The following is a 53021-nucleotide window of genomic DNA, read 5'->3' as shown; positions in this document are numbered from 1 at the left end:
CCAGGCGATCCCGATGATCCAGGGCGAGGTCGCCGATTGCCGCGCCGATGCCGCAGCGGCGACGGGTCCAGCGTGGCCCGATGCCGCAGCGGCGACGGGTCCAGCGTGGCCCGACGCCGCCGGCGCGACCACCGGCGTTGGCATCTCGCGCGACGGCTCGCTGGCCTGGCGCTGGGTGCAAGGCGCCGATGGCCGGCGGATGTTCGCGGCGCAGCAATGGCGCGGCGGAGCATGGGAGCCTGCGCTCGACTTCGCCGTCACCGCCGAGGGCCGGGTCGATCCGCAATGAACGAGCTTTTCGTCTCCGCCTTCATCACGCTGTTCGTGGTGATCGATCCGCCGGGCTGCGCGCCGATCTATGCCGGGCTGACCAAGGATGCGAGCGCGCTCGAGCGCCGCAACATGGCGATCCGCGCGAGCGTCATCGCGCTGGCGATCCTGCTCGGGTTCGCGCTGTTCGGCGAGCAATTGCTCGGCGCGCTGCATATCCAGCTCGACAGCTTCCGGATCGCGGGCGGGCTGATGCTGTTCTGGATCGCCTTCGAGATGGTGTTCGAGAAGCGCACCCAGCGGCGCGAGGAGCGCGCGGAGAAGATCGCCGCCTCCGAGGTCGAGGATGTCTCGGTCTTCCCGATGGCGATGCCGATGCTGGCGGGTCCCGGCGCGATCGCGGCGATCATGCTGCTGATGAACGAGGCGAGCGATCTCACCGATCAGCTGATGGTGCTCGGCGCACTGGTGGCGGTGCTGGCGATCACCATGGCGGCGCTGGTCGCCGCGGGGCCGCTGATGCGGCTGTTCGGCGATCAGGTCGAGGCGGTGGTGACCCGCCTGCTCGGCGTGCTGCTCGCCGCGCTGGCGATGCAATATGTGATCGACGGGCTCAAGGGCAGCTTCGGGCTCTAGAGCGCGATGACAGAGAAGGGATTTCGCTTCCCTTCTTCTCCCCTCCCTATGGGGAGGGGCCGGGGGTGGGGGTACCACGCAAGAAGCTTCGAGCGCCGAACACCCCCACCCTGCCTCCCGCTCAAGGGGGAGGGGCAAAGCTGGTCAATCTAAAACCATCAGGCTCGAGCCCCGGCTGCCACCACGCTTATTGCAGCGTCACCTTGTCATCGCCGCCATCGCGCAGCGCGAAGAACTGCATCAGCTGGATCAGCAGCTCGCAGCGGCTCGAGAGATCATCCGCCTCGAGCAGCGCTTGCTTGGCGGCGACATCGAAGGGCGCGATCTGCGAGACGCCGTTGACCAGCGCCTCGTCGTCGAGCCGTTCGACCGATTCCCAGTCGACGCTGTAGCCCTGGATATCGGCGAAGCGCCGGGCTTCCTGCTCGAATCCGGCGCGTTCGACGCTCGAGAGATAGGCATCGCGCGCATCGACGATCGGCTCGCCCTCGACCTGGCGGAACGGGGTCGAGACCTCGAGTTCGCGCAGCAGCCGGAAGCGGCTCTCGCCCTCGAGGATGAGATTGTAGCGCCCGTCGTCGAGCGCCTCGACCTCGCCGATCCGGCCGATGCAGCCGACCGAATAGAGCGGCGCATGGTCGCCGCCGCGCAGCGGCTGGATCAGCGCGATCCTCCGGTCGCGCGCCAGCGCGTCGCTGGTCATCGCGCGGTAGCGTTCCTCGAAGATATGCAGCGGGAGCTGCAGTCCGGGGAAGAGGATCGCACCGGGAAGCGGGAAGATCGAGAGCCGCATGCGCGCCGCTTCGCTCAGCCGAACAGCAGGCGCGAGAGACGGCGACGGGTGGCGACCACCCAGGGATCTTCCAGACCCACCGCCTCGAAGATCTGCAGCAGCTTGGCCTTTGCGGCGCCTTCGTTCCACTCCAGATCGGCTTCGATCATGGCGAGCAGTTCGTCCGCGGCGGCATCGCGCTGACCCGCGGCGAAGGCGGCTTCCGCATAGGCGAGCCGGTCTTCCATCGCCCCGCCACCCGCTTTCTCGCGCAGGGCAATGAGTTCGCCTTCGTCGGGGGCATTTGCGGCCAGTTCGACCGCGCTGCGTGCCGCCTCGATCTGGGCGTCGCCGATCAGCGCCGGGTTCTGGTCAGCGGCAGCAAGCGCCGTCTTCGCTTCTTCGATATGTCCGGCTTCGACCAGCGACCGGATCAGTCCGGCCATCGCCGCCGGATTGTCGGGCGCCATTTCGGTCACCTGCGCGAAAATGCCCACGGCGCGCTCGGCATCGCCCTCGGACAGCACCTGCTCGCCCATGGCGACGAATTGCGCGACATCCTGCTGCTGCTTCGCGGCCGAGTCGCCCGCGCCCTCGCCGATCGGCAGCTTCTCGAGCAATTGGTCGAGCATCTGCTTGAGCTGGCTCTCGCCGCGCGCGCTCGTCAGATCGGCGACCGGCTGGCCCTGGAACATCGCATAGACCGTGGGGATCGAGCGGACCTGGAACTGGCTGGCGATGAATTGTTCCTCGTCGACATTGACCTTGGCCAGCACCACGCCCTTGTCGGCATATTCGCCCGCGACCTTCTCGAGCACGGGGGTCAGCGCCTTGCACGGCCCGCACCATTCGGCCCAGAAATCGAGGATCACGAGTTTCGCCATCGAAGGTTCGACCACCTCGGTCCGGAACCGGTCGACGGCCTTCTGTTCGTCGATGCTCAGAGCCATGCTCGCCACGTGCGCGTCCTTTCGAAAAGCGGGAATTTCCTGCGCCCCATGTGGGGCCTCGCGCGCCAATGTGAAGCCCGGAGGCGGGAAGGGCAAGGACGCGATTTTTGCCTTGCGTGGGTGGGGTACCGCTGCTAATCGCGCGCCTCCCACCGACGGTTCGACCGTTCGGAAGCGTCAGTGAGCGGGCGTAGCTCAGGGGTAGAGCACAACCTTGCCAAGGTTGGGGTCGGGCGTTCGAATCGCCTCGCCCGCTCCATCGTTTCCAACACTTACGTGGGTTTCCGCCTTCGGGCGGCCGGTCATAGGTAACCGGCAAGGTAACGAATGTCGGTGCATCGCCTGTCATGGCACAGGCAAGTTCGTCACCATAAAGCCTTGGGCCGCGCGCCCCCTTGAGGCTCAGGTGCCTCTTGCCATCGCATTCACGCGCGTGGCGGCCGAATCCTTCACGAGTAGCTATAGATGCTGGGGTGCTGGATTGCGAGGAGCTCCGCGGACATACATCCTTCCCCCAGCGCCGGACTAAGGTTGACCGACCTGAACTCTATGCCCCTTTTCCCGATCATCGTATTTGACAAATCACCTCGCCGCTCTGCACTTGGCTTCCGAACGAAGTGTGGGAGTGAGTGGTGGTTGCTTGGGGTCCGATAACAACAGACGATGCACTTGAGGCGCTAACCAATGCGCTAAAGCCATTATGCGGAGTGCAGGTAAAATATCTTCAGTTTCCGGCTGATATCGCCCTAGAGATTGAGCCTTCCCAAGTAGGAACCATCGTCGGTACTTTGACCGACCTTCTATTGCCGCGCATTGCGCTTGAGCAGGGAATAGGTCTCGTCAAAGCTCCTGGCCTGCTTGGGGATCGAGAAGGCTACCCCGATTTCGTCCACGAGTCAGGATACAATGTCGAGCTAAAGGGCGCTTTCCGAGACAATCCGAAAGTACCTATGAAAAGACCGCCCACACCTCGCGAACCGTCGGCACGCCTTACACAAAAGGTGACGGTGAAAAACGTTGACGTAGAAAAGGATGCTCTACTTGTCCTTGTCTACGAACTTGAACCTGTGAAAGAAGATACCTCGCTGCTTTCGCCAACAATCGTAGATCTCGGTCTCTTCCCCGTGATCGAATGCATCAATGCCCGTGATCACCGCATGGCAAGCGGCGGCGGGCGCTGGTTCGGAAACTACGAAACACCAACTATTTTGAGCCGGGCTGGCAAGAAAGCCCAAACGGAAGGCGCGGCGCTTAACGAAGAGCGGTACGGTCGAAAGGAGAGCGAAGGTTGGCACTTCAACGAAGATACCAACTTCGGGAAGTTGAAGCGCATTCCTTACCGACCGCTACAGGAATTTTTGAAGCGGGCCGGATGCAAATTTTCGGCGACAGGTAGTTATCCCGCCCCTTGGTCAATGTCTAAGCAGGACGAAGAGCTCGCGTTGGCCCTCGATGTGCCTTCGGAGGATGGCGGCGACCTTCTCACTGACCTCGACACCTAGGAACTCGTCCTCAACCGGAGAACTCAAAAGGAGGTCGATGCTGACTCGAGGATGGTGCCCCCCGGTTGCTGCCGCTGTCAGCATTCCTTGAATGGGTTCACTCAAGAGCCAAGCGACCAGCCCAGCGATATTGCGGTTCTCGACCTTTGAGCGAAGCACAAAGAACTCAGTCGAGCAATATAGCTGATCCACTCCCAGCAACTCACATGTACCTGGAGGAATGAACGTAACTTGCCGCAAATAAGGTCGAAGGCGCGATATAATCACGTCCCCATCCCTTACCACTTTCTTCGCGCTCGTTCGGCCCGAAATTGGATCGCCAAGAATTGTAAGATCAAGCAACCCTTCGCGAGCATTCCCAGTGTCGAGCACAAATCTTGTGCCCTCTGGGGGCACCTGTGTTTTGGCAATGGAGTTTACTACCTCGCTTAAGAGGGTATCGCCCTTCAATTGGCTGGCCGTCTCGTTAGCGAGCCAGTGCTCAGGAGACAGGCTAAAGTCATCTCCAGTCTCTAAGAATGAACGGGTTATCGAACGCACATTACGCTCCTAATTTCGGGTGCGATCTGGTCGAGATCATGATCTAGCGCCTGATAGGCCGGTGCATCAGGGTCGGCCTTGGCCCGATATGCAGGGGAGCCGTTGCTCGTCTTTCCCGCCAAGTCCGAACGATAGAAATGGACCTCGGCATGATAGGGAGAAAGCGCAGGAGGTTGTTTCACAGCGAAAATTACCGCCGCCTTTTGTGACGTGTAAGGCAAAAAAGTATATCGGTGGAGGCTTACGACAGCGCGAATTTCGCTGTTCTTGCCGAGCCATAGACGCACATCGCGAAATACCCTGCTACTGATCTTGTTGTCTGGCAGGACGATTGCCAATCTCCCGCCAACCTTCAGGAGGCGGATGCAACGCTCGATAAAAAGCACGTCGCGCTCAAGCCGTTTTCCAGTAGCCCTTGCGACATCGTAGGCGTTCGCGAAGGACTCAGCAGACACATCGCCAGCGAATGGAGGGTTCGTCAATATCACGTCGAAACCGACGAAGTCCGGCCCCATTAAGTCCTCGATAGTTTCCTCAGATTCAGCCAGCAGTGTCTGTTCCGGGAGCCGCAAGCTGTCGACTTGATCCACCTTGATTGCTCCATTTGCCCCAATAAGCGAAACGACTTTTGCGACTTGGCAAGCTCTGTGCGAATAATCGAAGCCATAGAGTTCCGCCGATTGCTTGTACTTGGCGTTGCCGTAGGAATGCGTCGCCTTCAAAAATGCCGCGCTGCCACAAGCGGGGTCACACACCATTTCGCCGGGCTTGGGGTCAACCGCTTCAACGCACATATCAATCACATGGCGCGGGGTGAAATATTGCCCCTTGTCGGCTTTATAAGATCGGCTGGTGAGCTGCTCGAAGGCTTGGTCAAGAGCTGTAAAATCTTGCCCCCGAATACTGGCCGTTCCAAAAACTCTGCGGACTTCTTCGAAGATCGCGTCAGGAGTTTGTAACTCGATTACCCCATCGAGGATAAACGCAATTTCTGGCCCGTGCTTGGCGAGCAGTGCATCGCATTCAGACTTGTCAGGCAAATCCGCTTGGCCCTCCCCCTCGGCAAAATACTTCGCGAGTATCAGTCGGATTATCTCGTAAAATTCATCGACCCCGCTATTGGCCATTATGACCTCTTGCATGCGCCGAATACGCGAGACAAAATCTGCTCCGTGATGATGACGTTTAGCCATGTGACGAGTGACTACCTTTCATTGATGACCTAGGTCACTATCGCTCTTCAGTCACCAAACGGCAATAGCTGCCTAGAGTTATCCCGGCTTGAACCGACTTGCATCTGCACCCGCGTACCCGTGGTACCAGTCGATTGGGCAGGCCCTCTCTTTCGAAGGGTCGCTCCATCGGAGGCAGAGACCACAGGTTCGAGTCCCGTCGGGCGCGCCAACATTCTTAAGTGCTTAGATGACTTTAGCGGTAAACCGCCCCATCAGGGGGCGATCGCTCGGGGGTTCTCGTGCCAACGCTAACGCGTGGGTATTGCCGGTGAAGCTCAAGCGGGCGCGGCACCGCTTGCGGCCACGGGCACGGCCGCCCCGGCCGTACGGCGCGCGCCAATCAACTCCAATGCATCCGTGACAATCACCTTCAATTCGTCAGGATCGACGCCCTTTTTGGGCATCACGTCCGCATCGTCCCCGTGGTGATTTTCACAGGTTGCGGAGTTGAGCGCATCCATACGATCACGCACCCCGTCGCAAGGATGCGTGCCCACGTGATGGTCAATGTCCCACACCATCTGGCCGAGGTTCCGGTTGTGCGGGAAATAAGCAGTGTATGAGCGCCGGAAGTGCGTTTCGATCACCTGCCGGACGTGAAGAACGATGTCGTCCGGGTCGCCCTGCCGGTCATCGGCGTAAGCAAGGAGCTTGTCGAGGCGCTTGGAGTGATCCGAGCGGCAAAGGTCCGTCAGGCGCACGTGCTTCGCGGCTGTCCACTCGTCCCCGTCGCTGTACTCCATATGGTAGGACGCCTTGGTGGCGTTCCCGCACAGCCTCTCGACGTCTCTCAGGAAATACTCGTCATGGGATAGGACGATGAGTTGAAGGCATCGCCTGCAAAGCTCCTTAATCGCCTCCACTGTCTTGCCGCGACGGTGGTGGTTTCACGGTATGCAGGGAGCATCGCCCGGGCGCGCAGCTCGAGCAGGCGGTCCGAATACTTGCGGACGGTGCCGACGATCTTCTCCTTGTGGCGGCCTCCGAAGATGGGCTCCTCCCAGCCTTCCTGCGCGCGGCGGTACAGCTCGTGTTCGATGCTGGCCTCGGCAGCCTCGACCGCTTCTTGCCACTGTGCGGCAAATTCGGGGTCCCGGTCCCGCTCGTCCTTAAATGTCTGCACCGCGCCGTACCGTCCGCTGGCGCGCGGGCTGGCGGCTCGGGCGGCCCGGACGAGGATGCCGTGCAGGCGGAGCTCGCTCAGAAAGGCTTTCTTGCGGCGGTCGGTCAATTTCATGGCCGAACGATAGCTGGCGAAGCCAACGGAACGAACGGCGAAGCGTTGATAAATTAAAATGTGATGAAAAGTGTTAAATATTGTTGACGCAACTTGCGCCGATGTTAGGATGTCTCTATCGAATCAAGGAGACCAGCAATGCCAATTAGACCGCGACTGACGAAGGGAAGAGAGGGTTTCGGCAAGCGTGTCGCGTGGGAACGCTCGCAAAAGGGATGGACCCTAGCCGATCTCGGCCGTGAGGTTGGGGTTTCCGGGACCTGTGTTTGGAATTGGGAGGAAGGCAACACGCATCCCCGTCCGGGAAGCCTGACCCGATTGGCAAAGGCATTAGACGTATCGGCCGAGCACCTGCTCGAGGGAGAGGAAGTGGTCGAGGCGGTGGCCGCCAATGATGATCGCAACTCGCGCGATCCGGACGCTCCGGTGTCGCTGGCGGACTTAATCAGCGGCTCACGTGAAGCTATAGCTCACGCGGCTGGCTTGCCTGCCTCTAAGGTGCGGATCACGCTCGACTACGGCGACTAAGCCCTGGTGGCGACGATTCGGCAACACGAAGGGGAAACAGATTGCGCCATCAACTGACCGGGAACTCCGGCCTGTACCACGTCGCACGGGAGCTATCCCGGCGCGGATGGCACGTCATGCCTACGGTGCGGAATGCGCGAGGCGCGGACCTCTATGCCGCCAGCGACGACGAGGCCACCGTCCTGCCCATACAGTCGAAGGCCCTGTCGAAGCGCTCGGCCGTTCCGCTGGGTAGCTCGCTCGATAACCTCCGCTCCCCTTGGTGGATCGTTACGCTGAATGCCAACTCGATCTCGCCCACCTGTTATATCCTGACTCTCGAGGAAGTACGGCGGCTTGCAGTTCGGAATGTAAACGCGAGTGGGCAAGTGTCGCACTGGCTGGAGCCAAAAGTGTACGCATTGCCCGACTTCGAAGAGGCGTGGCACCGACTCGGAAACCCGAGTGACATCCCGGATTTAGCAGCTCTCCCTGTACAGCCGGTCGAAGGCGACTGAATCGACTACGCCTCCGAACATCTCGCGTGCGGCAGGTGAGAGTGCCACCCCCGGGTCAATCTGTGCTTGCTTACGGCTAAGCGTTACGATGAAGCGTTTGTTGCCTGCATAGCCGCCCATCCTGTTCTTCGAGTTGACAAGCCCGCAGACGACATCGGGATTTGCCGCGCTCGTGGCGACGTCTTCAAACTGTGCTGATTCAGGGTCGCTCAACGTGGCACGAACGATCTCCTCAGCTTCGGATGCTCCACTATCAGCACAAGCCCCGACCGCCACGATGAGGAGAATTGGTAAGGCGGCTTTCACGATGCCCGCCTTTCATAGGCAAGTTGCATCAACTCGCGCAGAAGATCGACCTTGCTCTTGACCTGTTCCTTGGTCAGGCGAAGGCGGTAGGTGCTCCACCGCTTGTTGTATTCGAGCGTCTCAATTCCAGCCTCTTCGATCTTCGCGTCGAATTCCTCTGTTTGCGGCAGCTTCACGTCGAGATTGAGATGGCTCTTCTTCGGGCGAAACGTAACAAAATTGTACGGCTGGCCGTCGCGAGACAAACCTATGTAAAATTTGTTGTACTTCAATTCGAGAGATGGGTCGAACTGCCGGACAATGCCGAGCAGATCATCCGCGAGCGTAACCGTTCCCTTCGTCGCGCGCTTTTCCCAATATGCTCTGTCGGTCGGCGCGGCCTCCGCATCTTCGTCCTCATCGACAAGACCGCGCGACATTTCGTCCATAACGGTCGTAAACACGAGGGTCACATGCTCACCGATACGCAAAGCCTGCATCTGGATCGCAATAAGGGGTATCGTACCGTTGAACAGCGATATGACGTTCAAGAACCGGCTTGTAATGTCTTCAGCGACGATAACGGCGCAGTGGTCGTATTGGGGATACCGCTTCCGCTCTATATCCCAGTATTCTATGGTGCGGATGATATGCGCCTCGTCCGTCGATCAAAGCTGCAACTCGACCTCGTAGCGACGCTTGGTATCGGCATCTTGCAGCAGCAGATCAAGACGGCCCGCGCGAGGGTGTATGCGTTCCTGATCTCGAAGGACGAGATCGCCTAGGCCTATAATGGACGGGTCGTCGGCGATGAGCTGTTGAACCCACTTTTCTGAATATTCGGGATGTGTCCGCAACAACAGACGTTCCGGTTTTACATAGCCCTTTGTCACATATGCCCCCTGACATTTTCGAATGTCGTAATGAAGCACTCTGCCTACCACCAGCTATTTGGATCCACCAGTGCCGGGCGCGGCGCGCACAAGGCGTACCGTATCGGCGGCCGGAGCCCTTGCGGGTGACCTCGAACTGCGCGCGGTGATGCCGGGGCCATCGAAACGTGGACGAAGGCCCCGGCCGCCTGGACCTCGAGGAGGTTAGGCGCTTCATTCCGCCGATTGCGGCGCGGGCGTGGCGAAGGCCTTGGTTGCCTCTTCGATGGCCAACAGGGCGAGGGCGGCGGGTCGATGTTCGGTGTCGTACATCTGGTCAATGTTTTCTGGCCAATCCGCGCGGCGCCAAAGCATCTGATCGAGCGCGTATCGAGTCAGCGCGGCGATCTGCGCCAGCACATCAGGCACGGCCCAAGGGTAGTCGCCCTGCTCCACGAACAGGCGTGCGGTGCGGAACGCGATGGCCGCTCCGCCGCTTCCCTCAAAGGAGCACGGTTGCCCGTGCGTGGCGTCATCACGCGCCATGCCGGTCTCGAGCTCCTCGATCAGGTGTTCGACATCCGCGTAACCCCAATCATCGAAGCAGCCATGGCGGGCGGCCGCCTCGCGGGCAGCCTCCTCGTCCATTCGCGCGCTCCATTCATCGGGCGAGAGCGGGGTTGGCTGGCCGCCGGGCGCGGCGATCTCCTCGCCCCGTGTCATGCCGCCGCCCCTACGTGTTGCTCGAATAGCGCGGTGCGGTCCGCCTCATACCAAGGCTCGACCGCGAAGAGCACAGCATCAAGGGCCTGTTGAATCCGCACGTCCTCGATCAGAACGGAGTGGTCGATATGCTCCATCAACCAGCCAATCTCGGCTAGCACCTCGGCAACGTCCTCGTCACTGGGATGGTTGCGCTTCTTCTCGCGCAGCCACTCAGCTGCGGTCACGGTCCTGATCTTCATCTTCAGTCTCCTTTTCCTCACCGCCGATTGGTGGTGCGTGGAGTAGATGGCAGGAAGGCCCCCGCGCTGGCGATTATGCGAATGCCGTACGGTGCTGCCCGGCGGCCGGGAGACCTTGCCGGTTACCTTGGCAAATGGTGATGCAGCGAAAGGCCCAAGGAACGGTGGCGCGACGGCGTGGGGGCCCGATCCTCCCCTAGGTTAGGGTCGATGGCATTGGGGCCGATCTCGCGCCCGCGCGCGCGGGGCCAAACGGCGGCAACGGCGGGCGGCAGACCACATCGCCCAGACAAATGCCCAACAAGACGGCTCGACCCGTCTGCGGAGCCTCGACCCGTCTGCTGGAGAGCCACAGAAATACTGGCGGCAGACGGCTTAGACGGGTTAGACGGGTTAGAGAGAGGTTTAGAGAATAAGCGAGACCTCCGCCTCCGAGCCTCCTCTTGGGCTCCCTTTCGCGCTGAATTGCCGCGCGACCCGTCTAGCCGTCTAACCCGTCTGCGGTCCAAGAAACGCGTGGTTTCGGGCAGCGCTAACCCGTCTGCGGACCCGTCTTGCCCGGGATCAGTACGGTGCGGCATTCGCCCACGTCGCCTCCGAGCCGTCCTCGGGCTCATCGAAGTCCCACGCGCCGAAGGCCTTGCGCCACCGCTTGCGGAGGTCGGCAAGCGGTGGGAATACCCAGCCGCGCCAATAGTCGCCCGCCTGCTGGTGCTTGTAATTCTCGAAGCCCCACTCCCGGAGGAAGGCCCCGAGACGAGCATCGGACACATTGCGAAGCGCGGGACTGGATTGCCGCAACAGGTCATAGAGCCCAGCATACCCGTCGCGCCTATCGCGCTCGCTGGTGTCCTGCGGCCCCGGCCGCCCGTCGCGCCGGTCTCGGCCATTTGATGCGCGGACGTTGAGCTCGGCCCCGTTCGGTGACTGCCCGGGGATAATCCCCGCCTCGATCACGTCCAGCAGCCATTCCTCCATCGGCTTCAGCGTCTTGATCTTCTGTTCACGCAAGGCGACCGTCTGCGGCACGTCGAGACGCGGATGCCAGTTGCCGAGGTCCATCGCCAACAGGTCATGCAGGAAGGCCTCGAGGCCGCCGTTGTCGATCTCCTTGTTCAGAGCGACCCACCACTGCACCCGTTCGTCAGTCTCGGGGCTTCCCGGCGGGAAGGCCTTGTCGGGCGACACGTTGAACACGGCGAAGCGGCGCTCGTCCGCGCTGGCGGAGACAACCCACTCGTCATTCGATGCGATGATGACCTTGAGCCGGTTGCGCGACGGGAAGGGGTCTACGCCCTTCGGCTCGATCATGATGTTCGGCTCGGTGATCAGGCTTTTGATGATGCCCTCGGCCTTGCTCTCACCGCGCGCCAGTGCCTCGTCCGCGAACAACAGGCAGCAATCGTGCAGCGGCTTGTTGAAGTTGGAGGTCATCGTGTGCGAGCTGGCGATGGTCGTGCCGTGCTGGCCGAATATCCGGCTCATAAGGCGGCCGAAGGTGCTCTTGCCGGTCCCCTTGCCGCCCCGAAGGACTAGCGCCACCTCCGCCCGCCGTTCGGGGCGCTGCACCGCATATGCCGCCCATCGCAAGAGGTACTCGGCCCCGTCGCGATCTCCGGCAGCGAGAACGTCCTCGATCAATTCTCGTAACAGGGGCCATTCGCCCGCGCGCGGCTGGATGGCGAGGCCGCGCCAGATGTTGTACTCGAGCCGGTCGTCAACCTCCTCGTTCGGCCGGAACACGACACTGCGATACTGACGCCGGAGGGGATGCTCGAGCCACCACTTCCCGGCGGGGGTGTAGGTGGGGTTGCCCTCCTTGGTCTTGCCTGTCTGGACGCGGACATTCAGGTAGCGGTTCTTGAAGTCAGTGAAGGATTGGACGACCATCTCCTGTCGATTGGGGTCCACCTCGCTCGGCTGCCAAGAGACGACGCGACAGGCGTTGCCGTAGGACATGATCACCGCATGGTCCGCATTCAGTCGGGCGAGCATCGGCTCCTCGACCTCGGCCCGCGCCCGTTCAATCTGGCGAGCGGCATACGCTAAATGTCCGCCCTTCTGGGCGAGGGTGTGGCCCGATATTCCGAAGTCCGGGTCCAGCAGCACGGCGGCGATCTGTTCGTTGCTGCATCCGGCGCGGACGAGCTCGCAGCAGACCGCAAAGGTGACCTCCGAGCGCGAATTGTACCGTTGCGCGTCTTCGGGGTCATCGCCCTGAACAATGAGCATTCGGGTCCGGTTGGTCACGGCCTCGGGGAGCTCGTCTAGGTCACGCAGGCGGGGTGGCGCGCCCTCGAGCTGTACCCTCGCCTGTCCGGTTGTCGGAGCGGCATTCCTAGGTGGCGCGGCGGTGAACTCGCCCAAGCCATAGACCCGGTCATCATGCCGCTCGATTATCGAGGCAAGGACCGGCACTCGTCCAGCATCCCGCTTCTTCTTGTTGGGCTGGTTGATCGTCCCGGCAAGGCGCATCACCCGGGAACAGTCTTGGCAGTTATCGGCCTTGAAGAGGGGGCGGTCCGGGAAAGCGCGTTCGTGCTGCTCGTTGAGCGTGAGCGCAATCTGTTCGTTATATCGCTCCGCACCGGGGACGCCCATCTCGGCCATGCTGGTGGCGACCGACCGGCGAATGTCGTGCGGCGTCCAATGCTCGAGTGGCTCGAGCCCCTCCTCCTCCGCGCGCTGGGCGAGGATGCGGTCGAGCCGGGCCTTGCCCTTCGAGTACCCGCTCACCGGCGTCTTGCCAGCGGTCGAAGAGAACAGGAACTTGCCCCCGAGGTCCGGGAGGCTGTCGAGGATGGCGACGGCAGGGGGCGAGAGATAGAAGGTGTGGCCCCGGCGGCTCTTGTGCTTCGAGGGTGGCACGATGACAGCGGGAACGGTCTCCTCGTCATCCATGTCGAGCTTGACCTCCTTCCGCCAGCCGCGTTCCATTTCCCCGATCTCGGCCCGGCGCTGGTCGGTGAGGATGAGCATCCGGTACATTGGACCGAAGGGATAGCCGAGGTTCTTGTCCTTGTCCCCGTCCGCGCAGGCGTCCCATATCAGGCGGAGCTCCTCGAGCGACAGGACCCGCTCCCGCTCGACATATACCTCGTCCCGGTCGAGCCGCGTGATTGGGTTGGACTGGATCAGCTCCCGGTCGATTGCCCAATGGAAGAGCTTGCTCAGGTGCTTGCGCATCTCGATCACGGCCGCCCGGCCGCGCTTCCCGCCGACATCGTCCAGCAGCGCGTGAATGTCGGCGCGGGAGATGCTCGCCAGTTCCCGGCCGTGCCACTTCTCGAGCTCGGGCTTCTCGAGCCAGTTGCGGGCGAGGTCCTCCCGGCCCTTGCGCTTCGCGTACTCGTCAATGAAGCGATCTATCAGCGCCTCGACCGAGCGGGCGGACCGGCCGGAGGCCTCCTCCTTCCGTTGCTCGGCAAAATCATCACCGTTGGCGGCGGCCTCGAGGACTTCGAGCGCCAGCTTCCGGGCATCGCGGTAGGACTTGAAGGGCTCCTCAAGGGTGTAGCGCCGGGTCTTGCCTTTCCCGGGCCGTCCGCGCTTGCCCACGGGACCGGCCCCGGCGACACGGTACACGACGCACCAACTCTTGTTCCCCTTCGAGGTGACCCGGAGCCGGAGGCCATCGCAGGCCGTGTCGCGTATCTCGAGGTGCTCGCCCGCCTTTGGCGGGTCGATGCGCTTGAGGTCCATATTCGCAAGGCGCTTCGTCTCTTGCCTGTAGGTGATTGTGTCTGCCATTGCCCGTCTCCAAGGTAACCGATAAGGTAACGCAAACGGGTCCGCAAGAGACCTTCCGCTACCTCCCGCTACGGCGGATAGCGCTCAAGTGGCTGTGAAGTCGAGGGTTTTCCAACCGGGAGAGATGCGGAGAAACTTGGCGAGACCCCGGAGGCGATCCTTGCCAAGGTTGGGGTCGGGCGTTCGAATCGCCTCGCCCGCTCCATTGACTAGCCGGAGACCAGCCCGATCCGGGTGTGGTCCGGCCCCGGGTCGAGATCGAACTCGGGACCGAGCCTACCCGGTTCAGCTCTCCACAGCGAAGGTCAGCGCGGCACGGCTCTCGAGCCGTTCGACCAGCTTCTTGCCCAGGAACGAACCCGGTGTTCCCACACCGCCTTCGCCGGAGTTTTCGAGCAGCGCCATGCCGGTTTCGGCGATCATCCGGCTGGTCGAGCCATAGCCCGGATCGTAGCGGCCCTTCACCCCGTAGCGGATCGAGGTCCCGTCGGAAAAATCGCCCACCAGCAGCACGTCGTAGGAGCCGCTCTCGCGTTCCTCGGGCGTAGGGCCTTCGCCGGGCTTGGGCGGTTTGGCGCCGAAGGGGTTCTTGAGCAGCGCGACCATCGCATCGGCGGCTTTCTTCCCCGCCTCGCCCGGGCTGGTGAGCACCATCTCGTCGTAGCGGAAATCCTCGCCATAGCGGTGGCCGAGCAGGAAATTGGTGCGGTGGACGTTCTTGGTGTTGATCGCCGCCATCACGAAAGGCGCGGCCCATTTGCCCAGATCCTCCTCGTAATGCGGCACCATGCCCGAGGGCTGGTCGGGACCCTCAAAACCCGGGGTGAGCGCGAAGGGCGAGCGCAGCAGGCCGATGATCTTCGGATTGGTCGCGGCGGCCTTCATCGTCGCGGTCAGGCTGGCCGCGGTGCCGCCCGAGAAGGTGCCGTTCATCGAGCGGACCCGCCCGCGGATGCGCGGGGCGGGCTTCCCGCGGGTCGCCAGCGCATGCTCCTGCAGCATCAGCACGCCCAGATCGAAGGGGATCGAATCGAAGCCCGAGGAGAAACAGATCCGCGCGCCGCTGGCCTTGGCCGCCTCGTGATGGAGGTCGATCTGCTCGCGCATCCAGGCGGGTTCGCCGCACAGATCGGCATAGTCGGTGCCGGTCTTCACGCAGGCCGCGACCAGCGCGTCGCCATGGATCTGATAGGGTCCGACCGTGGTGAGCACGACGCGGGTGCGCTCGCACATGGCGATCAGCTCGGCCTCGTTCTCGGCATCGGCGACGATCAGCGGGGTCGCGGCGGGCGCGCCGATCTCGTCGCGCACCTCTTCCAGCTTGGACAGGCTGCGGCCCGCCATCGCCCATTTCGGCGCCTCGGGACCGGTGCCATACTCGCGCACGAAATGCTCTGCCACCAGCCGTCCGGTATAGCCGGTGGCTCCATAGACAATGATATCGAATTCGGCGGTGGCTTTGGTCATGGCGTTCTCCTGTTGCGCGCAGAATGCGCTCGCAGGGAGTCGGAGTCAAAGCCGCAGCGTCAGCGCGGGTTTGCGCCATTCTGATCTGGATCATGGTGTTTTTGGATTGAGCCATCTTCCTCCTCCCCCTTGAGGGGGAGGCCGGGTGGGGGTGTACCACGCCGATGGCTAGGACGCGCGCCTGCGGCGCGCTCCCCCACCCCCAACCCCTCCCCGCGGGGAGGGGAGGACGAGAGTCTGGTCTATGCCATCCCGATCCAGGGATAGGCCTAAAGTTTGCTAAACTTTGGACCCGAGCCCCGGTCTACAGCTTGGGCAGCGTGACCCCGCGCTGGCCCATATATTTGCCGGCGCGGTCGCGGTAGCTGGTCTCGCAGCGTTCGTTGCCCTGCAGGAACAGGAACTGGCACGCGCCCTCGTTGGCGTAGATCTTGGCGGGCAGCGGGGTGGTGTTGGAGAACTCGAGCGTCACATGGCCTTCCCAGCCCGGCTCGAGCGGAGTGACGTTCACGATGATCCCGCATCGCGCATAGGTCGATTTGCCCAGGCAGATCACCAGCACGTCCTCGGGGACGCGGAAATATTCCACCGTGCGGGCGAGCGCGAAGCTGTTGGGCGGAATGATGCAGACATCGGTCTGGCGATCGACGAAACTGCGCGGGTCGAATTGCTTGGGATCGACGATGGTCGAATCGACATTGGTGAAGATCTTGAACTCGTCGGCGACGCGCGCGTCGTAGCCGTAGGAGCTCAGTCCGTAGGAAATGCAGCCGTCGCGCCGCTGCGCCTCGGTGAAGGGTTCTATCATTCCCTCGGCCTGCGCCTTGGAGCGGATCCATTTGTCGGAGAGAATCGCCATCGCCCGACGATCCTTCACCCGGTCGCGGCGCGCAAGCCTCGGGCCTGCGCTTATCCCTAGTCGATCTGCGGCGCGCGCAGCTGCGGATTGCGGCCGGTGATGTGATTGAGCCATTTCTTGGGCCGACGCAGCATGTCCTGCGGATAGGTCACCCGCACCCCGACGATCTGCGCGATCGCGCCGACGAAATGGATGCAATTGCGCGTGGCGAGGTCGTAATATTTCCCCGGCGCATCGCGCCAGCGCGCGACCTCCTTGCGGATCGCCCAGTATTTTGCGTCATCGACGGTCAGCGTGAAATGCTGATTGGTCCGGTCGATCCACTTGTCCTTCTCGACCAGGATGACGTGCTCGACCGGTCCCGCCAGCACGGCGGGCGACGCGCTCTTGGCGGAGAAGCCGTAGTTTTCCCTGATCGGGGTCCCGTCTTCCAGTTCGCCTTCCAATGATACGAAGGCGTGCGGGTACCGGCCGAACAGCACCGAGCCGTCGAAGCTGTGGAAGGTCACCCGAACTTCCGCCGCCGCGGCGGCAGACCAGACGAGGGCGGCGAGCGCGAGTGCAAGCTGGAAGAGACGTCCCATGGGGCGCCTCCTAGCCCACACCCGCTTGAACCTTCAATGAAAACTCCCGCCGGGGCGAGGCCTACTGGGCAAGCAGGCTGGCGTTGCCGCCCGCCGCAGTGGTGTCGATGCAGACCACCCGTTCGGTGGCGAAGCGCGCGACGTAATGCGGCCCGCCCGCCTTGGGTCCGGTGCCCGACAGGCCTTCGCCGCCAAAGGGCTGGCTTTCCACCACCGCGCCGATCTGGTTGCGGTTGACGTAGAAATTGCCGACCCGCGCCCGCGCCTCGACGAATTGCCGCGTCGTCTCGATCCGGCTGTGGAGGCCCAGCGTCAGCCCGTATCCGGTGGCGTTGATGTCATCGACCACCTTTTCGAGCTCGTTCGCCTTGAACCGCGCGACATGCAGCACCGGGCCGAAATTCTCGCGCCGCAGGTCGGAGATCGATTCCAGCTCGATGATCGTCGGGGCGACGAAGCAGCCGTTGGCGACGCCGCGCGGGAGCTTGCGCCGCCACACGGTGCGGCCGTTCTTGCGCCGCCGCGCGACATGGCGTTCGAGCGCGGCCTTGGCATCGGGATCGATCACCGGGCCGACATCGGTCGCGAGCTCTGCGGGATCGCCGATCACCAGCGCCTCGAAGGCACCGCGGATCATGGTCACCATCTCGTCGAAGACCTCGTCCTGGATATAGAGCATCCGCAGCGCCGAGCAGCGCTGGCCCGCGCTCTGAAAGGCCGAGGCGACGACGTCGCGGGTCACCTGTTCGGGCAGCGCCGAGCTGTCGACGATCATCGCGTTCTGCCCGCCGGTTTCGGCGATGAAGGTGGCGATGGGTCCGTCGCGCGCGGCGAGCGAGCGGTTGATCGCATGCGCGGTCTCGGTCGATCCGGTGAAGGATACGCCGGCGATGCGCGGGTCGGAGGTGATGAACTGGCCGACCTCGCCCGCTCCGGGAAGCAGCTGGAACACCTCGCGCGGGATGCCCGCGCGGTGGCACAGATTGACCGCCAGCGCGGCGATCAGCGGGGTCTGTTCTGCGGGCTTGGCGACCACGGAATTGCCCGCGGCCAGCGCGGCGGCGGCGGGGCCGATGAAGATCGCGAGCGGGAAGTTCCAGGGCGAGATCGTGGCGAAGACGCCGCGCCCCGCCATGGTCAGCCGGTTCTCTTCGCCCGTCGGTCCCGGCAGCGCGAAGGAGCCGGAGAACATCCGCCGCGCCTCGCCGGCATAGAAGCGCAGGAAATCGACCGCTTCGCGCAGTTCCAGCACCGCATCGGGGAGCGTCTTGCCCGCTTCGCGCTGGCACAGCGAGAGGAACTCGTCGGTGTGCTGCTCGAACAGGTCCGCCGCTTCCTCGAGCAGCAGCGCGCGCTTTTCGCCGCCCAGCGCATTCCAGCCCGGCTGGACCGCATCGGCGATCCGGATAGCCTGCTCCACCTCTTCGGGCAGGGCATCGCGCCGCGTGCCGACCTCGATGGTGAGATCGTGCGGCTTGGTAATGGGCGCAACCTCGCCTTCCTGGTCCTCGAATACAAAGGTCGGCTCGGCGTGCCAGCGGCGCGCGCGCAATTTGTCGAGCCGTTCGATCAGCGGTTCGCGCACCAGCGGGTCGCCCAGATCGACCCCGGCGCTGTTGATGCGGTCGGGGAAGATGTGGCCCGGGAGCGGAATGTCGGGATTGCGCTTGGGCTCCAGCGCGGCGAGCTCGGCCACCGGGTCGGTCGCGAGATCGCCGGCGGGCACGCCGGCATCGGCCATGCGGTTGACGAAGCTGGAATTGGCGCCGTTCTCGAGCAGGCGGCGCACCAGATAGGCGAGCAGGTCCTTGTGGCTACCGACGGGCGCATAAATCCGCACCGGAGTCCGGGCGTTGCCCTCTTGCTTGGCGAGCGCGCCATAGACGTCCTCGCCCATGCCGTGGAGGCGCTGGAACTCGAAACTTCCCTCGCGCGAATGGCTGCGGGCGAGCGCCTTGATCGCGCCGACCGTATAGGCGTTATGCGTGGCGAAGGCGGGGTAGAGCGCATCGCCCGCCGCCAGCAGCCGCTCGGCGCAGGCGAGATAGGACACATCGGTGGCCAGTTTGCGGGTGAAGACCGGGAAATCCTTGTAGCCGCCGACCTGGCTCAGCTTGATCTCGGTATCCCAATAGGCGCCCTTGACCAGCCGGACGAACAGCTGCCGTCCATGGCGCCGCGCGAGCTTGGCGGTCCAGTCGCACAGCGGCAGCGCGCGCTTCTGATAGGCCTGGATCGCCAGCCCGAAACCGGTCCAGCCGCCGGCGGTGCCATTGGCGAACAGCGTGTCGTCGGCGACCAGCGCCTCGAGGATATCGAGCGAGAGTTCGAGCCGTTCGGCTTCCTCGGCATCGATGGTGAAGTGGATGTCGGCGTCGCGCGCCTTGCCGGCGAGATCGCGCAGGATCGGCACCAGCGCCGCGGTCGCAGCATCGCGGTGGAAGAAGTCGTATTTGGGGTAGAGCGCGGAGAGCTTGACCGAGATGCCCGGCGAGCCGTGGACGCCGGCACCGGCCTCCTTCGCCAGCCGTTCGATCGCGCCTTCATAGGCCACGCGGTAGCGGTCGGCATCGGCATAGGTCATCGCCGCTTCGCCCAGCATGTCGAAGCTGTGCGTGAGCCCGCGCGCGCGCTCGGGCGCGGCGCGCTTGAGCGCTTCGTTCATCGTCCGCCCGAACACGAATTGGCCGCCCAGAATGCGCATTGCCTGCAGCGTCGCGGTGCGGATCACGGGTTCGCCCAGCCGGTTCAGGGTGTTCTTGAAGGTGCGCGCCATGCCGCGCTGCTGCTCCTGCGGCCTTTCGAGCACTTCGCCGGTCAGCATCAGCGAGAAGGTCGCGGCGTTGACGAAGGTCGAGCTCGACTCGCCCAGATGGTCCGACCAATCGATATCGCCGATCTTGTCGCGGATCAGCGCATCGGCGGTGCGGCTGTCGGGCACGCGCAGCAGCGCCTCGGCAAGGCACATCAGCGCAATGCCTTCCTCGGTGGCGAGGCCGAACTGGTGCAGGAAGGCATCGATGCCGCTGGCCTTCTGGCGCCGCGCGCCCTCGACCAGCGTGATCGCGAGCGACTGCGCCTCATGGTGCAGAGCTGCGACCGGCCGGGCCTGCGTCAACCGTTCCGCGACGCACTCCTCCTCTTCCTGGCGATAGGCGAGCCGAATGGACTGGCGGTCGAGGGAGGTGGTGGGATCGTTTCGGGCCATGGGGAGGGGACTCGGAGGTTCGATTTGCGACGGTGGTTGCGACAACGGGCGGCCCTTGGACCCGCTCGCACGGGCGATCAAGCGAAGTTGCCGCCCAGCTTGTCCAACCAATCCGCGACGCGCCGTTCCGTTTCCGCGGGCAGGTGCAGCCCCAGCTTGCTGCGGCGCCAGAGGATGTCCTGCGGGCTCCGCGCAAACTCCTCGTTTACCAGGTAATTCAGCTCCGCCTCGTAGAGATCTCCGCCGAAATGATCGCCCAGCCGGTCGAGCCCGTCGGCGGTGCCGATAACCCGGTCGATCCGCGTGCCGTAGGCGCGGGCCAGCCGCAGCAGCATTGCGGGCGGCAACCAGGCGTAACGTTCGCTGGCGCGCCGCAGGAAAGCGGCGAAATCGTTCATCTCGCCGCCCGGGAGCGGTGCGTCGCGGGTCCATTTCGGCCCCATGGGCAGATGCGGCGCGAGCCTGGCCAGCGCGTGTTCGGCGAGCTTGCGGAAGGTGGTGATCTTGCCGCCATAGACCGACAGGATCGGCGCCCCGCCCGCCGTTTCCAGCTCGAAGGCGTAGTCGCGGGTGACGGTGGAGTTCCTGGCGGAGCTGTCCTCGTAGAGCGGCCGGACGCCGGCATAAGTGGAGACGATCTCGTTGTCCGAGATGCCGCTTTTGAAATACTCTCCGGCGGCCTCGCGCAGATAGGCGCGTTCCTCCTGCGCGATCCGCACGCTGTCGAGATCGCCCTCGAACAGCTGGTCGGTGGTCCCGATCAGCGTGAAGTCGCGCTCGTAGGGGATCGCGAAGACCACCCGCCCGTCGCCGTTCTGGAAGATATAGGCGTGCTCGCCGGGAAACTTGCGCGGCACGATGATGTGGCTGCCCTTGACCAGCCTGAGCCGCGCGGGTGTCCCGGCGCCCAGCGCCTTGCGCGCGACCGTATCGACCCAGGGACCGGCGGCATTGGCGAGCGCGCGCGCCCCGACGGTTTGCGTCGTGCCGTCGGCGCTGCGCAGGGTGGCGCGCCAGTGCGACTTGTGGCGTTCGAGCGCCACGCATTCGGTCCGCGTGAGGATCTGTGCACCGCGCTCGCGCGCATCCATCGCGCACAGCACCACCAGCCGGGCATCCTCGACCCAGCAGTCCGAATATTCGAACCCCCGTTTCAGCCGGTCCTGCAGCACGCCGCGATGCGGCGGCTTGGTCAGATCCACCCCGCGGCTGCCGGGCAGGCTGCGGCGCCCGCCGATGGTGTCGTAGAGCGCCAGCCCGATCCGCAGCATCCAGCCGGGACGCAGCCCCTTGTCGTGCGGGAGCACGAAGCGCAGCGGCCAGATGATATGCGGCGCGGCCTTGAGCAGCACCTCGCGTTCGCGCAGCGCCTCGGCCACCAGCCGGAGCTCGTATTGCTCGAGATAGCGCAGGCCGCCGTGGACCAGCTTGGTGCTCGCCGAGGAGGTGTGCGAGGCGAGATCGTCCTTCTCGCACAGAGTCACCGAGAGCCCGCGCCCGGCGGCGTCGCGGGCGATCCCGACCCCGTTGATCCCGCCGCCTATGACCAGCAGATCCTGCAAGTCAGCTCCGATCCTGCGCCAGCAAGCGTCCGGCGACGGCATCGAGCTTGGTCATCAGCCCGCGGTCGCGTTGTTCGGGCGCGGTGATGACCGCAAAGTCGAGCGCGCGGTCGATCGGCGAGGGCTCGCGGCGGGGCGGCAGCGCGCGCACCAGTTCCTCCACCGTGCGGCGCGCCAGTTCGCCATTCGCGGCCATCTGCGCCAGGATCGCGCCGACATCGACCGCCGCCTCGCCGTCGCGCCAGCTGTCCCAGTCGGTCACCATGGCGAGCAGCGCATAGGGCAGCTCGGCGTCGCGCGCGAGCTTGGCTTCGGGCATGCCGGTCATGCCGATCACCTGCGCGCCCCATTGGCGGTAGAGCTTGCTCTCCGCGCGGGTCGAGAATTGCGGGCCTTCCATCGCCAGATAGGTGGCGCCGCGGTGCGGCTCGCCGCCGGCCTGCTCGACCGCGTTGGCGGTGAGATCGGTGAGCCGCCCGCACACCGGATCGCCCATCGAGACATGCGCGACGAAGCCGGTATCGAAGAAGGTCGAGGGCCGGCCCTTGGTGTTGTCGATGAACTGGTCGACCAGCACGAAAGCGCCCGGCGCAAGCTCCTCGCTCAGCGAGCCGACCGCCGAGATCGCGAGAATATCGGTGCAGCCCGCGCGTTTGAGCGCGTCGATATTGGCGCGGGCGTTGAGTCGGCCGGGAAGCACGCGGTGCCCGCGGCCATGGCGCGGCAGGAAGCGGACCTGGACGTGGCCGATCCGCCCGCAGAGGATCTCGTCGGAGGGTTCGCCCCAGGGCGACTGGACCGCGATCCACTGCTCGTCCTCCAGAGCCTCGATGGCGTAGAGACCCGAACCGCCGATAATGCCGATGACCCACTCGTCGCTCACTGCAATCCCCGTTCGCTGATATCGCAAGCGCGGGGTTAGCGGCTTATCGCGCCGCTGCAAGCGCAGGCAGGACCGCGCGCGCCTATTGCCGCACCTTCATCAGCATGTCGGTGAGCGAGCGCGCGGTCCGGCGCAGCACGCCGCGCATCGCGAACTCGACCACATGCGCGGCGCGCATCTGGTATTCGATGATCAGATCGCGCAGGCTGAGCACTGGGAACCCCCAGATGAAGCTGATCAGCGGCCGCACCCGCACCCGCCTGGCCACGATCTCGATCACCAGCGGCTGGTAGGGCCCGAAGGGTTCGATGATTTCGACATTGGCGGCGAACAGCAGCAGCCGGCCGGGATGGCTGTCGTCCATCTGGAACAGCGCGCCGGGCTGCGGATCGACGAAGGGAGCGAGCAGCGGCTTGACCAGTTCGATCGCCGTGGCCGGGTCGGTCGCGCGGTCGGTGTAATAGAGCCCGATCGTGACCTTGCCGACCGGCTCGAGCGTCACGCCGCGAGCGTGCTCGTACTGTGCATGCAGCGCCGCGGCGAGACTCCCGCCGATCGCCATCTGAAGTTCGAGCTCGCTGTGCTGGTCGAAGACCGAGGCGGCGTAGAGCGCGCGGATCAGCGCGTCGATCGCCTCGCGCTGGGTCGCGATCAGCGCCGCTCGGCCCGCGACATGCGCCTGCAGCCGGTCCGACAGCCACTGACCAAAGCCGATCGCATCGGCCATCGGCGCGGCATCGACCGACAGCCCGAAGCGGGCGAGGGCGTTGTGCTGGGAAAGCGCTTCGGCCTGCGGCATCCATTCGATGAAATATTCGGCGAACTCGGCGGCAAGCAGCGGTTCGAGCTCCATCTCGTAGGCCGTCGCGAACTGGTCGAGCAACTCGATCAGCGCGAATTGCAGCGGCTGCCGCGCCGGCGGGAGCTGGCTCGCGGCGAAGGCTTCCACCGGCTGCGCCGCGATCTGCAGAATGCCATTGGGAATGCGCAGATAGGCGGCGAGGATCGCGATCGCCGCGCCATCGTGCGCGAACAGCTCGGCGAGCCGTTCGATGCGCTTGTGCGCCTTGGCCTGCGCGCGCGGTTCGCCGGCGAAGAACTCGCGCACCATGGTGAGATATTCGTCGATGTAATAGGCAAAGCCGGGGATCGGCATGCCCTCGGTGGGGCGGATGATATCCTGCGCGAGCTGGGTCCATTGCTCGCGGCATTCGATCGTGTCGCGGCGCGGCATTCCGATATCGATCAGCTCGGCCTTGCAACTGCGGCTGTAGGGCATCTCCTCGTCGTCGAGCGCACTATCCTCCGCGGGCGTCTCGGGCATGGTGCCGGGATCGGGCGCGGCGTCGGCAAACGGGTCGGCCGGCACGACCACCGGCAGCGGCAGGGCGATCAGCGGCGCGGCATTGAGGTTGAGCAGCGAGTAGAACTCGGCCTTCTTGCGCATCAGCGCGACCAGCAGCCGGTTCGAGACCTTGCGATAGACCGCATACCATTCGTCGGCGGGCAGGTCGGGGTCGATCAGCACCTGGCTGTCCCAGTCGTTGGCGCCGTCCTGAGGCCTGCCGAACAGGTAGGCCAGCGCGCGCCCGCCCTTGAGGAAGAAGCGGACATGGGGCTGCACGTCCGGGTTCATCACGACTCGTTCGAGATCGATCATCGCATGCGCCAGCCAGTCGGTGAGCCATTGCTGCCGGTTGAGCGTGGCGGTGAGCGCGCCGCTGGCACTGGCCACTTGGTCGTCGGTCAGCTGGTGCCGCGAGCGCACGCGGAAGCCCACCAGCAGGCGCTGGAGATAGAAGGGCTCGATGATGTAGAAGGTCTGGACGCTGGCATCGCCTTCCACCGCCGCGCCGAGCAGGGTGATCGCCTGCTTGAGATTGGCGAGCACCGCCGGCGCGGGCGCGGCGGCGGCGATCAGCAGCCTGGCCTGCGCCACATTGGGCACCACCGCCCCGGCCGGGTTCTCGGGCGGCAGGAAAGGCTGCGCCACGCGTTCCAGCGCCCGGCGGGTCGCGTCGATCCGCGCGGCACCGCCGCCACCGGCAGCGAGCGCTTCGCGCGCGGCGTACCATTCGTGCCGCGCATGGCGCATCGCGTCGTCCGGAAGCGGATAGGGCATGCCGTCGAAACCTTCCTCGCGGCCGACCCCGAGCAGACGGACGCTGCTGGCCTCGAAGAAGAAATACTCCCCCATCGCGGCCGATTCGCGCTCGCGCTGCCGCGCAGGGTCGCCGCCGTGCTCTTCCGCGGCGCGAACCACCCGGCGAAACGAGGTCTCGAGCGCCTGCATCGGGTGGACCGCGGCCGCACCCCAGAGGAACGCCCGATCCTTCTGCGCAGCCAGCTCGATCGGCAGGTTCGCCTGCGCGCCGGCGACCTGCGCAACCCGCTCCAGCGCGCGTTTTGCGGGAGGCAGCGCCATCGCCTAGCGCTCGCCGTGCAGGCGAAGGAACGGCGCCCGTCTCATCGGTCGCCGCGCCTGTGCTGCGGCATTTGCTCCATCGCCGCGTCGACCTGCGCCATCGCAGTCCTGACCGCCTCTTCCGCGAGCTTCCCCGCGTCGTGCATTGCGCTTTCGGCAAGCGACAAGCGGGCGCTGCGATCCAGCCCGGCCGCCGCATAGGCTTTCCCGGCCTCCTTCATCGCCGCGTCGGCGGCTGCCATCGCATCGTCGAGCGTGCTTGCATGCCGTGTATCGCGGCTGGATTTCTTGCTGCCTTTGGCGGTCATTTCCTGGCCTTCCGTCTGGTTTTGCGGGCGGGTTTTCTGCTCTTGGGAACGCGTCTCCCCAACCGGCCATCGCCGGCGCGGTCGGGCAGCTCGGAAGCATCTGAGAACCCGATCGGCGCGCCGTCGAACCGCGCCAGCGTGATCGCTCCGGTGGGGTCGAGACGCACGACTGCTTCTTCCTTGGGTCCGACGGGGAAAAGGCAGGTCGCGCCGTCCTGCTGCATGAAGGCGGGGCCGATGCCGTAGAACTGGATCACGCGGTTGGCGCGGTCGAGATAGCTGCGCACCGCGAGTTCGGCGGCCATTCCGCTCTGGTTGGTGTAGCCTCCCTCGGCGACGATCTGCTGGATCCCTTGCGAGATCCGCAGGAAGCCAAGCTGCCGCCCGGCGAGCATCCATTCGCTGATCGCCGCTTCGACCTGAGCGGGGGCGACCAGACCCGGGGCGTCGGGGCAGTCGAGCGCCGCGAACATGATCGGGCCCAGCGAATAGACCGCGCGTTCGGCTTGCTCATAGCGCTCTTCCGGGGTTTCGAAGGGATCGTCGAGATTGCGCATCAGATCGAGGAAGACCCTCAGGTAATCGGCGAATTCCACCGGCGATCCAGCCTGATCGAGCGCGAATTGCGCCGCTTCGAGCCGCAGATCCGGTTTGCCCGGATCGGCGAGGCGATCGTCCGTCTGCAGCGCCAGCAGGGTCAGCCGGTCGTCCAGCGTCATCGTCTGGAACAGCGGCTCGTCGGCGATCTCGAGATGATCGAGCATGGCGTCGACCGCGGCCAGATCCTGAATCGTGGCGAGGCTGTGCCGGGAGAAGATTTCCTCCACCTGCGGGTCCTCGGGGTCGATCTCCCCCAGCGCGGCGCGGCGCAGGATCTGCAGTTCGCGCGGGTTCATCGTCATCAGCTTGACCGGGGCGACCGGCAGTTCGACCCCGCCCAGCAGCATCAGCCGGTTGGCGTGCAGCCCGGACTGGACTGCAGCGACCATTGTGCTCTCGTCTGGAAAGCCGTAGGTCCGGTCGCTCTCGGAGATCGCATAGTCCAGCCAGTGCAATCCGCCGTCGATCAGCCCCATCACCAGCCGTCCGGTCTCGGACAGGGCGAAGGCGCTGGTCAGCGGCGTATCGGCGAGCTGGACGGTCATAGCGCGGCTCGCTTAGCTGGAGGGGCCCGAGGGGAAGGAGCTCAGCACCTTGCCCGCAGCCTCGCCCACCGCGGCGAAATCCTCGATCGCGGTGGTGACCATGGCCTTCGCGGTGTCGAGCGCGGGCTGGTATTGCTTCGCATTTCCGGTTGCGAGGATCTGCGCCAGCGCGACGCCGGCGGCGGTGCTCGCCACCGTGGTAACATTGCGCAGCGCGTCGGTCGCATTCTGCACCGCGATCGCGGTCGATTGCGCCACCGATTGATAGGCCTTGCCCTGGCCGCTGGCCTGGATCGGGCCCTTGGTCAGCGTGGCGCGCTGCGTCTGGGTGATGACGTCGGTGATGAGCGGGTTGACCTGGGTCATGGTGCGGCTCTCCTACTTCTTGCTTTTGGGAGGACTTGGCGGGGATGGAGGGCTGGGCGGAGGAGAAGGTGAATTGCCGCCCTGCAGCGATTTGATCGCATCCCCGATATGGTCGGAGAGCGCCTCGAGCGTCGCGGTGGCGGCAGCGGCGTCGCTCGCCCGCGCGATCCCGGTGAGCTCGTCGATCGCCTTGGTGGCGCGTGCATCAACGCTCGCGATGCTCTCGTCATGGGGCAGCGGTTCGACGCCGTGGTCGGGCGGGGGAATGGGCGGCCGGGGATGGATGATCGGAAACGGGGTCTGCAGCATCTTGGCGCAGGCCGCGGTGACCGCCGCCGAACTCACCGTGCTCGAGGACTGCTGGCGGCTCACCGCATTGTACATGCTCATGCCGATCGTCTCGGCCATCACGACATCGAGCATGGCCGAAGATTGCGAGGGGGCCTGGCCGATGTTCAGCGTGACCACGTCCGCGACCGATTCGACGATCTGATCGTTCACATATTGATCGGGCATCACTTACGCTCCGCTTTTGAGAACCATTGCCAGCACCTGGAATGTCGCCGCCTCGGCCATCAGCTGGCCGCGCTGCTGGGCGGCGACGGCGTTGTCCATGGCGTGACCGATGCTGTTGGCCATCGCCAGATAGGTCATCGCCATCGCCGCCGAGGGCGCTTCGCCGATGGTCAGCGCCGTGACCGGTGCAAGGCCCTTCAGCGCGGCCATCGACCGGGCCCGGCGGCGCCCGCGTTTCTATCAGCTAGAGCAGCCCGCGCCGGTAGACCTCGGCGGTCGCGGTTCCGGTCGACGCGATGTCGAGCGAATAGAGCGTCGATACGCCTTGCGAGGTCGCCGCCTGGAAGGTCATGAAGCCCTGGTTCTGCTGGTTGGTCGCGTTGTGCGCGGTGTTGGCCAGCGCCTGGCTGGTGGCGATGAACATGTTGCCGGTGGCCATCGACGGGGAATCGCCGAGCACCAGCGTGTTGACCTCGGTGATCGAATCGGTGACCTGGCTGTTCACGTGGCTGGGAAATGCCATTGTCTGCTTCCTTTGCTGTGCGGCGCACGCCGATGCGGTGCCGCGGGTTCACACTGGGCTTCGTCTCGATCGCGGGGGCGGGATTGCGCCTGCGATCACTTCTTGCCGGTCTGGATCGCGTAGAGCAGCGCCACCCCGGCGGTGGTCGCGGCCTGCGCCGCCACATTCATCTGCTGCTGCGCGACGGTCGCATTGTGTGCGGCGTTCGCCAGAGCCTGCGAGGTCGCCTGATAGAGATTGCCCATGGCGACCGCGGGAGCGGCGCCCAATGCCTCGACATTGGCCTGGGTCACGGCATCCGTGATCTGGCTGTTGACGGAGGTGGGGTTCGCCATGGTCTAGCTACGCCTTGTCACGCGACGGGCCGCGGCCCGCGTTTCGGGCGCCGTCCTCAGGTCAGGCCCGATTTGAGGATGTCCTCGGTCGCCACACCGGTCGATGCCGTGTCGAGCGCGTAGAGCGTGGCGACCCCCATGGTGGTCGCGGCCTGCGAGGTGACGTAGCTCTGCTGCGCGGCATTGGTGGAATTGTGCGCGGCGTTGCTCAGTGCTTGGGCGGTCGCCTGGTAGAGATTGCCCATTGCGATCGCGGGCGCGTCGCCCAGGACCTTGACGTTGGCCTGGGTGACGGAATCGGTGATCTGGTCGTTCACGAATGTCGGAAAGGCCATGGTCTGGCTCCTTTATCGAGGGGAAAGCGGGTTTTGTCCGCGCCGAGCGTTCGTCCGGCGGGGTTCGGTTGGGATCAGAGCAGGCTGCCCGAGCGCGCCTGCCCGGCCTTGAAGATGTCTTCGGTCGCGACCCCGGTCGAGGCGGTGTCGAGCGAGTAGAGCGTGGCGACCCCCATGGTCGTCGCCGCCTGCGAGGAGACGTAGCTCTGCTGCTGCGCATTGGTGGCATTGTGCGCCGCGTTGGCGAGCGACTGCGCGGTCGCCTGATAGAGATTGCCCATCGCGATCGCCGGCGCGTCGCCCAGCACCTTGACGTTGGCCTGGGTGACCGAGTCGGTAATCTGGTCGTTCACATGAGTTGGAAAAGCCATTTCATCCCCTTTCAATCTGGGTCGCATCGCCCGTCTGCCAAGCGAGTCGAGCTGGGGAGAGAATGCGGGGTGGCGGCACGGAATACTTGGACGAAGCGGGGCCGGGTTTTTCTCCGGGTCGGCCGCCAAACGCGGCCTGATCGGCAGGATTAGGTCGCGTTGGCGGAGCTCCGGGCAGGTGCGGGCGAGCAATCGGCCGAGTCGGACAAAAGCGATGGCAGCCGGGCCTGCTCGCCGAATCGCCGCTGGCGGAACTGGCGCGGGCTTTCGCCGATCGCGCTGCGGAAGCTGCGCTCGAAATAGCTCAGATCGCCGAAGCCGACCTGGAAGGCGAGCTGCGTGATCGATGTCGCGGGCTGCTGCACCAGCCGTTCGCAGGCGGCGAGAATGCGGATCTGGCGCAGCAGCTTTTTGAACGACACTCCGACGACGGCGCGGAACACCGCGCTTATCCGCTGCGGCGTCGTCCCGCCGATCGCGGCGAGATCGGCAAGGTCGATCGCCTCCTCGAAACAAGAACCAAAGGGGTTCTACATCCCTTGGCAGGTGCCGCTGGTCAGCCTCGCCGCGGTCGCGTTGATCCTCGCGCTGACCGGCTGGCTGGCCTTGCGCAACGTCCTCAAGACCGAACCCGCCTCGGTGTTCCGGTGAACGGCTCCCCCTCCACCGGCGCGGCGATCAGCTCGCGCGGCGTGACCCGCGATTTCAAGGCGGGTCAGCAGAGCATCACCGTGCTCCACGGGATCGATCTCGAGGTGCAGGCGGGCGAGCTGACCTATCTCGTCGGCGAGAGCGGCTCGGGCAAGACGACGCTGATCTCGATCATGTGCGGAATCCTCTGGCCCACGCTGGGCGAGGTCGAGGTGTTCGGCACCGACATCTACAATCTCACCGACACCCAGCTGGTCGAGTTCCGTCTCAACAATATCGGTTTCATCTTCCAGCAGTACAATCTCATCCCCTCGATCGACGCGGCCTCGAACGCGGCGGTGCCGCTGATCGCGCAGGGCATGAACCGGCTCGAAGCCCGCGACCGCGCAATCGCGATGATGGAAAAGCTCGCCATCGGCGACCAGATCGACAAGCTGCCCAACCAGCTTTCCGGGGGCCAGCAGCAGCGGGTCGCGATCGCCCGCGCGCTGGTCCACGAACCGCGGCTGGTGGTGTGCGACGAGCCCACCGCCGCGCTCGACGCGCGTTCGGGCCGGCGCGTCATGGACCTGCTGCGCGAGGTCGCGGTGGCCGAGGACCGCGCCTGCATCATCGTCACGCACGACAACCGCGTCTTCGATCTCGCCGACCGCATCCTCGTGCTCGAAGATGGGCGGATCACCCATGATGGCACATCCATGCCGGAGGACCACTGATGGCCTTGCTTCCCGAGAATTTCAGCTTTTCGCGTCAGGGCCTGCCAGTGGTCGCGGTGATCGCGCTGGTCGGGGCGGCGATCTTCGTCGGCTCCGGCCTGCCCGACCGTCAGCTCGAGGAACCGGCCCGCGAGCCGCCCCGCGCAACCGGCGATCTGGCCGGTTCGCCGCGCGTTGCGGGTGCGGGGGTGGTCGAGCCTTCGAGCGAGACCATCCAGATCGGCACGGCGCTGTCGGGTCTGGTGACCGATCTGCGCGTGCAGCCCGGCGACTATGTCTCCAAGGGACAACCGCTGTTCGTGGTCGATACCCGCGCGCTCCGCTCGCGGATTGCGGAGACCGGTGCTGCGGTCGGCGAGGCGCGTGCCGCCATCGCCGAAGCCCGCGCCGCGATCGCCGAAGCCCGCAGCGCCGAGGCGACGGCCGGGAGGCAGCTCGGGCTCTACCGCGAGGTCGAGGATCCCGCCGCGGTCAGCCGCGCGGAGGTCATCCGGGCGGAGGGCGAGGCGAACGCGGCGCGCGAACGCCGCCAGCTAGCGGAAGCGCGGCTCGCGGCGGCGCAGGCGAGGCTCGCCAGCGCGCAGGCGCAGGTCGGCAGCGCGCAGACCGAGCTGGGCCGCGCCACCGTCCGCGCGCCGATCACGGGCGAGATCCTCGCGGTCAACATCAGACCGGGCGAATATCTCTCGACCCAAGGTGGTGGCGGGTCGCAGGCTTTCATCGAGATGGGCGAGACCCGCCCGCTGCATATCCGCGTCGATGTCGACGAGGAGCAGGCACCGCGCGTTGCGCTGGGTGAGCCGGCGACCGTTTCGCCGCGCGGCGCGGCGGAGCGGCAGGTGAAGGCGCGTTTCGTCCGCGCCGAACCGCGCGTGGTGCCCAAGCGTTCGCTGACCAACAGCGCCGCAGAGCGGGTCGATGTCCGGGTGCTGCAGATCATCTACGAACTGCCCGCTGCCGACGGGCTGTTCCGGGTTGGCCAGCAGGTCGATGCCTTCATCCCGGCGCAGGATGGCGCGAGGCAGCGCGCCGAAGCGGGGCGTGCGGCGAAATGAAAGCTCGGCTTCTCGTCCTCGCATCGGCGCTGGCCCTGGGCGCCTGCGTGGCCGGCCCCGCGCCCGAGATCGACACGTTGCTCCCGGCTTTGCCCGAGCGCTTCGCCTTCGCGCCGGATGCCGCCACCGGCGAATCGCTGGCCGCTCTGCTGCCTTCGGAGGATCCGGCCTTCAGGGGCCTCACCGCGCTTGCGCTGACCGACGCACCGACGCTGGCCGAGGCCGTGGCCCGCATCGAAATCGCGCGTGCGGGTGTCGCTCGAACCGGCGCGGAGCGGCTGCCATCGATCGGCGGCGATGCTTCGGTCACGGGGGTGCGGAGCAATCCCGACCAGTTCGGCGGCCCGCTTCCGGCGGGCACTGCCGTCGATAGCGAACGGCTGCGCTATGGTGCCAATGTGACTGCCAGTTGGGATATGGACCTCTTTGGGCGGTTGCGCGCCCGCGAACAGGCGGCACAAGCCCGGCTCGACGCTGCGGGATTTGCCGCTGCGGCCGTCCGCAACGCTCTGCTGGCCGAAATCGCCGCCGCAACCATCGACTGGCGCACGCTCGCGGCGCGGCAGACCGCACTCGAACAGGACCTCGCCGCGGCCGAGGAATTGATGCGGTTGGCCGGGGTGCGCGAGCGCGCCGGCATCGCGCCGGGCTTCGACCGGGTGCGCGCAGAAGGCGCCGCGGCGGCGAGCCGCAGCCGGATTGCCGCGCTGGCGAGCGAGCGCGCGCGAATCGCCGGGCGGTTGGTCGCGCTGACGGGTCAGCCGGGGCAGCGAGTGGTGGAGGTATTGGCATCGTCCGCGGCGGAACCGGTCGAGCCGGCGCCGCCAGTGGCGCTCCCGAGCCGTTTGCTGACCAACCGGCCCGATGTGTTGGCTGCGGCGGCCACCTTGGCGGCGGAGGATGCCGAGCTCGCGGCTGCGGCCGCGCGGCGGTTCCCGCAGCTGACGCTTTCCGCCACGCTCGGTCTGCTGTCCTTCGATCTGGGCGACCTGTTCGACGAGGAAGCGGTGGTCGGCTCCGCAGGCGCGAGCCTGCTCGCTCCGCTGCTCGATTTCGGGCGCATCCAGGCCGATATCGACGCTGCCGCGGCAGGCAAGCGTCTGGCTTTCGCGAGCTATCGCGATGCGGTGTTCACGGCGCTGGGCGACGCCGAGACGGCTTATGGTCTGATCGCTGCCGCCGATCGCGAACTCGCTGCCGCCCAGCAGGAGCGCGCCAGCGTCGATCGCGCAGCGCGGCTGGCGGAGACCCGCTTTCGCGCCGGACTGTCGGATTTCCTCACGGTTCTCGAAGCCCGGCGCACCGCGGATGCGAGCGGCGAACGCGCCGCCGCCGCATCGGGCAGAGCTCTTCGCGCACGGGTGCTGCTATGGCAGGCGCTCGGCGGGACGCCTCCGACTGCCACGGTACCGTAACGCCCCGTCGCCTATAGGTCGCGCGGTGATCGATATTCACATCATCGATCATGATCTTGGATCAAATCCCCGGCGCTCGCCAATTGCGGCGCGCGGGCGCAGGACGGGAATCCAGCTTGACCACGAAGAACCTGACCGGCCTGATGGCCAAGGAAACCTCCGCACCCGGCGGAGATGCGCGCAAGTTACGCGAGCGGATCTTCCAGCTGGCGTTTGCCGCGATCCAGTGGCCATGGCTGCTCAAGAGCCTCTATGGCGGCACGCAGGCGCAGAAGCAGGCTCTGCTCGACCGGGTCGGTCTCCCGCACGATGCGCTTCCCCATCTCGGCAGCTGGAAGGCGGATACCTATCTGCTCCACCGGCTCGTCGATCAGATCGAGACGCTTCGCCCGCAGAACGTCGTCGAACTGGGATCGGGCGCGACCTCGCTGGTCATCGCCAAGGCGCTTGCCGGCCATGGCGGCGGCACGCTGCACAGCTACGACCAGCACGAACCCTTCGTCGAGCAGATGCGCGGCTGGCTGGCGGAACACGGTCTGCAGGCGCAATTCCATCATGCACCGCTGACCCTGCGCGACCCGGCCTGGCCCGGGGTCTGGTACGATCTCGGCGAAATCCCGGACCAGATCGACTTGCTGGTCATCGACGGTCCGCCATGGGCGGTCCACCCCTATGCCCGCGGTATCGCCGAGCGGCTCTTCGAGCGCCTCACCATTGGCGGGATCGTCCTGCTCGACGATGCGGCGCGGCCGGGCGAACGCGTGGTCGCGCACCGCTGGCGGCGGACATAGCAGGATATCGACTTCGCATTCGAAGGCGGCGGGACCAAGGGGCTGCTGGTCGGCCGCAAGCGCGGCTAGCGCAGGTCGGCGATCAGTCGAACAGCTCTTCGAGAAACGACTTCTTGCGCTTGGGCTGGCGATAGCCGGCGTTGCCATAGCCGCGCGCCTGATCGTGGCCGTAGCCGCGCGGATCCTGCGGCGGCGGCGGGGCCGCTTGCTGCTGCGGCGCCGCGGCTTGCGTGTTGCGCTCGATGATCTTGTCGAGTTCACCGCGATCGAGCCAGACGCCGCGGCAGGCGGGGCAATAGTCGATCTCGATCCCCGAGCGCTCGCTCATCACCAGTGCAGTGCCGTCCACGGGGCAAGCCATTGCTGCGACTTTGTCGTTCATTGCGATTGTCTCTCCATCGGTGGTTCCCGGCCAAGATAGGGTCTTGCCGGCGAATGACAATCGAAGCAGGCCCGCGCGGGACCCGCTTCGCGCCATTCAGAAATCCGCCGAGATCGAGGCCTTGATCGTGCGCGGCGAGCCCTGCAGCAGGGCAGCGTTGAACGGATCGAAGCTCGAAGCCCAGTAGCGCTCGTTGGCGACGTTATCGACCGTGAGCCGCAGCGTGACCGGGGTCTCGCCCGCCGCGAGCACGTAGCGCGCGCCGAGGTCGAACACGGTCCAGTCGTCGAGCCGCAGCGTGTTGGCGGTGTCGGTCCACTGCTTGCCGGTGTGGGTCATCCGGCCGGTGAGCGTCAGCCCGGGCGCGAAGGGCAGATCCCATTCGAGATTGGCGTTGGCGGTGAATCCGGGCACGCCCGCGACCTCGGCCCCGCTCTCGAGCTTGGCGTCGATCGTCGCGAGACCGGCAATGATCCGGACGCCCTCGACCGGCTCGCCGTTGACGGTGAACTCGATTCCGCGATTGCGCTGCTCGCCGAGATAGCCGAACCGCCGCCCGCCATCGTCCTCCACGATTACGCCCTCGCCAGGGCGTTCGATCTGGTAGACCGCGAGGCCAGCGTAGAGGAGGCTCCCGAGCGCGAGCTTGGCACCCGCCTCGTATTGCGTCGACTTACGCGGGGCGAGGGGTTCGCCCGGGTTCACGAGATTGTCGATCGGATCGGTCGATGCCACCGGTCCCGGCTGCAGCGCCTCGATCCGGTTGGCGTAGAGCGACACATAGGGCAGCGGCTTGAACACCACGCCGACCACCGGGGTCACCGCATTCTCTTCGTAGAAAGTCGAGCGGCTGCCGTCGTCGTAGCTGAACCCTTCGGTGCGGATCGTCTGCAGGCGCATGCCGCCGGTCACGAGGATGCGCTCGTCCCACAGTCCGATCGTGTCGGAGGCGAAGGCGCTCCACTGGCGGCTCTTCCCGATGGGGAAGGGATCGTCGATGTCCCCACCGGGGTTCCATGACGCCGGATTGGATGGCGGAAACGCCACCTGCGGGGTATCGTAGAGGTTCGTCGGGTAATCGAGGCGGAAATCATAGGCGGTGCGGAAGGTCTGCCAGTTGACGTTCGCGCCGAAGTTGAACTCGTGGGTGACAGTCTCACCCAGATTCACGCGGATGCCCGCCTCGAGCGCTTCGTTGTTGGCCTCGTAGGGGATGTAGCTCGCGCTGCCGGTCGCCGCACCGGTGACGGCGTCGGTGACGGTGATGCCGCCGTAATTGCCCTCTTCGGCGCTGTCGTTCGCGCCTGCCCGAGCATAGAGCAGGGCGTTGTCGGCCACATCCCATTCCAGGTTCAGCGTCCCGAACACGTCGCGCAATTCGGTGAAGGTGAAATCCTGCGCGTAATTGGCGTCGGCTTCGGGCACCGCGGGGATCGCGCCCAATCCGCCGATCGTCACCTTGGGGCGCAGGTGATCGACCCGAATGTTCTGATAGGCGAGGTCGAGTGCCGCGCGGAAATTGCCGCCGTCGTAATCGAGCGCGCCGCCGATCACCTGCGTGCGGCGGTCCTCGCGGTCGACCGAGACCTCGCCGTCGCGATAGGCGCCGTTGACGCGCAGCCCCCACTCGCCACCGGTCCCGAACCGGCGCGAAACGTCGAAGCTGCCGCCGAAATGCGCGTCCGAGGTGTAGCCGACCGTGGCGCGCGTTAGCGGTCCGGACCCCGCGCGCTTGAGCTTGAGATTGACCGAACCGCCGAGGCCCGAGCCGCCGGGGGCCGCGCCGTTGAGGAAGGCGCTGGCGCCGTTCAGCACCTGCACGCTTTCGTAAAGCTCGGGCGCGACGATCTGCCGCGGGGCGATGCCGTAAAGGCCGTTCAGCCCCAGATCGTCGCCCGCCAGCGTAAAGCCGCGGATGACGAACAGCTCGGCCGCATTGCCGAAGGCATAGGTCGCGCGGATCGTCGGATCGTTCTCGAGCACATCGCCCAGCGTCAGCGGCTGCTGGTTGAGAATCAGCGATTCGTCGAAGCTGCGGATCGAGAAGGGCAGGTCCTCGGCGGGCTTGGTGCCGAGCACGCCGGCGTCGCCGCCATTGACCACTTCGGTGGCGTTCTCGGCCTGCGCGGTGACGACGATTTCCTCCGCCTGCTGCGCCCATGCCGGCGAGGCGATGACGGCAAGCGCGGTGGCGATGGCGAGGGCGGAAACGCGCGGCAAACGGTACATGGTAAAATGCTTTCTAGCGAAGGGAGGTGAGAGAACTGGGTGGGCGGCGCAGCAATGCGCCGAGGATGACGAGCGGGCAGAGACCGAGCAGCAGCCAGGCGGCGATATCGCGCCAGCCATCGCCGGTGAGGCCGAGGATCAGCCCGGCGAGCGAGGCGACGCCCAGCGCCAGCGGCCACAGGAAGATGCGCGCAGTGGTCTGGCGGCTGATGCGGCTCATGCGGTCAGCCTCGAGCGCGCGCCGGTACGGATTTCCTCGATCCGGCGCTCGATCGCGCCGGGGCCGCGCCGGAACCACAGCAGCAGCCCGGTCCACAGCACCCAGATCGTCGCCAGCGTCAGCAGCGTCCACACCAGCTTGAGCGGCAACCCGCCGTAATCGCCGAAATGCAGCGGCTTGGAGATCATCAGCGCCTGGTTGAGCGCGGGCATACTGCGCGCATCGGTCAGCTCGCCACTGGCGGCATCGACCAGCGCCGGGGTCAGCAGGTGCTGCGTCACCGGGCGGTCGCCCTGGAAGAAGATCGCGTAATGATGGCCCGAGGACCAGTCGCCGCCCGGAAAGCCGATGAATTGCGGGCTCTTGCCCGGCAGCGCCGCCTGCGCCGAGGCCATCGCCGCGTCGAGCGAACCGTAGCGCGCAGGGGGAAGCGGCGCCTCATCGGCATAGGCGGCGGTCATCGCTGCGACTTCGCCATCGCGCCAGCCCTCGATCAGCGGATCGGCGAAGGCGTTGATCGCCCCGGTCAGCCCGATCACCGCCATCCAGGCGAGCGCGACCACGCCGATCAGATTGTGCTGGTCGAGCCGCCGGACCCGCTCGCTGCGCGCCTTGCGCACCGTCCCGAACGACAGCCGCCGCATGAAGGGCGCGTAGAGCACGGTGCCCGAGACCAGCGCGAGCACGAACAGCAGCCCCATCGCGCCCAGCACCCACATACCCGGCTGGCCCAGGAACATGTCGGTGTGGAGCTGGAGCAGGAAGTCCATCAGCGGATTGCCCGGCGCGGGGCCCAGCGAGGCGCCGGTCGCGCGGTCGAAGAACAGCAGCGTCATCTCCGAACCCGGCGCATCGGGGGCGGGGCCGGTGGTGACGGTCAGCAGCGGACTGTCCTGGCTGAAGGCCATGAACAGCGGCACTTCGCCGGGGCGTTCGGCCAGCGCCGTGGCGAGCATGGTATCGAGCGGGAGGCCGGATTCGGCAGAGGGCGCACCCGCCAGCGCGCTTTCGGCATCGCCGCCCATCGCGGCATCGATCTCGTCGTGGAAGATCAGCGGCAGACCGGTGACGCACAGCATCAGCAGAAACGCCGTGCAGATCAGGCTGCTCCACTTGTGGATCAGATACCAGGTTAGGATGGTGCTGCGGGTCACAGCCGCGCAGCTAGATGCGCTAGTCTATCGCGTCAATGAGAATAGCTCGCAATAGCATTTCATCGACCTTGGCGCAGCAGTCCAAAGGCGCGGTCCGGCCGATCCCGTTCGGCGCGCAGCCGCCAGGGATGCTATCCTTGCAGCGCCCGAAGCCGGGCCGGCCTGCCGATCGTTCGCGCCTTGGCAAGGACCGTCGAACCCGTTGCCTTGGCATTGTAGAGCGCTTCATCCGCCGTCACATACATTTGCTGCGGATCGGGCTCGGTCTCGGCGCTGGTCACGGCAATGCCGACCGACACGTTGAGCGGCAGAAACTCTCCGTTCCAGGGGACGGGTCGCAGGAGAGTGCCCATCAAGGCCTGCACGGCCGCTTCCGCTTTGGTGGGCGATTCGGATTGCGGCAGCAGCACGGCAAATTCGTCGCCACCGATGCGCGAGACCAGCCCAGCCTGGGGGAAGGCCTGCCGCAGCCGCTGTCCGAAAGCCACGAGGCAGGCATCCCCCGCGGCGTGGCCCCACTGGTCGTTGAGGCGTTTGAAATTGTCGATGTCGAACAGGATCAATGTGCCGAGATGGCCGCCCGGCGCCTCGGCTTCGGTCCGGTCCAGAAAGCGCTGGAAGCGCACGCGGTTGGCGACACCGGTCAGCGGATCGCATTCAGCCTGCGCGCGCAGGGCCTCCCATCGCAGGCGGTCCTCGGTGATGTCCTGCTTCATGCCGAACAGGGTGTCGACGCGGCCATGGGAGCCGCGGGTCGACGCGGTGATGCGAATCCAGCGTTTGGCGCCGTCGGGGCGGACGATGCCGGCATCGAGCGTGAAGCCCGAGCAGGATTCGATCGCCTTCGTCCGCTTGCGATCGAGCCGTTCGCGCGATTCCTCGTCGAACAGCTCGACGGTTTCGCGGCGTTCGGGGGCGCGATCGGTCGACAGGCCGAAAATGTCGAATACCCCGTTGGTCCAGGTGAGCCGTTCGCTGGCGAGATCGCACGACCATGCACCCATCGGGACCAGCGAGGCGGCCTGATCGTACAGATCCATCGGATGAGGACCGTCGTTGTCGGGATGGGCCAGTCCGACCGCGAAGTCCCGCCGTGCGGCAAATTGATTCATCGGTTCCGCTCTTGACCTCGAGTTTCAGCTGCGACCCTGAAGGGATCCTTAGACACCATAACCACCCCATAACCATGATGGGTAAACGGCGCGTTTAGCAATGGGAGCGGCGATGGGATTGTACAGGTCCGGCATCGGCCTCACCCGGCTTTTTGCCGGCGGCACCTTGCGCCGTGCTGCGCAGGATGGGATCGCGCCTAGGATGAGGGAAACGGAATGGCGCGGCTGATCGCATTCAACAAGCCCCACGGGGTGCTGTCGCAATTCACCGATCGGGGGACCGAAACGGCGCGGCAGACGCTGTCCGACTTTATCGAGATCCCGGGGGTCTATCCCGCCGGGCGGCTCGACCGCGACAGCGAGGGCCTGCTGCTGCTGTGCGACGACGGCAAGCTGCAGGCGCGGATCGCCGACCCGCGCTTCAAGGCCGCGAAGACCTATCTCGTCCAGGTCGAGGGCGAGCCGGACGAGGCGAGCCTCGAAGCGCTACGGAAAGGTGTGCGCCTGAAGGATGGACCGACCCTGCCGGCGCAGATCGAGCGCATTGCCGAGCCCGGGCTCTGGCCGCGCGATCCCCCGATCCGGGTGCGCAAGAGCATCCCCGACAGCTGGATCAGCGTGACCATCCGCGAGGGCCGCAACCGGCAGGTCCGCCGGATGACCGCGGCGATCGGACATCCCACGCTGCGGCTGGTGCGCTGGTCGATCGGAGATTGGAGCCTGGAAGGTCTGGCACCCGGCGACTGGCGCGAGCTCACGGTCTGACGGCTATTCCTCGTTGAAGGCTACGCTTCCCATATCGAGCAGCTCGACGATCAGTTCGGTCGCCTCCGCTGATCCGGTCAGCGCCGCATCGGTTGCCAGGCGGTCGGCCGCGCAGAGACGCTCCGCGAAAGCGGCACTCGCCCCGTCGCATTCGAAGGCTTCGCCGTCGACGAACAGCGATACCGCGCCCGGCCCCTGGCGGATGAAGGAAAAACGCGCGGCTGGGTTGCGCAGCAGCGCGGCGCCCTGCGCCAGCAGCTGCTCCACCTCCTCGCGGACCGGCGGATGCTCGGGCTGCCAGTCGATTTCGGGATTCTTGGGCGCGGTCGCATGCTGGCCGAACCAGCGCGCGAAAGCGCTGCGATCCTGCAGCTTCTCGGCGACCATCGCGTGCAGCTCGGCGAGCGCCCCGGCGGTGATCTCGCCGGGGTTCTCCTGGCGGGCGAGCGCCGGATCGCGGTAGCGGTCGTCCTCCGCGAGTTCGCCGATCACGCTCTGCGCCCAGCCCGCGACCAGCTCGCCGCGCGAGGGCGCGCGAAAGCCGATCGAATAGGTCATGCAGTCGCCGCCGACCGCGACCCCGTCATGCGCGATCCCGGGCGGGATGTAGAGCATGTCGCCGGGTTCCAGCACCCATTCCCCGGTGGGTTCGAAATCGGCGAGCAGCCGCAGATCGGGATGCGGCAGCAGCTCGGTCGCATCGTTGCAGGCTGCGCCGATCCGCCAGCGTCGCCGCCCCAGACCCTGTACCAGAAAAACATCGTAATTGTCGAAATGCGGCCCCACCCCGCCGCCGTTCTCGGCATAGCTCACCATCACATCGTCCACCCGCCAGTTGGGGATGAAGCGGAAGCCTTCGAGCAACGCAGCGACTTCGGGGACATGGTGATCGACGGCCTGCACCAGCAACGTCCACGGCTCGCTCCCCAACTCGCCGAAACGCTCGGCGGGCAGCGGACCGTGTTCGAGTTTCCAGCTGTCGCCGCTTTTGACGACAAGTCGCGATTCGACCTCGCCTTCGCAGGCCAGACCCGCCAGCTCGTCCGGCTCGAGCGGATTGTGCCAATCATTCCACGGGTTGCGGATCAGCAGCGGGCGTCGCTGCCAGTAATCGCGCAGGAATATGTCGATGTCGAAATTCGACAAACGCCTGGTGTCAGCCATCGAATGATTCCGATGCCGCGAGCATGTCCATCAGATTGCGCGCCGCCTCGCGATCGGCTTCCTTCTCGAACGAGGCCTCGAGAACGGGTGCCGCGCCGAGCAGATGCAGCAGCGACCACAGCGCGAAACGCTTGCCGCGATCCTGCTCGAGCCCGAAATCCACCTGCATCCGCTCGATCCCCGCCTCCAGCGCGCCCGGCTGGATGTCGGCAATCGCCGAGGTGGCGAAATAGCGGCGCAGGAGGTCGTCGAAGTCCATCCCGCGTCGCTAGACGTCTGCCCGCCCAGCGCAAGCCATTGCCGCGGCGACACGGGCGCCCGGAGGCGTAAATCGGCTATGGTGATGAATGATTGGTGCGGTCGAGAAGACTCGAACTTCCACGGCCTTACGGCCACAACGACCTCAACGTTGCGCGTCTACCAGTTCCGCCACGACCGCACATGATCGAAGGAGCGCATCTTGGCCCCCGCGTTGGTAGGAGCGCGCCCCTAGCAGGGGGTTTTGAGGGCCGCAAGCGTTTTGGCGGCGGCCGCCGCAAACCGGCGTTGCGCGCGGAACGCAAGACACTTCGCCTAGCGCGGAGCCCAGCCGATATCGGCGTATACCGCAGGCTTCGGTACGTCGGTGGTCGCCTCGTTGATGGTCATCGATTCGCCCGGTGCCAGGCTGTCCTGCGGCGGCATGATTTCCCAGCTGTAGACGATCCGGTCGCGGGCATCGCGCAGCACGATCAGGATCGGCGGCACCGCGCGGGTTTCGCGTGCGGTGTTGGTGACGATGATCCGCGCACCGAAATATTCGGTGCCATTGGCGAGCGTACGCCGCTCCTGCTCGGCTTCGGGAAATTCGATCTGCAGATCGGGTGCACCGACGCCGTAGAGCGGCTTGGTGACGGGGAACCAGTCGGGCGCGCCGAAATAGCTCACTGCAGCCACCGCCCCCAGTGCCAGCGCCGCGAAAATGCCCGCAGCCCAAGTCCACAGCTTCACGTAGTTGCGGCGCGGCTTGAACGGCGGCGCGGAATCGAATTGCGAAGTTCCCTCGTCGAAAGCCGGGGCAGAGCGCCGCTCTGCGCGCAGATCGTCATAGGGCGGATCGCCCTCGTCGAAGCTGGGCCCGCTGGCGGAATCCTCGACCGGGTCGCGGGCGGCCTGCAGATCGTCATAGACCCGCGGCCTCCCGGCAGGCGCCTCACGCGGCGCCGGGCCTGGACGAGGCGGTGGTGGCGCCGGCGCGGGCGCGACATCGACCGGCGCGTCTTCACCGGGATGTGAGCGCGCCTGGGCTGCAGGAGGCACCGCGACAGGCTTGGATGCCTCGGCGGCGGCTTCGGCGGGCTCTTCGACCGGGGGCCCATCCTGATACCAGCTGTGCTTGCATTTGGCGCAGCGGACCGTGCGACCATCCACGCCGATCGCGCTATCGGGCACGACATAACGGGTGGAACAGGCAGGGCAGGCGATGATCATTGCATTCGGTCTTAGGCCGGTGCACGAATCGCAACAAGTGCGACAGCTGTCGGCAATCGGAGCTGTGGGCTTTTTTCCACATCGGCGCCGGGCTATATCCGAGGCCAGATGGGCATTTCCGGCAATTTTGCGGCGTTGGAGCGCTATTTCGCTGGATCCGGCGCGTGAGCCGATCCGAAGAGGAAATCGTCCGTTTCGACAACGTCGGCCTGCGCTACGGCACCGACAAGGAGGTGCTGAGCAACATCGCCTTCAGCCTTTATCCCGGACGGTTCTATTTTCTCACCGGGGCGAGCGGGGCGGGCAAGACCTCGCTGCTGCGCCTGCTCTACCTCGCGCAGCGCCCCTCGCGCGGCGCGATCCGGATGTTCGGGCGCGACGTTATTACCCAGCCGCGCGAGAAGCTGCCTTCGTTCCGGCGGAGGCTGGGGGTCGTGTTCCAGGATTTCCGCCTGGTCGAGCACCTCTCGGCCTTCGACAACATCGCGCTCCCCTTGCGGGTCTCGGGGGTGCGCGAGGCGGATGTGCACAAGCCGGTGGCGGACATGCTCGACTGGGTCGGGCTGGGGAACCGCGCCGACGCCCGGCCGGCGACTCTTTCGGGCGGCGAACAGCAGCGCGTCGCCATCGCGCGCGCGGTCATCGCCCGCCCCGACCTGCTGGTCGCCGACGAGCCGACGGGCAACGTCGACCCCGAAATGGCGCTCAAGCTGATCCGGTTGTTCGAGGCGCTCAACCGGCTCGGGACCACGGTGGTGGTGGCGACCCATGACGTCCATCTGCTGCGCAAGGTCCCGGATTCGCTGATCATGCGGCTCGACAAGGGCCAGCTCTCCGATCCCACCGGGGCGCTGCGCTATCCGCCGCGCAACCCGATGCCTGCAGCTGCGCCAAACCCACCCGGGGCTGGCGGACGATGAGCAGGCCGCCCGTTATGGCGCGAGCGATCGAGCGCGGGCTCGCGCCGCTCAAGGGGCGCCGCGCCTCGCATCTCCTGCCGCGCGCACGGCTGGGCGGGCCGATGCCGTGGGTGATCGCGATCATGGTGACGCTCACCGTTCTGGCCGCAGGAGGCGCGCTGGCGCTGACCAATCTGGTCGACCGCGCGCGCGCCGATTTGGCGGGCGGCGTGACGGTGCAGATCGTCGAGGCCGATCCGGTCCTGCGAACCGCGCAGGCGGATCGCGCGGTGGCGGTGCTGCGCGATCTTCCCGGCGTCGGCACCCTGCGCCGCGTGCCGCAGTCGGAGTTGGAGGCGCTGATCGAACCCTGGCTCGGCGGCGGGGTGCGCAGCGAAGCGGTGCCGCTGCCCGCGCTGATCGACGTCCGGCTCGAGGGCGAAGTGGGCGAGGCGGGGCTCGACGGCATGCGCTCCGCGCTCGCCGAGGTTGCGCCCGATGCGCGGATCGATGCGCAGTCGGACTGGCTCGGCCCGGTGTTCAGCGCCATCGCCGCCCTGCGCTGGCTGGCGATCGGGCTGATCGCGATGCTTGCTTTCACCAGCGCCGCAGCGGTCTGGCTGGCGGCGCGCAACGCGCTCAACGCCAACCGTTCGACTATCGAAGTGGTCCACCTGCTCGGCGGTACCGATGGCCAGATCGCGCGGATATTCCAGCGCTCGGTGCTGATCGACGCGGCGCTGGGCGGAATGGCCGGTCTGGTGCTGGGCGGTATCGCGCTCACCGTCCTTGGCGCGCAGTTCGCGGCGCTCGATGCCGGGCTGGTCCAGGGCGGCGGACTGGGCGGCTTCGACTGGCTGCTGATGGCGCTTGTCCCCTTCGCCGCGGTCGCAATCGCCTTGCTCACCGCGCGGATGACGGTATTGGCCTCGCTGAGGAAAATGTTGTGATCCTGCGCTTCGCTGCCTTTCTCTTGCTCCTATACGCGCTCGGCTTTGTCGTTTTCGCCGTGACGCTGCCGCAGCCGCTGGGCGACGTCGAAACCGATGCGGTGGTGGTGCCCACCGGCGGGTCGGGCCGGATCGCGCGCGGGCTCGAGGTGGTGCGCGCGGGCAAGGCTCGGCAGATGTTCGTCTCGGGAGTCGATCCCGAAGTGAGGCCGCAGGAATTCGCCGATCAGTTCGAGGTAAGCGGCCGGGAGATGGATTGCTGCGTGACGCTGGGCTTTCTGGCGGTGGACACCCGCTCCAACGCCGGCGAGGTCGCGCAATGGGTGGCCGAGAACGACATCGGTAGCCTGCGGCTGGTGACCACCGACTGGCATATGCGCCGCGCTTCGGGTGAGATCCGCGGTGCGATCCCCGAGAGCGTCGTGATCTACGAGGACGCGACGCCTTCGAGCCCCGATCTTCAGCAATTGTTCCTGGAATACAATAAGTTGCTCGCCTCGAGCGTCTCGCAGGGCATGCCGGCCTGATCATGCTGCTGCTGCGCAACATCGCCTTCTATCTGGCATTCTACCTCGGCTCGGTCGTGGTGACGAGCGGCACGCTGCTGGCGCTGCCGTTCAGCCGCGAGCTGTTCCGCCGGTTGGTCCATGCCTGGAGCGCCTGGCACCGCTGGTGCGTGACCCATCTGCTGGGGTGCGAGGTGGTGATCGAGGGCAAGCCGCCCACCGAACCGGTGCTCTACGCGGTCAAGCACGAGAGCTTCTTCGAGGCGATCGACACCCCCCGGCTGTTTCCGGTCCCCGCAGTCTTCGCCAAGGAAGAGCTGTTCAAGATCGTCGGCTGGGGCAGGGCGGGCCGCGCCTACGGCCTCATCCCGGTCGCCCGCGGTGCCGGCGCGCGCGCCCTGATCGGGATGATCCGCGAGGCCAGACGGATGGCGGCGAGCGGGCGCCCGCTGGTGATCTTTCCCGAAGGCACGCGCGTGCCGCATGGCGAGCGGCGGCGGCTGCAGGCTGGCTTCGCGGGACTCTACAAGGCGCTCGGCTTGACGGTGATCCCGGTCGCGGTGGACAGCGGACCGCTCTATCATCGCGGCCTCAAGCTGCCTGGGCGGATCACCTACCGCTTCGGCGAAGCGATCCCGCCGGGGCTGGACCGCGCGGAGGTCGAGGCGCGCGTGCTCGACGCGATCAACGCGCTCAATTCCTAGCCCGCGGCCTCGGCCTCGCGGCGCAGCACCGCGGCGATTCGGTCCATGTCCTCGTCGCTGCCGATCGTGATCCGCAGAGCCTGTGGAAGTCCCTGTCCAGGCAGGTGGCGAACCGCGTAGCCGGCCTCGGCCAGCGCCGCCAAGGCGCGCTCCGCGCTCAGCGCGCCCTCGAACAGCACCAGCAGGAAATTGGCCTTGCTCGGAACCGCGCGCAGGCCGCGGTTGCCGAGCGCCTCGACCGCCTCGGTAAAGCGCGCCAGACCGGCGGAATTGTGGCCGCGCGAGCGCTCGACGAAGTGCTGATCGCCCAGCGCGGCGCATGCGGCGACCTGCCCGCTGACGGTGACGTTGAACGGCCCGCGGATCCGGTTGATCGTGGCGATCAGCCCCGGCGCACCCGTGGCCCAGCCGATGCGCTCGCCCGCCAGCCCATAGATCTTGGAGAAGGTCCTTGTGACCAGCACATTGTCGTGGCGCGCCGCCAGCGCCAGCCCGCCATCATCCTCGTCGGCCTGAAGGTACTCGCCATAGGCCTGGTCGAGCACGAACAGCACGTCGCGCGGCAGGCCGGCGTGCAGCCGCGCCACCTCGGCGGCGGACAGGCAGGTGCCGGTGGGGTTGTTGGGATTGGCGACGAAGACCACGCGGGAGGCGGGCGTCACCGCGGCCAGCAGCGCATCGACATCGGTGCCATAGTCGCGGTCGGGGGCCTCGACCGGGACCGCGCCGCAGCGCCGCGCGGCGATGTCGTAGACCGCGAAGCTGTAGCGCGGAAACAGCACTTCGTCGCCCGGACCGGCATAGCCCTGCGCGGCGAGGTTGAGCAGCTCGTCCGACCCGGTGCCGCAGACGATCCGCGCCGGGTCTATGCCGTGCACTGCGCCGATCGCAGCGCGCAATTCGGTCGCATCGGGATCCGGGTAGCGCGCTCCGGTGCTCACCCCGGCCAGAGCCTCGCTCGCCGCCGGGCTGCAGCCGAGCGGGTTCTCGTTGGCCGAAAGTTTGATCAACTTCCGCCCGTCCGCGCCGGTCGCCCGGCCGGGAACATAGGCGTGGATCGCTTGAATCCAGGGTTTTGCGGTGGGTCCGGTTTCGCTCGTCATGGCGGGGAGCCTTTACGCAAATCGCGGCCTTCGACAAGCGCGACTCCGGGCGATAAGGGAGACCGGTGACCGAAACCTATCGCTCCTCGACCCTGCAGGCGCCGCTCGCTCTCGACGGCGGCGGCGTGCTGACGGATGTCACCGTCGCCTACGAGACCTATGGCGCGCTCGCGCCCAACCGTTCCAACGCCATCCTGCTGTGCCACGCGCTGACTGGCGACCAGTTCGTCGCCAGCGCGCATCCGGTCACCGGCAAGCCGGGCTGGTGGGAACGGATGGTGGGGCCGGGCAGACCGATCGACACCGACCGCTACCACGTCGTCTGCGCCAATGTGATCGGCAGCTGCATGGGCTCCACCGGCCCCGCGAGCCTCGCGCCCGATGGCGAGCCCTATGCGATGCGCTTTCCGGTGATCACCATCCGCGACATGGTCCGCGGGCTGGTGGGCCTGCTCGATACGCTGGGGATCGAGCGGCTGCACGCGGTGGTCGGTGGCTCGATGGGCGGGATGCAGGCGCTCAGCCTCGCCGCCAACTGGCCCGAGCGCACGGCACGGGTGCTCGCCATCGCCACCACCGCGCGGCACTCGGCGCAGAACATCGCCTTCCACGAGGTCGGGCGGCAGGCGATCATGGCCGACCCCAACTGGCGCGATGGCGACTATTACGGCCACGACGACAAGCCTGGCGCGGGCCTCGCGGTGGCGCGCATGGCGGCGCATATCACCTATCTCTCCGAAGACGGGCTGACCGAGAAATTCGGCCGCCGGCTGCAGGATCGCACCGAGAAGACCTTCGGCTTCGACGCCGATTTCCAAATCGAGAGCTATCTGCGCTATCAGGGCAGCGGCTTCACCAAGCGCTTCGATGCCAACAGCTATCTCTATATCACCCGCGCGATGGATTATTTCGATCTCGCCGAGGAGCATGGCGGCAAGCTCGCCGAGGCATTCGCCGGGTCGCAAGCGCGCTTCTGCCTCGTCAGCTTCGACAGCGACTGGCTCTACCCCACCGCCGAAAGCCGCCATGTCGTCCACGCGCTCAACGCCGCGGGCGCGCCGGTGAGCTTCGTCGAACTCTCGGCCCCCTTCGGCCACGACAGCTTCCTGCTCGACGTCCCCGCGCTCGACCGGGTGGTGAAGGGCTTTCTCGAATGAGTTCCTCCGTATCTTCCGAGCTGCGCCCCGATCTGGCGGTCATCGCCGCGCATATCGAACCCGGCACCCGCGTGCTCGACGTCGGCTGCGGCGATGGCGCGCTGATGGCGGCGCTGCTGGGCAAGGGCTGCGACGTGCGCGGGATCGAGATCGACGGTGCGCTGGTCGAGACCTGCGTGGCGCGCGGCCTCAGCGTGGTGCAGGGCGACGCCGACCGCGATCTGGTCGATTACCCCGACCACGGCTTCGACTATGCCGTGCTCAGCCAGACGCTGCAGACCGCCGAGCGGCCCGATTTGATGCTGTCCGAACTGGTCCGCGCCGGGCGCCGCGCCTTCGTCAGCTTTCCCAATTTCGCCTATTGGCGAATGCGCTGGGCACTGCTGCGCCACGGAAGGATGCCCGTCACGCGTCACCTCCCGGTGAGCTGGTACGCGACCCAGAACATCCACCATGTGACGGTGCATGATTTCGAGGCGCTGGCGCAGGAACTGGGCCTCGCGATCGAACGCCGCTGGTTCTTCACCGATGCCCGCGAACTGGGCCCGGGCGGCGCCAATTGGCGGGCGGAATATGCGGTGTTCGAGGTGAGCGGGCGGCGCTGAGCAGATGAACCAGGGGGCAGGCCCCCCTATATGTGGTCGGCCCTGTTGTCCGAACGCCGACGCCATATTCCTGCAAAGATCAGCGCCACGGCGACGGCCGCCATATCGGCAAGCCAATCCATGATATCTCCGGTGCGGTTGAGCATGGGGACCAGCTGCGCGACCTTGATCGCCGCGCCGAAGAGCGACAGCGCGATGCCGATACGAACCAGCGATATGCGCGGATAGGCCCCGGCCGCCAGCACCGCCAGCGTGAAGAATGCGGCCATGTGCTGCGCCTTGTCTCCGATCGCGACAGGCAAATGCGGAGGCTCGGGTAACAGGGCCATCACCGCGGCTAAGACGGCGGCTCCCCAGAAGGCGAATTGGAAAAGGCGGGTCGGCATGCGCGCCAGCTCCTAGCCGCGCTATGCAGGCCAGCATAGGCCCATCGACAATTTCGCGTCCCGGTAATTCACCCGCAAGGAACTGGCGGCAGGGACAATTCCCATCTACCGCCACATCATGCTGCTGTTCGAGGAAATCGCCTTTCGCCAGACTCCGATCGGGGAGCTGTCGCTGCGTCGCCGCCGGTTGAGTGCGCAAGGCGAGGATATCTGGGAGATCAAGCTCAACGACGGCTATCTCATGTCCAGCCGCTTCGTCGAGGGCGAGATCGCGCTGGCCGACCTCGCCCTGCCGCTGGCGCATGGCGAGAAGCTCGATGTCGTGATCGGCGGGCTGGGCCTGGGCTACACCGCCGAGGCGGCGCTGCGCGACCCGCGCGTCGGCGCGCTCACCGTGGTCGAACTCATCCCCGAGGTGATCGAATGGCACCGCGAGCATTTGCTGCCGCTGGGCGAAGCCGTCTCCGGCGATCCGCGCTGCGAGCTAATTCAGGGCGACTTTTTCGAGCTCGCGCGGTCGCCGGCAGGTTTCTTCCCCGACCAGCCCCAGCGCCTCCACGATGCGATCCTGATCGACATCGATCATTCGACCACCCATTTCATCGATCCGGCTACGGTCGATTTCTACAGCATCGAGGCGCTCGAGGCGGTGAGCCGCCGGCTCGCGCCCGCGGGCATTTTTGCGCTGTGGTCGACCGACGCCGAGGACCCGGTGTTCCTCGAGGTGATGCGGCAGTGCTTCACCGAAGTGCGCGTCGAACGGATCGAGTTCGAAACCCCCTATCGCGACAAGCCGGCGTTCAATCTGATCTATCTGGGGCGCAAGCGCTGAGGCACGGCCGCGCCGTCAATCATCGACGAAGCTTTCCCAGCCGGGGGCGACCGGTCGGCCTGCGGCGCGCTGCAATTCGATCGCCCGCTGCATTGATGCGCGGCTTGCGGGTTCGCCAGCGGCGCGTTGCAGCACTGCCAGGTTGACCCAGTCCTGTGCTCTCCCGGGAGTAATGCGCAGCAGGCTGGTAAGCCGGGCGATGGCGAGCTCGGGTTCGCTATTGGCGATCGCGATCGCGGCCAGGCTGCGATGCGCCGCAATCGTGTCGGTGTCGGCCAGCAATCCGGTTGCGAGCATCTGGACCAGCGCTTGTTCGCGCAGATCGGCATCCCGGAGCTGATCGCCGATGGCGTGGAGCCGCTGGGCTGCGGCCAGCCGCTCATGGTTGTTGGAGCTGTCGTCGGAGATGATCGTGCGCAGCAGGCCGGCGCTGAGTTCAGAATCGCCATCCGCCAGCGCCTCGTCGGCGCGGACGATCAGGCAGGCGGCGGGTTTGCGGATGGATTCGCCCGAGCTGACGCAGCTATTTGTCCGCAGCGTCCGCGTCCTGCCGACAAAGGGATCCATCCCCGATCCTGGAACGAGCCCTGCCACCCCGGTATTGGTCGCAATCGGTCCGTCCTGAATGATCTGTCGCTTCGGAACTCTTGAGCCAACTATTACCTTGCGGCGTTCGGCCTCGCCTTCGACGATGATCATCTGCCCGGGCGCTTGAGCAGCCTCGTCGGCCGGGGGCTCCTCTGCGGTTGAACTGACAGCTACTTGCGCCGGAGGTTCGGCGCCCAGCGGCGTGCCTGCGAGGATCAGGCAAGGTACGGCCCACACCAGTTTCGACATCGGCTGCCTCCAGTTTGATCAATTCAGATCGATCGATACGGCCTCATGACGATCTTCGCAATTCTGCGAGGCCTCGGGCGAATATCACCCGAGCCCGCAGGCGCCCTATTCGTATTCCGCCCAGGCCCGGCCATTGTCCCAGTGCAGCGTCACCTCGGACACGGTGCACAGGTCGAAGCCCTGCCAGAAGGCCTCGTCGCCATCGTCCCAGACGACCTTGATGTCGTAATTGCAGGCCTTCTGACGCGGGGCGAATTCGATGGTCACCGTTTCGCCGTCCTCGAGGATGTCGAGGCCCATGAGGTCCTCTTCCCACTCGTTGCTGGAGGAGGGGGCGACATAGACTTCCGAGATCGTGTAGCCGGTCGCATTGACCAGATCGAAATCCTGAATGCCGACCGAATAGGCCGGCGCCGCGGCGAAGAGCAAGGCGGCGGGCGCCGCCATTTTGAGCAGTGTGTTCACGTTCCATTACCCCAGTTTCGACCCCAAAAATGGGGAATGAACACGGGGGTGGTGAATGCAAGGGAAATGTGATGATACTTGAAGCAGACTGCAATAGAGGTGCTACTCGGAAATCGGAACCGGTGCACTTCGCGAGGCCGGGGCTCGACAGCTTGTGCGGCGGGTTCGCCTCGCGCCGGAGAACCAATCGCGGTCTCGCAGCGTTGACGATCATCCCCCAGCGATGAAGGAATTTTCGATGCGCCTCAGAACCCGAGCTCTCATCGCTTGCTGTGCGCTGCTCCCGCTCGCCTCGGCCTGCGCGACCGTAGCCGAGCAGCGGGTCGAGGCCGGGCTGGCCGAAGCCGGCGTGCCGCTCGGCATCGCCACCTGCATGGCCGACATCTGGGCCGAGGAACTCTCGATCTCGCAGATCCGCCGGATTTCGCGCTTCGCCGACGCGGTGCGCGACCGGGACCGCCGGCTCACCGTCGGACGGCTGGTCACCCATGTCCGCGAATGGAACGATCCCGAGGCGATGGCGGTGGTAACCGGCTCGGCTGCGCGCTGCGCCTTCGAATAGGCGCCCTCTAGGCCTTCAGCCGCTCCGCGTGCCAGCGGATATGGTCGGCCATGAAGGTCGCAATGAAGAAATAGGAGTGGTCGTAGCCCTCCTGCAGCCGGATCTCGGGTTCCATCCCCGCCGCCTTGCAGGCCTCGGCCAGCCGGTGGGTCTGGAGCTGTTCGACGAGGAAATCGTCGGCCATGCCCTGATCGACCAGTAAATGGTCGGCGCGCGCGCCATCCTCGATCAGCGCCACCGAGTCGTATTCGCGCCAGGCCGCAGGGTCCTCGCCGAGATAGCGGCCCAGCGCCTTCTCGCCCCAGGGTACCTGGCTCGGCGCGACGATCGGGCTGAAGGCGCTGACCGAGCGGAAGCGGTCGGGGTTGCGCAGGCCGACGGTGAGCGCGCCGTGGCCGCCCATCGAATGGCCCATGATCGATTGCCGCGCCGGGTCGACGGGGAAATTCCCCTCGATCAGCGCGGGCAGTTCGCGCTCGACATAGGCGCGCATCCGGTAGTGTTCTTCATAGGGCGCCTGCGTCGCGTCGACATAGAAGCCCGCGCCGAGACCGAAGTCGTACTCGCCATCGGCATCGGGGACATCCTCGCCGCGCGGCGAGGTGTCGGGGGCGACGAAGATTATGCCGTGTTCGGCGCAGGCCGCACGGTATTCGCCCTTCTCCATGACATTGGCGTGGGTGCAGGTGAGCCCCGACAGATAGTACAGCACCGGGAGCGTCTCCCCCTCCGCAAAGCTCTCGGCTTGCGGGGGGAGATAGACCGCGAAGGTCATCTCGGTACCGGTCTCGGCGGAGGCGTGGGAATAGACCCCCTGCACCCCGCCGAAGGACTTGGCTTCGGAGACCGTTTCCAGTTCCATGTCGTAGCTACGCTGCGTCATCAGCCCAGGCGTTTCATGACGCAGATCTTGTTGCCCGCCGGATCGCGCAGATAGGCCAGATACATATTGCCGATTTCGCTCTCGCGGATGCCCGGCGGATCCTCGATCGCGGTGCCGCCATTGGCGAGACCCGCGGCGTGCCAGGCATCGCCCTGTTCCTCGCTCTCGACCGCGAAGCCGATCGTACCGCCATTGGCGCCGCAGGCTGCGCCGCCATCGATCGGCTTGGAGAGCAGGAAGATCCCGCCATTGTGCATGTAGAGGACCCGGCCCTTGGGATCCATCCGGCCTTCCTTACCGCCGAGAGCGGCAAAGCAGGCATCGTAGAATGTCTTCGAGGCGTCGATATCGTCGGCGCCGAGCATGACGTGGCTGAACATGGTCTGGTCTCTCCTGTTTTGGTGTCGTGTCGTCGGGTAATGGGCCGGGCTCAGTCGAAGACCACGACGCTGCGGATGCTTTCGCCCGCATGCATCAGGTCGAAGCCCTTGTTGATCTCGTCGAGCTTGAGGACATGGGTGATCATCGGATCGATCTGGATCTTGCCGTCCATGTACCAGTCGACGATCTTGGGCACGTCGGTGCGGCCGCGCGCGCCGCCGAAGGCGCTGCCCCGCCAGTTGCGCCCGGTGACGAGCTGGAACGGCCGCGTCTCGATGGTCTTGCCCGCTTCCGCCACGCCGATCACGATGCTGGTGCCCCAGCCCTTGTGGCAGCATTCGAGCGCCTGGCGCATCACGGTGGTGTTGCCGGTGCAGTCGAAGCTGTAATCCGCGCCGCCGTCGAGCATCGCGACCAGATGCGCGACGACGTCCTCGACGTCCTTGGGATTGACGAAATCGGTCATCCCGAAGTGCTCGCCATAGGGCTTCTTGTCCGGGTTGATGTCGACCCCGACGATCCGGTCGGCGCCCGCCATCCGCGCGCCCTGGATGACGTTGAGCCCGATCCCGCCCAGTCCGAACACAACCACGTTGTCGCCCGGGCGGACATCGGCGGTGTTGATCACCGCGCCGACCCCGGTGGTGACCCCGCAGCCGATGTAGCAGCTGGTGTGGAACGGCGCGTCGTCGCGGATCTTG

At 65.9% G+C, this 53021-nt stretch carries 60 protein-coding genes and 2 tRNA genes (2 of these 62 only partly in view); 19 read left to right on the top strand and 43 right to left on the bottom strand.

The genetic code is table 11. The features are described 5' to 3' along the window. On the top strand, positions 1-289 hold the end of the coding sequence (locus tag ACQ5J0_RS04580; RefSeq protein ID WP_462569339.1) for a hypothetical protein. It extends 518 nt beyond the left edge of the window; the window shows 289 of its 807 coding nt (coding positions 519-807); its start codon lies beyond the left edge, outside the window; the stop codon is at positions 287-289. Beyond that, a complete protein-coding gene (locus ACQ5J0_RS04575) occupies positions 286-906 on the top strand; it encodes a MarC family protein (protein WP_462569338.1) in 621 nt (206 codons plus the stop codon). The genes ACQ5J0_RS04580 and ACQ5J0_RS04575 overlap by 4 nt, the downstream gene beginning before the upstream one ends. Before the next feature lie 187 nt (positions 907-1093). Here the strand turns inward: ACQ5J0_RS04575 and ACQ5J0_RS04570 are convergent, their stop codons facing one another. Further along, the gene (locus ACQ5J0_RS04570) at positions 1094-1699 is read right to left on the bottom strand and encodes an LON peptidase substrate-binding domain-containing protein (RefSeq protein ID WP_462569337.1); all 606 of its coding nucleotides are present in this window, start codon (positions 1697-1699) and stop codon (positions 1094-1096) included. 14 nt (positions 1700-1713) lie between these two features. Beyond that, the gene (locus ACQ5J0_RS04565) at positions 1714-2628 is read right to left on the bottom strand and encodes a tetratricopeptide repeat protein (protein WP_462570057.1); all 915 of its coding nucleotides are present in this window, start codon (positions 2626-2628) and stop codon (positions 1714-1716) included. A gap of 184 nt (positions 2629-2812) precedes the next feature. Between ACQ5J0_RS04565 and ACQ5J0_RS04560 the strand changes: the two genes are divergently transcribed. After that, positions 2813-2887: transfer RNA gene (locus tag ACQ5J0_RS04560), tRNA-Gly, on the top strand. A 448-nt stretch (positions 2888-3335) separates the two neighbouring features. Continuing rightward, entirely contained in the window at positions 3336-4130 is a 795-nt protein-coding gene (locus tag ACQ5J0_RS04555; protein ID WP_462569336.1) for a hypothetical protein, read from the top strand. Positions 4131-4657: 527 nt separating this feature from the next. Here the strand turns inward: ACQ5J0_RS04555 and ACQ5J0_RS04550 are convergent. From ACQ5J0_RS04550 to ACQ5J0_RS04540, 3 genes are all read right to left on the bottom strand, one after another. Then, complete coding sequence (locus ACQ5J0_RS04550; RefSeq protein WP_462569335.1) at positions 4658-5863, bottom strand: HsdM family class I SAM-dependent methyltransferase; 1206 nt, start codon at positions 5861-5863, stop codon at positions 4658-4660. Between the two features lie 317 nt (positions 5864-6180). Further along, complete coding sequence (locus ACQ5J0_RS04545; RefSeq protein ID WP_462569334.1) at positions 6181-6648, bottom strand: hypothetical protein; 468 nt, start codon at positions 6646-6648, stop codon at positions 6181-6183. 47 nt (positions 6649-6695) lie between these two features. Continuing rightward, the gene (locus tag ACQ5J0_RS04540) at positions 6696-7142 is read right to left on the bottom strand and encodes a hypothetical protein (RefSeq protein ID WP_462569333.1); all 447 of its coding nucleotides are present in this window, start codon (positions 7140-7142) and stop codon (positions 6696-6698) included. Positions 7143-7280: 138 nt separating this feature from the next. Between ACQ5J0_RS04540 and ACQ5J0_RS04535 the strand changes: the two genes are divergently transcribed. Next, a complete protein-coding gene (locus tag ACQ5J0_RS04535) occupies positions 7281-7670 on the top strand; it encodes a helix-turn-helix domain-containing protein (RefSeq protein WP_462569332.1) in 390 nt (129 codons plus the stop codon). A 458-nt stretch (positions 7671-8128) separates the two neighbouring features. Here the strand turns inward: ACQ5J0_RS04535 and ACQ5J0_RS04530 are convergent, their stop codons facing one another. Beyond that, the gene (locus ACQ5J0_RS04530) at positions 8129-8473 is read right to left on the bottom strand and encodes a hypothetical protein (RefSeq protein ID WP_462569331.1); all 345 of its coding nucleotides are present in this window, start codon (positions 8471-8473) and stop codon (positions 8129-8131) included. Next, entirely contained in the window at positions 8470-8925 is a 456-nt protein-coding gene (locus ACQ5J0_RS04525; protein WP_462569330.1) for a DUF5655 domain-containing protein, read from the bottom strand. Before ACQ5J0_RS04525 ends, ACQ5J0_RS04530 begins: the two co-directional genes overlap by 4 nt. On the opposite strand from ACQ5J0_RS04525, the gene ACQ5J0_RS04520 reads away from it, so the two are divergent. Further along, positions 8926-9237, top strand: coding sequence for a hypothetical protein (locus ACQ5J0_RS04520; protein WP_462569329.1), 312 nt, complete (start codon positions 8926-8928; stop codon positions 9235-9237). A gap of 321 nt (positions 9238-9558) precedes the next feature. Here ACQ5J0_RS04520 and ACQ5J0_RS04515 read toward each other — a convergent pair whose 3' ends face one another. The 20 genes from ACQ5J0_RS04515 to ACQ5J0_RS04420 all read right to left on the bottom strand — a co-directional run bounded on the left by ACQ5J0_RS04515 (position 9559) and on the right by ACQ5J0_RS04420 (position 29402). Further along, on the bottom strand, positions 9559-10047 hold the full coding sequence (locus ACQ5J0_RS04515; RefSeq protein ID WP_462569328.1) for a hypothetical protein: 489 nt from the start codon (positions 10045-10047) through the stop codon (positions 9559-9561). Continuing rightward, positions 10044-10289 carry a hypothetical protein gene (locus ACQ5J0_RS04510; protein WP_462569327.1) on the bottom strand — a complete coding sequence of 82 codons (246 nt, stop codon included), beginning with the start codon at positions 10287-10289 and terminating at the stop codon, positions 10044-10046. The genes ACQ5J0_RS04515 and ACQ5J0_RS04510 overlap by 4 nt, the downstream gene beginning before the upstream one ends. A gap of 564 nt (positions 10290-10853) precedes the next feature. Then, positions 10854-14039, bottom strand: a complete 3186-nt coding sequence (locus tag ACQ5J0_RS04505; RefSeq protein ID WP_462569326.1) for a DUF5906 domain-containing protein — start codon at positions 14037-14039, stop codon at positions 10854-10856. 285 nt (positions 14040-14324) lie between these two features. Continuing rightward, positions 14325-15506 carry a saccharopine dehydrogenase family protein gene (locus tag ACQ5J0_RS04500; protein ID WP_462569325.1) on the bottom strand — a complete coding sequence of 394 codons (1182 nt, stop codon included), beginning with the start codon at positions 15504-15506 and terminating at the stop codon, positions 14325-14327. 304 nt (positions 15507-15810) lie between these two features. Then, on the bottom strand, positions 15811-16365 hold the full coding sequence (gene dcd / locus ACQ5J0_RS04495) for a dCTP deaminase (protein ID WP_454598319.1): 555 nt from the start codon (positions 16363-16365) through the stop codon (positions 15811-15813). A gap of 56 nt (positions 16366-16421) precedes the next feature. Then, the gene (locus ACQ5J0_RS04490) at positions 16422-16949 is read right to left on the bottom strand and encodes a hypothetical protein (RefSeq protein ID WP_462569324.1); all 528 of its coding nucleotides are present in this window, start codon (positions 16947-16949) and stop codon (positions 16422-16424) included. 61 nt (positions 16950-17010) lie between these two features. Further along, positions 17011-20157 (bottom strand): bifunctional proline dehydrogenase/L-glutamate gamma-semialdehyde dehydrogenase PutA, encoded by a 3147-nt coding sequence (gene putA, locus ACQ5J0_RS04485; protein ID WP_462569323.1) that lies wholly within the window; start codon positions 20155-20157, stop codon positions 17011-17013. 77 nt (positions 20158-20234) lie between these two features. After that, complete coding sequence (glpD, locus tag ACQ5J0_RS04480) at positions 20235-21761, bottom strand: glycerol-3-phosphate dehydrogenase (RefSeq protein ID WP_462569322.1); 1527 nt, start codon at positions 21759-21761, stop codon at positions 20235-20237. Continuing rightward, entirely contained in the window at positions 21721-22602 is an 882-nt protein-coding gene (gene mtnP / locus ACQ5J0_RS04475) for an S-methyl-5'-thioadenosine phosphorylase (protein WP_462569321.1), read from the bottom strand. Before mtnP ends, glpD begins: the two co-directional genes overlap by 41 nt. 82 nt (positions 22603-22684) lie before the next feature. Then, positions 22685-25027, bottom strand: a complete 2343-nt coding sequence (locus ACQ5J0_RS04470) for a hypothetical protein (RefSeq protein WP_462569320.1) — start codon at positions 25025-25027, stop codon at positions 22685-22687. Positions 25028-25068: 41 nt separating this feature from the next. After that, the gene (locus ACQ5J0_RS04465; RefSeq protein WP_462569319.1) at positions 25069-25335 is read right to left on the bottom strand and encodes a hypothetical protein; all 267 of its coding nucleotides are present in this window, start codon (positions 25333-25335) and stop codon (positions 25069-25071) included. Then, a complete protein-coding gene (locus tag ACQ5J0_RS04460; RefSeq protein WP_462569318.1) occupies positions 25332-26480 on the bottom strand; it encodes a nuclear hormone receptor family protein in 1149 nt (382 codons plus the stop codon). The genes ACQ5J0_RS04465 and ACQ5J0_RS04460 overlap by 4 nt, the downstream gene beginning before the upstream one ends. Positions 26481-26492: 12 nt before the next feature. Beyond that, the gene (locus ACQ5J0_RS04455; protein WP_462569316.1) at positions 26493-26846 is read right to left on the bottom strand and encodes a hypothetical protein; all 354 of its coding nucleotides are present in this window, start codon (positions 26844-26846) and stop codon (positions 26493-26495) included. A 12-nt stretch (positions 26847-26858) separates the two neighbouring features. Further along, a complete protein-coding gene (locus ACQ5J0_RS04450; protein ID WP_462569315.1) occupies positions 26859-27362 on the bottom strand; it encodes a RebB family R body protein in 504 nt (167 codons plus the stop codon). 3 nt (positions 27363-27365) lie between these two features. Then, positions 27366-27572, bottom strand: a complete 207-nt coding sequence (locus ACQ5J0_RS04445; RefSeq protein ID WP_462569314.1) for a RebB family R body protein — start codon at positions 27570-27572, stop codon at positions 27366-27368. Positions 27573-27606: 34 nt separating this feature from the next. Continuing rightward, positions 27607-27885, bottom strand: coding sequence for a RebB family R body protein (locus ACQ5J0_RS04440; protein ID WP_462569313.1), 279 nt, complete (start codon positions 27883-27885; stop codon positions 27607-27609). A 95-nt stretch (positions 27886-27980) separates the two neighbouring features. Continuing rightward, entirely contained in the window at positions 27981-28220 is a 240-nt protein-coding gene (locus ACQ5J0_RS04435) for a RebB family R body protein (RefSeq protein ID WP_462569312.1), read from the bottom strand. Between the two features lie 56 nt (positions 28221-28276). Beyond that, positions 28277-28555, bottom strand: a complete 279-nt coding sequence (locus tag ACQ5J0_RS04430) for a RebB family R body protein (protein WP_462569311.1) — start codon at positions 28553-28555, stop codon at positions 28277-28279. 74 nt (positions 28556-28629) lie between these two features. Next, a complete protein-coding gene (locus ACQ5J0_RS04425) occupies positions 28630-28926 on the bottom strand; it encodes a RebB family R body protein (RefSeq protein ID WP_462569310.1) in 297 nt (98 codons plus the stop codon). A gap of 149 nt (positions 28927-29075) precedes the next feature. Continuing rightward, positions 29076-29402: a helix-turn-helix domain-containing protein gene (locus tag ACQ5J0_RS04420; RefSeq protein ID WP_462570056.1), complete on the bottom strand. Its 327-nt coding sequence runs from the start codon at positions 29400-29402 to the stop codon at positions 29076-29078. 171 nt (positions 29403-29573) lie between these two features. Here ACQ5J0_RS04420 and ACQ5J0_RS04415 point away from each other — a divergent pair, with 171 nt between their 5' ends. From ACQ5J0_RS04415 to ACQ5J0_RS04400, 4 genes are all read left to right on the top strand, one after another. After that, complete coding sequence (locus ACQ5J0_RS04415; protein WP_462569309.1) at positions 29574-30293, top strand: ABC transporter ATP-binding protein; 720 nt, start codon at positions 29574-29576, stop codon at positions 30291-30293. Beyond that, on the top strand, positions 30293-31348 hold the full coding sequence (locus ACQ5J0_RS04410; RefSeq protein WP_462569308.1) for an efflux RND transporter periplasmic adaptor subunit: 1056 nt from the start codon (positions 30293-30295) through the stop codon (positions 31346-31348). The genes ACQ5J0_RS04415 and ACQ5J0_RS04410 overlap by 1 nt, the downstream gene beginning before the upstream one ends. After that, complete coding sequence (locus tag ACQ5J0_RS04405; RefSeq protein WP_462569307.1) at positions 31345-32763, top strand: efflux transporter outer membrane subunit; 1419 nt, start codon at positions 31345-31347, stop codon at positions 32761-32763. Before ACQ5J0_RS04410 ends, ACQ5J0_RS04405 begins: the two co-directional genes overlap by 4 nt. Before the next feature lie 116 nt (positions 32764-32879). Then, complete coding sequence (locus tag ACQ5J0_RS04400) at positions 32880-33554, top strand: class I SAM-dependent methyltransferase (RefSeq protein ID WP_462569306.1); 675 nt, start codon at positions 32880-32882, stop codon at positions 33552-33554. A gap of 82 nt (positions 33555-33636) precedes the next feature. Here ACQ5J0_RS04400 and ACQ5J0_RS04395 read toward each other — a convergent pair whose 3' ends face one another. The 5 genes from ACQ5J0_RS04395 to ACQ5J0_RS04375 all read right to left on the bottom strand — a co-directional run bounded on the left by ACQ5J0_RS04395 (position 33637) and on the right by ACQ5J0_RS04375 (position 38651). Then, the gene (locus tag ACQ5J0_RS04395; protein WP_462569305.1) at positions 33637-33936 is read right to left on the bottom strand and encodes a TFIIB-type zinc ribbon-containing protein; all 300 of its coding nucleotides are present in this window, start codon (positions 33934-33936) and stop codon (positions 33637-33639) included. Positions 33937-34032: 96 nt separating this feature from the next. Further along, positions 34033-36165 (bottom strand): TonB-dependent receptor, encoded by a 2133-nt coding sequence (locus ACQ5J0_RS04390; protein WP_462569304.1) that lies wholly within the window; start codon positions 36163-36165, stop codon positions 34033-34035. 13 nt (positions 36166-36178) lie between these two features. Further along, positions 36179-36385: a hypothetical protein gene (locus tag ACQ5J0_RS04385; protein ID WP_462569303.1), complete on the bottom strand. Its 207-nt coding sequence runs from the start codon at positions 36383-36385 to the stop codon at positions 36179-36181. Next, positions 36382-37539 (bottom strand): PepSY-associated TM helix domain-containing protein, encoded by a 1158-nt coding sequence (locus ACQ5J0_RS04380; protein WP_462569302.1) that lies wholly within the window; start codon positions 37537-37539, stop codon positions 36382-36384. The genes ACQ5J0_RS04385 and ACQ5J0_RS04380 overlap by 4 nt, the downstream gene beginning before the upstream one ends. 131 nt (positions 37540-37670) lie before the next feature. Beyond that, on the bottom strand, positions 37671-38651 hold the full coding sequence (locus tag ACQ5J0_RS04375; RefSeq protein WP_462569301.1) for a GGDEF domain-containing protein: 981 nt from the start codon (positions 38649-38651) through the stop codon (positions 37671-37673). A gap of 216 nt (positions 38652-38867) precedes the next feature. On the opposite strand from ACQ5J0_RS04375, the gene ACQ5J0_RS04370 reads away from it, so the two are divergent. Beyond that, positions 38868-39416 carry a pseudouridine synthase gene (locus ACQ5J0_RS04370; RefSeq protein ID WP_462569300.1) on the top strand — a complete coding sequence of 183 codons (549 nt, stop codon included), beginning with the start codon at positions 38868-38870 and terminating at the stop codon, positions 39414-39416. A 3-nt stretch (positions 39417-39419) separates the two neighbouring features. Here the strand turns inward: ACQ5J0_RS04370 and ACQ5J0_RS04365 are convergent, their stop codons facing one another. From ACQ5J0_RS04365 to ACQ5J0_RS04350, 4 genes are all read right to left on the bottom strand, one after another. Next, a complete protein-coding gene (locus ACQ5J0_RS04365; protein ID WP_462569299.1) occupies positions 39420-40580 on the bottom strand; it encodes a JmjC domain-containing protein in 1161 nt (386 codons plus the stop codon). Continuing rightward, the gene (locus ACQ5J0_RS04360; protein WP_462569298.1) at positions 40573-40839 is read right to left on the bottom strand and encodes a hypothetical protein; all 267 of its coding nucleotides are present in this window, start codon (positions 40837-40839) and stop codon (positions 40573-40575) included. The genes ACQ5J0_RS04365 and ACQ5J0_RS04360 overlap by 8 nt, the downstream gene beginning before the upstream one ends. A 93-nt stretch (positions 40840-40932) precedes the next feature. After that, positions 40933-41019 (bottom strand) — tRNA-Leu (locus ACQ5J0_RS04355). Between the two features lie 134 nt (positions 41020-41153). After that, positions 41154-42050, bottom strand: a complete 897-nt coding sequence (locus tag ACQ5J0_RS04350; protein WP_462569297.1) for an MJ0042-type zinc finger domain-containing protein — start codon at positions 42048-42050, stop codon at positions 41154-41156. A 164-nt stretch (positions 42051-42214) separates the two neighbouring features. On the opposite strand from ACQ5J0_RS04350, the gene ftsE reads away from it, so the two are divergent. The 4 genes from ftsE to ACQ5J0_RS04330 are packed head-to-tail and all read left to right on the top strand — an operon-like array spanning position 42215 to position 45109. Beyond that, positions 42215-42970 (top strand): cell division ATP-binding protein FtsE, encoded by a 756-nt coding sequence (ftsE, locus tag ACQ5J0_RS04345; protein WP_462569295.1) that lies wholly within the window; start codon positions 42215-42217, stop codon positions 42968-42970. Next, positions 42967-43899 (top strand): cell division protein FtsX, encoded by a 933-nt coding sequence (locus tag ACQ5J0_RS04340; RefSeq protein WP_462569294.1) that lies wholly within the window; start codon positions 42967-42969, stop codon positions 43897-43899. Before ftsE ends, ACQ5J0_RS04340 begins: the two co-directional genes overlap by 4 nt. Then, entirely contained in the window at positions 43896-44426 is a 531-nt protein-coding gene (locus ACQ5J0_RS04335; protein WP_462569293.1) for a YdcF family protein, read from the top strand. Before ACQ5J0_RS04340 ends, ACQ5J0_RS04335 begins: the two co-directional genes overlap by 4 nt. A 2-nt stretch (positions 44427-44428) precedes the next feature. After that, positions 44429-45109: a lysophospholipid acyltransferase family protein gene (locus tag ACQ5J0_RS04330; protein ID WP_462569292.1), complete on the top strand. Its 681-nt coding sequence runs from the start codon at positions 44429-44431 to the stop codon at positions 45107-45109. Here ACQ5J0_RS04330 and hisC read toward each other — a convergent pair. Next, entirely contained in the window at positions 45106-46212 is a 1107-nt protein-coding gene (gene hisC / locus ACQ5J0_RS04325) for a histidinol-phosphate transaminase (RefSeq protein ID WP_462569291.1), read from the bottom strand. The genes ACQ5J0_RS04330 and hisC overlap by 4 nt on opposite strands. A 65-nt stretch (positions 46213-46277) precedes the next feature. Here hisC and metX point away from each other — a divergent pair, with 65 nt between their 5' ends. Together metX and metW are read left to right on the top strand one after the other, a co-directional pair. Continuing rightward, positions 46278-47369: a homoserine O-acetyltransferase MetX gene (gene metX, locus ACQ5J0_RS04320; RefSeq protein WP_462569290.1), complete on the top strand. Its 1092-nt coding sequence runs from the start codon at positions 46278-46280 to the stop codon at positions 47367-47369. Continuing rightward, positions 47366-47974 (top strand): methionine biosynthesis protein MetW, encoded by a 609-nt coding sequence (gene metW, locus ACQ5J0_RS04315; protein WP_462569289.1) that lies wholly within the window; start codon positions 47366-47368, stop codon positions 47972-47974. Before metX ends, metW begins: the two co-directional genes overlap by 4 nt. A gap of 26 nt (positions 47975-48000) precedes the next feature. Here metW and ACQ5J0_RS04310 read toward each other — a convergent pair whose 3' ends face one another. Next, the gene (locus ACQ5J0_RS04310; RefSeq protein ID WP_462569288.1) at positions 48001-48360 is read right to left on the bottom strand and encodes a VanZ family protein; all 360 of its coding nucleotides are present in this window, start codon (positions 48358-48360) and stop codon (positions 48001-48003) included. Between the two features lie 118 nt (positions 48361-48478). Here ACQ5J0_RS04310 and ACQ5J0_RS04305 point away from each other — a divergent pair, with 118 nt between their 5' ends. Beyond that, positions 48479-49192 carry a hypothetical protein gene (locus tag ACQ5J0_RS04305; RefSeq protein WP_462569287.1) on the top strand — a complete coding sequence of 238 codons (714 nt, stop codon included), beginning with the start codon at positions 48479-48481 and terminating at the stop codon, positions 49190-49192. Positions 49193-49207: 15 nt separating this feature from the next. Here the strand turns inward: ACQ5J0_RS04305 and ACQ5J0_RS04300 are convergent, their stop codons facing one another. Continuing rightward, positions 49208-50029, bottom strand: coding sequence for a hypothetical protein (locus ACQ5J0_RS04300; RefSeq protein WP_462569286.1), 822 nt, complete (start codon positions 50027-50029; stop codon positions 49208-49210). Positions 50030-50134: 105 nt separating this feature from the next. Continuing rightward, complete coding sequence (locus ACQ5J0_RS04295) at positions 50135-50494, bottom strand: argininosuccinate lyase (RefSeq protein ID WP_462569285.1); 360 nt, start codon at positions 50492-50494, stop codon at positions 50135-50137. 238 nt (positions 50495-50732) lie between these two features. On the opposite strand from ACQ5J0_RS04295, the gene ACQ5J0_RS04290 reads away from it, so the two are divergent. Beyond that, a complete protein-coding gene (locus tag ACQ5J0_RS04290) occupies positions 50733-51056 on the top strand; it encodes a hypothetical protein (protein WP_462569284.1) in 324 nt (107 codons plus the stop codon). A gap of 7 nt (positions 51057-51063) precedes the next feature. On the opposite strand, the gene fghA is transcribed toward ACQ5J0_RS04290, so the two are convergent. The 3 genes in view from fghA to ACQ5J0_RS04275 are tightly spaced (at most 50 nt apart) and all read right to left on the bottom strand, a layout consistent with a single transcriptional unit that may run on beyond the window. Then, entirely contained in the window at positions 51064-51918 is an 855-nt protein-coding gene (gene fghA / locus ACQ5J0_RS04285; RefSeq protein ID WP_462570055.1) for an S-formylglutathione hydrolase, read from the bottom strand. 20 nt (positions 51919-51938) lie between these two features. Next, positions 51939-52319, bottom strand: coding sequence for a VOC family protein (locus tag ACQ5J0_RS04280; RefSeq protein WP_462569283.1), 381 nt, complete (start codon positions 52317-52319; stop codon positions 51939-51941). A gap of 50 nt (positions 52320-52369) precedes the next feature. Then, positions 52370-53021: the 3' portion of an S-(hydroxymethyl)glutathione dehydrogenase/class III alcohol dehydrogenase gene (locus tag ACQ5J0_RS04275; protein ID WP_462569282.1), read on the bottom strand. 458 nt of this gene lie beyond the right edge of the window; only the last 652 of its 1110 coding nucleotides appear in the window; the start codon falls outside the window, past its right edge; it ends in the stop codon at positions 52370-52372.

It is taken from the genome of Qipengyuania sp. SM2512 (assembly GCF_054954005.1).
This window is presented reverse-complemented; position numbering and strand designations above follow the sequence as displayed.

What these genes read in the sequence shown, in the direction of transcription:
- ACQ5J0_RS04575 (WP_462569338.1), top strand. Translation starts at nt 286, where the DNA reads ATGAACGAGCTTTTCGTCTCCGCCTTCATCACGCTGTTCGTGGTGATC.
- ACQ5J0_RS04570 (WP_462569337.1), bottom strand. Translation starts at nt 1,699, where the DNA reads ATGCGGCTCTCGATCTTCCCGCTTCCCGGTGCGATCCTCTTCCCCGGA.
- ACQ5J0_RS04565 (WP_462570057.1), bottom strand. Translation starts at nt 2,628, where the DNA reads ATGGCTCTGAGCATCGACGAACAGAAGGCCGTCGACCGGTTCCGGACC.
- ACQ5J0_RS04550 (WP_462569335.1), bottom strand. Translation starts at nt 5,863, where the DNA reads ATGGCTAAACGTCATCATCACGGAGCAGATTTTGTCTCGCGTATTCGG.
- ACQ5J0_RS04545 (WP_462569334.1), bottom strand. Translation starts at nt 6,648, where the DNA reads ATGGAGTACAGCGACGGGGACGAGTGGACAGCCGCGAAGCACGTGCGC.
- ACQ5J0_RS04540 (WP_462569333.1), bottom strand. Translation starts at nt 7,142, where the DNA reads ATGAAATTGACCGACCGCCGCAAGAAAGCCTTTCTGAGCGAGCTCCGC.
- ACQ5J0_RS04535 (WP_462569332.1), top strand. Translation starts at nt 7,281, where the DNA reads ATGCCAATTAGACCGCGACTGACGAAGGGAAGAGAGGGTTTCGGCAAG.
- ACQ5J0_RS04520 (WP_462569329.1), top strand. Translation starts at nt 8,926, where the DNA reads ATGCTCACCGATACGCAAAGCCTGCATCTGGATCGCAATAAGGGGTAT.
- ACQ5J0_RS04515 (WP_462569328.1), bottom strand. Translation starts at nt 10,047, where the DNA reads ATGACACGGGGCGAGGAGATCGCCGCGCCCGGCGGCCAGCCAACCCCG.
- ACQ5J0_RS04510 (WP_462569327.1), bottom strand. Translation starts at nt 10,289, where the DNA reads ATGAAGATCAGGACCGTGACCGCAGCTGAGTGGCTGCGCGAGAAGAAG.
- ACQ5J0_RS04505 (WP_462569326.1), bottom strand. Translation starts at nt 14,039, where the DNA reads ATGGCAGACACAATCACCTACAGGCAAGAGACGAAGCGCCTTGCGAAT.
- ACQ5J0_RS04500 (WP_462569325.1), bottom strand. Translation starts at nt 15,506, where the DNA reads ATGACCAAAGCCACCGCCGAATTCGATATCATTGTCTATGGAGCCACC.
- dcd (WP_454598319.1), bottom strand. Translation starts at nt 16,365, where the DNA reads ATGGCGATTCTCTCCGACAAATGGATCCGCTCCAAGGCGCAGGCCGAG.
- ACQ5J0_RS04490 (WP_462569324.1), bottom strand. Translation starts at nt 16,949, where the DNA reads ATGGGACGTCTCTTCCAGCTTGCACTCGCGCTCGCCGCCCTCGTCTGG.
- putA (WP_462569323.1), bottom strand. Translation starts at nt 20,157, where the DNA reads ATGGCCCGAAACGATCCCACCACCTCCCTCGACCGCCAGTCCATTCGG.
- glpD (WP_462569322.1), bottom strand. Translation starts at nt 21,761, where the DNA reads ATGCCGTCGCCGGACGCTTGCTGGCGCAGGATCGGAGCTGACTTGCAG.
- ACQ5J0_RS04470 (WP_462569320.1), bottom strand. Translation starts at nt 25,027, where the DNA reads ATGGCGCTGCCTCCCGCAAAACGCGCGCTGGAGCGGGTTGCGCAGGTC.
- ACQ5J0_RS04465 (WP_462569319.1), bottom strand. Translation starts at nt 25,335, where the DNA reads ATGACCGCCAAAGGCAGCAAGAAATCCAGCCGCGATACACGGCATGCA.
- ACQ5J0_RS04460 (WP_462569318.1), bottom strand. Translation starts at nt 26,480, where the DNA reads ATGACCGTCCAGCTCGCCGATACGCCGCTGACCAGCGCCTTCGCCCTG.
- ACQ5J0_RS04455 (WP_462569316.1), bottom strand. Translation starts at nt 26,846, where the DNA reads ATGACCCAGGTCAACCCGCTCATCACCGACGTCATCACCCAGACGCAG.
- ACQ5J0_RS04450 (WP_462569315.1), bottom strand. Translation starts at nt 27,362, where the DNA reads ATGCCCGATCAATATGTGAACGATCAGATCGTCGAATCGGTCGCGGAC.
- ACQ5J0_RS04445 (WP_462569314.1), bottom strand. Translation starts at nt 27,572, where the DNA reads ATGGCCGCGCTGAAGGGCCTTGCACCGGTCACGGCGCTGACCATCGGC.
- ACQ5J0_RS04440 (WP_462569313.1), bottom strand. Translation starts at nt 27,885, where the DNA reads ATGGCATTTCCCAGCCACGTGAACAGCCAGGTCACCGATTCGATCACC.
- ACQ5J0_RS04435 (WP_462569312.1), bottom strand. Translation starts at nt 28,220, where the DNA reads ATGGCGAACCCCACCTCCGTCAACAGCCAGATCACGGATGCCGTGACC.
- ACQ5J0_RS04430 (WP_462569311.1), bottom strand. Translation starts at nt 28,555, where the DNA reads ATGGCCTTTCCGACATTCGTGAACGACCAGATCACCGATTCCGTCACC.
- ACQ5J0_RS04425 (WP_462569310.1), bottom strand. Translation starts at nt 28,926, where the DNA reads ATGGCTTTTCCAACTCATGTGAACGACCAGATTACCGACTCGGTCACC.
- ACQ5J0_RS04410 (WP_462569308.1), top strand. Translation starts at nt 30,293, where the DNA reads ATGGCCTTGCTTCCCGAGAATTTCAGCTTTTCGCGTCAGGGCCTGCCA.
- ACQ5J0_RS04405 (WP_462569307.1), top strand. Translation starts at nt 31,345, where the DNA reads ATGAAAGCTCGGCTTCTCGTCCTCGCATCGGCGCTGGCCCTGGGCGCC.
- ACQ5J0_RS04395 (WP_462569305.1), bottom strand. Translation starts at nt 33,936, where the DNA reads ATGAACGACAAAGTCGCAGCAATGGCTTGCCCCGTGGACGGCACTGCA.
- ACQ5J0_RS04390 (WP_462569304.1), bottom strand. Translation starts at nt 36,165, where the DNA reads ATGTACCGTTTGCCGCGCGTTTCCGCCCTCGCCATCGCCACCGCGCTT.
- ACQ5J0_RS04385 (WP_462569303.1), bottom strand. Translation starts at nt 36,385, where the DNA reads ATGAGCCGCATCAGCCGCCAGACCACTGCGCGCATCTTCCTGTGGCCG.
- ACQ5J0_RS04375 (WP_462569301.1), bottom strand. Translation starts at nt 38,651, where the DNA reads ATGAATCAATTTGCCGCACGGCGGGACTTCGCGGTCGGACTGGCCCAT.
- ACQ5J0_RS04370 (WP_462569300.1), top strand. Translation starts at nt 38,868, where the DNA reads ATGGCGCGGCTGATCGCATTCAACAAGCCCCACGGGGTGCTGTCGCAA.
- ACQ5J0_RS04365 (WP_462569299.1), bottom strand. Translation starts at nt 40,580, where the DNA reads ATGGCTGACACCAGGCGTTTGTCGAATTTCGACATCGACATATTCCTG.
- ACQ5J0_RS04360 (WP_462569298.1), bottom strand. Translation starts at nt 40,839, where the DNA reads ATGGACTTCGACGACCTCCTGCGCCGCTATTTCGCCACCTCGGCGATT.
- ACQ5J0_RS04350 (WP_462569297.1), bottom strand. Translation starts at nt 42,050, where the DNA reads ATGATCATCGCCTGCCCTGCCTGTTCCACCCGTTATGTCGTGCCCGAT.
- ACQ5J0_RS04340 (WP_462569294.1), top strand. Translation starts at nt 42,967, where the DNA reads ATGAGCAGGCCGCCCGTTATGGCGCGAGCGATCGAGCGCGGGCTCGCG.
- ACQ5J0_RS04330 (WP_462569292.1), top strand. Translation starts at nt 44,429, where the DNA reads ATGCTGCTGCTGCGCAACATCGCCTTCTATCTGGCATTCTACCTCGGC.
- hisC (WP_462569291.1), bottom strand. Translation starts at nt 46,212, where the DNA reads ATGACGAGCGAAACCGGACCCACCGCAAAACCCTGGATTCAAGCGATC.
- metW (WP_462569289.1), top strand. Translation starts at nt 47,366, where the DNA reads ATGAGTTCCTCCGTATCTTCCGAGCTGCGCCCCGATCTGGCGGTCATC.
- ACQ5J0_RS04310 (WP_462569288.1), bottom strand. Translation starts at nt 48,360, where the DNA reads ATGCCGACCCGCCTTTTCCAATTCGCCTTCTGGGGAGCCGCCGTCTTA.
- ACQ5J0_RS04305 (WP_462569287.1), top strand. Translation starts at nt 48,479, where the DNA reads ATGCTGCTGTTCGAGGAAATCGCCTTTCGCCAGACTCCGATCGGGGAG.
- ACQ5J0_RS04300 (WP_462569286.1), bottom strand. Translation starts at nt 50,029, where the DNA reads ATGTCGAAACTGGTGTGGGCCGTACCTTGCCTGATCCTCGCAGGCACG.
- ACQ5J0_RS04290 (WP_462569284.1), top strand. Translation starts at nt 50,733, where the DNA reads ATGCGCCTCAGAACCCGAGCTCTCATCGCTTGCTGTGCGCTGCTCCCG.
- fghA (WP_462570055.1), bottom strand. Translation starts at nt 51,918, where the DNA reads ATGGAACTGGAAACGGTCTCCGAAGCCAAGTCCTTCGGCGGGGTGCAG.
- ACQ5J0_RS04280 (WP_462569283.1), bottom strand. Translation starts at nt 52,319, where the DNA reads ATGTTCAGCCACGTCATGCTCGGCGCCGACGATATCGACGCCTCGAAG.